Here is a 57,671-nt window from a genome sequence, read left to right as displayed (position 1 = left end):
TGATGGATTTGCTGACATTTGAAAAGAAAGCGCTGATTATCATCAATGCCGATGTTACGGTAGCCTATGATTTACGGCAGATAAAATATGATATAGACGAAAAAAATAAAACAATTACCATTCTGAATATTCCGAAAGAAGAAATAAAAATCAGTCCCGATATTCAGTTTTATGATGTAGATCAAAGCCGTATGAATCCGTTTACAGGCGATGATTATAACAAGATTAATAAAAAAGTAAAAGCCGATCTGGCTCAGAAAATTGAAAAATCAGCATTAAAAACGAATGCTAAAAACCGCCTGATCAGTGAGCTTTCGAAACTATTGATCCTGACCAATTCGATGGGTTGGAAACTGGAATATGAAAACCGGGTTCTGGATAACGAACAGGCGATAGGAGAGCAGCTTAAATTATAAAAACAAAACCCGCTTTATGCGGGTTTGTTTTTTATGATAAGCATACATTCGGACGGTCTAACGTAATGACTTCGTCAATGTTGTATTCGTCAAATAAATCCAGTAAGGCATCGGCACCTTCAGTCATTTTGTATTCCATTTCTTCTTTATACAAAGGTACCAGGGCATAAAAGTTAATCAGGTTGCCGTCTTCGGCCTTAAATTGTAAAAACTCCTCATTAAAGCTAACATAAGGCGGAAGTACCATCATGCATCCTAAACGAGTGTTTTCGGCAAAAGGATAGGCCTCTTCTCCGTTCGGAATTGTATGTCCGTAGCCAACCCAGGTGTTGTATTGATGCGGTAAGCGGGCAATCAGTTTTAAAAAATGAACCGGCCAGTAATTTTTGTCATCCTCAAAATCTTCATCACTGATTTTCCAGTCAGCCGGAAGAATAACCATTAATTCGCCATACTGCCAGTTTTCTTTTCCTTCAATTCCATCCGGAAGATGCATCGGTTTGTCGCTCATACCGGAAGTAACCAGTACATTGTAAGGATAATCCGCTGTAGGTTTGATCCAAAGAACATCTATATGAACAAATTCGGAAATTATTTCGTGAAAAACCAGGTGAACATCCCCGATATGGTTTTCTAAATGTGCTGTGATTTCGTCTAAATAGCGACAGCTGCTGGCCACTCCGGAATCGTCACTTTCCTGGGTATGCCGGTAAATAGGATTGCCTTTTGCATCATAATCTTGTTCCTGGTTCATGAGTTGGTGTTTTAAAAATTATAGCCAACAATATAAGAAAAGTAACAGGAAATGAAAAAAAGATTCGTGTTAAATTAAGGCTGTCCGGATGTTTTTATAACAGCAATGTTGTTACAGTTTGCTGTTCAGACTGCTCCAGCCGCCACCGTTCAGGGCTTCAATGCCGTGCTGTTTTAGGATAGTGGCAGCCTGTGCGCTCCGCATTCCGGAATGGCAGCAGGTAATGACCGGTTTGCCCAGCTTTTTGATATCCTGGATTTTGCCGGCAATAGCATTGAGCGGAATGTTTTTAGCGTTTGTAATATGTCCTTCGGCAAATTCACCGGGAGTTCTCACATCAATGATAATTGCTCCTTTGGCAATAAACGCTTTAATGTTTTCCGATTTGTTTCCAAAACCTAATATATCTAAAAGTCCCATAACTTTAATTTTTATCAAAGGTATGGGACTTGCTAAAATATGGTTGTAACAATTGTTACTGATTTGTATTATTTGTTTACGCTTTCGCTTTCGAAAATAAGTTCCAGTCCGCCGGATATTAAATGGGCAACTTCCGGACGTACCGTTTTTAGTTGTTCCAGATAGGAAACAACAGCCGTTTCCAAAGCGTGATTGTTGTTTTTATGAGCCAGTTCGGCAATTTCTACCGCTAACAGCCAGTCTTTTGGATGATCGGCTTTTAATGTTTCAAATACTGATTGTAAGGTATCCGGAGCATTGTTGTCGCGAATGGCTCTTACGCTATGGTACAACTCTTCCAGTTTAATTCTTTCCGGTGTTTTTTGTGCCTTAATGGTTTTTGAGGTCGGAACATGTGTGATCAGGTCAAAGCTGCGCACATCGGCTGGTCCTGAAAAAGCGGAAATCGCTTCTTTTCCGACAGCCATATCATAAATGCCCCATTCCGGCTGGAATAAAACAGTGTCTTTATGGGTTACGGTACAGTTTTTAAAGCTGATGGTGATGATTTTGCCCTGTAAATTACGGGAACCGGTAATGATTTCCCCGGAAACGGTAATGTCTCCTTCAAATTCCAGGGTAACGGTTTCTCCTTCAAAAATAGCATACGCTCTTAAGTCTCTCGGACTCATGTCCTCAATAGCAAGATTGATGCCTTTTAATTTTCCGATCGGGCTTCCGAAACCTTCGGCATGATAAGCGGTGCTGTGGCCTACTAATTCTTTTTCTCTATAGGAAAGTGCCGTTTGGCCGGTTGTCTGGATATAAACTGGTTTTCCTTCGTGTTCGATGACGTTGGTAAACACTCCTGAAATCTGAATACCGGTGCTTAGTTCTACCGTTCCCAATGCTTTGGAATGGATCAATTTCCGGATTCCGGATAATCCGCCGGTACGCAAGGCCATTTTGTTTGCAAACTCTTCCAGAACAAGGCTCAAAAGTGCAAAATCGGGTGTTACATACAGTTGCGGCTGCGGTTTTGTAATGTCGAAACTTTGGTTGGCTGCAGAGATATCATACGGGATTTTCTTTACATTATCGGTCATACACCAGGCGCTTTCCCCGATAGAGGATAAAAGTCCGGCGCCGTAAATTTTAGGGTTTTCAACAGTTCCGATCAAACCGTATTCCACTGTCCACCAGTGCAGGTTCCGGATCTGTGCCATTTCCGATAATTCGCCCATATCGTTTTGCAGTTCGTCAACACGTTTTTCGGCAGCTTCAATTTCATCCTGAGGAGTACCTTCGGCTTCTTTTAAAATGGAAAGCAAACGAATGGCTTCATACATTTCGTAATCTCTTGCAGACGAAATGGCTTTAGAGCCTATTTCTCCAAAACGGCGCAGGTATTCTGCATATTCCGGATTGGCGATAATGGGTGCATGTCCGGCTCCTTCATGGATGATATCCGGTGCCGGGGTATATTCTATATGTTCTAACTGACGGATGTCGGAGGCAATAACCAATACGTTATAAGCCTGAAATTCCATAAAGGCATTTGGCGGAATAAATCCATCAACAGCTACTGCTGCCCAGCCTATTTCTTTAAGGATACGGTTCATTCCGTACATGTTGGGGATGCTCTCGATGGAAATCCCTGTTTGGCGTAAGCCGTCCAGATAAGAACTGTGGGCTACTTTTCCTAAATAATCCACATTTTTACGCATCACATAGCGCCATACAGCCTGATTAATCGGAGTATATTCGTCATAATCCTGCGGTTTGATAAACTGCTGTAAGTGTTTCGGTAATCTTTCTAGTAACGGATTCGTTTCAAACGATGCATTCATGATTCTTTATTGTTGCTGTTTGCTGTAAAATTACGAAATCTTTAGGGAGTTAGCAATTGGAATTTCAAATCGGCGGTTATATTTGGTTATTTTTAATGTATTCTATTTTATGATGGAACATTTCTGCCATTTTAGCAGCTCTTTGCTTGGCTTCGTCTGCAACAGGCCCGGTAAATAAAGCATCGGTTGTTCCGGTAAAGAGTAGTATCCAGCGGTTAAAATGGTCGCTGCCTACCGGTAAAAAGGCATGCGGCGGAAAAGGCCTGCCGGAATAAGTGTGGTTGTCCAGCAGTACGGTTTCCCAGAACTGATACATTTTTGCCAGATGTTCCGGCCAGCGGTCCTGTATTTTTTCATTGAAAACAGGGCCGATCAAAGTATCCTGCTGTACTTTTTGGTAAAAGGTGTCCACCAGCTTTTTGATGTCTTCCAGTGTGCTAATGTCTTTCATGATGTTTGAATAAAAAAAGCCTACGCAAAGGTAGGCTTGTAGTGCTTATGATAAGCCGGTAATTTATTTTTTTTGTGGCGGAAACTGCATCAGGATTTTCGTAACGAATTCATTGATGCGTTCCTCTTTTTTTTCACGGTTCTGAGTCAGTACTCCGGTTCCGGTTCCCTGCCAGATCAATTCATTTTTACGGGCATCGATGATGTCGATATACAGCGTGCCTTCGGTGGTGGTACTCACGGAGCTGTAAGTAGGGCCCCAGCCGTATCCCCAGCCCCAGCCACCACCATAACCCCATCCGGCGTTAAATTGGTTTACGCTGACCTGTTCTCTGGATTTGGTAAAAATATTTACCAGAAGTTCCGGCTGGTCACTTTTGCTGAATCCTTTTGCCGTGAGCTGATTGTCTATGGCGCGAAGGATGCGTTTTTTATCTAAATCGGAAATTTCAACTTTGTCAATCCCGTCCTTATGAAAAGCGTATGTTTTGTATTGACTAAAGTCGGTTCGGTTATCAAAATCGGAAGCTACTCTTACGGAGCTGCAGGAGCTGATAACGAAGAGCAGTAGTATCGGAAGGATTTTTATAGCTTTCATAATTAATAGGTTTTATATTTAACTAAAGTAAGGTGTCATCTACGATATTCGGAATTGTCACTTTTAGTAAAGGCTGCGTTTCCATTGCTCTTTTAATTGCAAAAACGGCTCCTTCATTACGTGCCCAGCTTCTTCTGGCAATTCCATTGTTGACGTCCCAGAAAAGCATTGATTCCAAGCGTCTTGAAGCTTCTTTAGTACCATCAAGAACCATACCAAAACCGCCGTTTATCACTTCTCCCCAGCCAACGCCGCCACCGTTGTGAATGGAAACCCAGGTAGCGCCACGGAAGCTGTCTCCGATCACGTTATGGATAGCCATATCGGCAGTGAAACGGGAACCGTCATAGATGTTTGAGGTTTCACGATAAGGAGAATCGGTACCGGATACATCATGGTGGTCACGTCCTAAAACAACATAGCCTATTTCGCCTTTGGCAATTGCCTGATTGAAAGCTTCTGCTATTTTGGCTCTTCCTTCTGCATCGGCATACAGGATACGTGCCTGTGATCCTACGACCAGTTTGTTTTCCTGAGCACCTTTGATCCAGCGGATATTGTCGGCCATCTGCTGTTGTATTTCTGCCGGAGCAGTTTTCATGATTTCTTCTAAAACCTCGCAGGCAATCGCATCTGTATTGGCTAGATCTTCCGGTTTTCCGGAGGTACAAACCCAGCGGAAAGGTCCGAATCCATAATCGAAACACATTGGTCCCATAATGTCCTGAACATAGCTCGGGTATTTAAAGTCAATACCGTTTGGCGCCATAACATCGGCACCGGCTCTGGAGCTTTCCAGCAGGAAGGCGTTACCGTAGTCAAAGAAATAGGTTCCTTTTGCGGTGTGTTTGTTAATTGCTGCGGCATGTCTGCGTAATGTTTCCTGAACTTTTTCTTTGAATAATTCCGGATTGTTTGCCATCATGTCGTTTGCTTCTTCAAACGAAATTCCGGCCGGATAATAACCACCTGCCCAGGGGTTGTGCAGGGATGTCTGGTCGGATCCCAGGTCGATATACATGTTTTCGTCATGGAAACGTTCCCAAACGTCTACAACGTTGCCCAGATAGGCAATGGAAACCACTTCTTTATTTTCTTTTGCTATGCGAACGCGGGCTACCAAAGCATCAATGTCTTCGATAACTTCGTTAATCCAGCCCTGACTGAGGCGGATATGTGTTATTTTCGGGTTTACTTCGGCACAAACGGTAATGCATCCGGCGATATTACCGGCTTTTGGCTGCGCACCGCTCATTCCTCCCAATCCGGAGGTTACAAACAGTTTTCCTGCCAGATCTTCTCCGTTTCGGGCAATTTTTCTACCGGCATTCAATACGGTAATGGTGGTTCCGTGTACAATTCCCTGCGGACCGATATACATATAGCTGCCGGCTGTCATTTGCCCGTATTGGGTTACGCCTAAAGCGTTGAATTTTTCCCAGTCGTCCGGTTTGGAGTAATTAGGGATCATCATCCCGTTAGTGACAACCACCCGCGGTGCTTCTTTGTGGGAAGGGAATAATCCCATTGGGTGTCCGGAATACATCACCAGCGTTTGTTCTTCGGTCATTTCTGCCAGATATTTCATCGTCAGGCGGTATTGTGCCCAGTTGCTGAAAACGGCTCCGTTTCCGCCATAGGTTATTAATTCGTGCGGATGTTGTGCCACAGCATAATCCAGGTTGTTCTGGATCATCAGCATGATGGCTTTTGCCTGCTCCGATTTTCCCGGATATTCCGAAATAGGGCGGGCATACATCCGGTAATCAGGACGCAAACGGTACATGTAAATACGGCCGTATGTTTCTAATTCTTCCGAAAATTCTTTAATTAATTCTGCGTGATGTTTTGGTTCGAAGTAGCGCAGGGCATTTTTTAAAGCCAGCTTTTTTTCTTCGTCACTTAATATTTCTTTACGTTTGGGAGCGTGGTTAATAGTGCTCTCGTATGGTTTAGCCTGTGGTAAAACGGAAGGAATCCCTTCTAAAATTTGTTCTTGAAAAGTCATGATTGTTACTGCTTAGAATTGAAAAATAAATAAATTGAAGCGTTGCCTCGCTAAGGATAACGAATATCTGACCTGTGATAGGATTTATGGATTTTGATTCTGTATTTTAATAAAAGGACGTCCATTTCTATTTGCGTATCGTTCCGGTGTTTTTATTGTAGCCGTATGGACAGTGACGGCAGCCGTTTTTACAGCAATATCCTCTTTTTAAGTGGAATTGTTCGGTAAAAACCTTGTAACCTTCCGGGGTGAGATAATAGTCTTCTCCAGGGATTAATTTATTTTTAGTATTTTGGTTGTCCATACGGACAAATTTAGGAACTTTAAGGTTAATGATCGTACTTGTATTAAAATATTTAACGCCCAAAGGTTTTAGAGGAATCACTTTATTCCCTTTTGTGTTCCTGGCGGATGTAAAAGATAAAAAGGATCCGGTTTTTTTAAACCATGAAAAAATTCATATCAAACAGCAGTTAGAGCTGCTGATTGTGCCTTTTTTTATCTGGTACGGGCTGGAATATCTGGTTCGTTTGTGCCAGTATCCGGACAAGCATACCGCTTACCGGAATATCAGCTTTGAGCGGGAAGCTTACGGTAATGAAAAAGATCCGGAGTATTTGTCGGGAAGACCGTTTTATGGTTTTGTGCGTTACCTGCGAAAAAAATAAAAGCCCTTGTTTGAACAAGGGCTTTTTTAATAATAGCGTTTTTCAATTTTAGAAAATAGTCTTTCTGTCTACAACAGCACCGTTTTCTAAGGTTATTTTTAAAAGTACTACGCTGGTTGATTTTTTTACATTTTTAAGTGTAATTTCATTTTCATCAGCATTTTTGTACTCATCTATTTTTCTGCCTAATACGTCGAAGGCAACGATGCTTTTAATTCTTTCAGAAGAAGAATGAACTGCTAATTCATTTCCTCTAAGTATTTTAATTCCGTTTTCATTTGTGAAATCTACGTTTCCTAAATTTCCGTTTGAGAAACGCAATACAAAACGGTCGTTAAATGTTCCTGCAGCAGAAGTAAAGCTGTATGGCGCTGTTCTTAAGTCGTGGATCACATTTAGTGTTTTATCTTCTAGGAAAATCGCATGCGTATCGAATACTCCGTCCAGGTGGTCAATTCCGATCTGGTAAGTATCCTGAGCATTAGCGTTAAATCCTAAAGCTACTTTGTCGTCTTCATTGAATGGTAACGGACGTGCCTGAATGGTTAGGTTCATTTCCGGAATAGTAGAGTAGAATGTTACTCCGTTTCCTCCGAAAGCCTGACCATCTAATCCTCTGTCGAAGTCTAAACTTGCTCCTTCAGCATATCCTACCAGGATCTGACTGAACGCTCCGTTAGCATTCGCTAAGTTTAACCAGATGCGGTGTTTTTCAAGTTCACCTGAATTCACAGCCTGTGTTTCCGGGTTAATTTGTGCAGCTCCGCTTTTCAGGAATGTATTGTTAGATCCGCTAACTCTCATACTGTTGATGAATTTAGCATTTCCGTTTGCAATTCCTTTTACAAAGAAAGACTGACCGGAAGCGATATAACGGCTTGGTTGTGTACCTCCTGAAATTGCTGTTGCTGTAGCCCCGAATTTGTTTACAGTAGCATAATCGGAAGAGGTATAGTTATAAGAATAGTTTCCATAAAAAGGATTTGCTGTTCCGGTTTGTATCGGAGTATTGTGTGTCCATACATATACGGTTCCGTCCAATAATGTTTTATTCGTTGTTTCGTTTAAGAAAGATACCACGTCAATTGCTGAAGCGTATGGGTTTCCGATAAGGTTCCACTGGTCGTCATCAGCGGTTACTCCATTACCAACGTTTGCATCTGTACCGATAGCGATCGGAATAGTGATGTCGCCATTATTTGGTGTTCCAACAAAAGTTGCCGTATAGGTTGTTTTATTTGCCGGATTTAAATCAAATGATTGTGGTGCTCTCACGATATAGCCCATTCTCGGATCCATAGCTGTTGTGGTTGCATTTACACCAATCCAGTTTCCGTAACCTCCGTTGATTGTTGGCTGCCAACGATAGTATTTGTCAGACAAAGTGTTTGGAGATAAAGCGCTTAAAGTAAAATTAGAAGCTAAGGTTACCGGTGAATTCCAGTACGTAAAGTCATAACGATACATTGGTTGTGTCGTACGTTTGATGTTTACAATTCCGGAATTGGCAACATTATCTGTCTGGATAATACTGGCGCTGTTCGCTAAATTGAAAGTACCGTTGTTTTGTACTGTAATTTTGTTAACCACGTTTACACCGTTTCCTGTTGGAACTTCAAGACGGGCATTTGTTCTTACGGTTAATGTTTTTGCTAAACCTACATAGTTGGTTCCGTTTACATTAGCATAATTTGTAGCCGGTTTGATGATTACACAGTTGTCTGCTGCTGGTACTCCTACAGGAAGCCAGTTGTTAGGATCATTCCAGTTACCGTTGTTACCCTGCCAAACTTTAGATTTGTTTGTAACGTTAACTAATTTTGAAGCAGTACAGCCATTGGTTAATTGTACATTCGCAGTAAACGACCAGTTGTTTACTTCTAACTGAGCAGTAGAAGGTTTGATGTAAACGACGTTTACAGCCTGGTTGGTATATGGTACTGTTCCGGCAGCATCAGTATAGGCATCAATCGTAGCTCCTGTCCAGGTAAAGTTTGATGTTAACGGTCTTGTTCCGCTTAAAACAACATCATCAATAGCCCATCCGTCAGCATAAACTGCGGTATATAGGAATCTTAATTTCAGGTTTGCAACTCCTACATAGCTGTTTAACGGAATAGTTACAGTTGCGAATTTACCAGGTGATCCCTGACTTGAGGTGAATGTTTGTACCGGTGTCCAGGAAGTCCCGTTATCTGTTGAAACTTCAACGATAGCCTTGTCTCCGTTTCCATAACAAGAGAAATACTGTCTGTATGTCAATGATAAATCGATGAAATTTGTAGTGTTATAGCTGTTTGTTGTTTGTAATGCTAAATTTCTTGTGTTGGTAATACTATAGTCAGAAGTCGTAAAAGCAAATTTGTTGCCTATCGCTCCGGAGCTGATTGCCGGTTTCCAAACACCGGAAACAGTTTTGTAAACACTGGTTTTTTGCTGCCATTCTGTTGCGGCATCACCATTGGCGATATTTGCTTTTGTAAAAGCGCCAAGTCCTGATGTTTCAAAAGTCTCATTTAATAAATCGACTACTTCTGTACTTCCTGCTGCAGAGATCTGTACTAAATCTTCTTCACCGCATATTTGAGGAGAAGCAGGGGTAATGGTGATATTAGGAACCGGTTTTATTTTTGCGATAATCGGCGTACGAACCAGAGATTCGCATGATCCGTTTAAGGCTGTTACATAATACGTTGTTGTAGCCGATAGGGATGGCGTAGTGTATGATGCTGATGTAGCACCGGCTATAGCTGTTCCTCCGCTTTCGGTAGTGTACCATTTGTATGATGTTACTCCGGAAGTACCGGTTACTGTTAACGTTACTGCTCCTGTTCCGCACTGTTCAACTGTTGGAGCACTTGCTATTTTTGCAGAACAATCCTGAATTACACGGATGGTGTAATCTTCTGTCTCGCCATCAGCATTAGATCCGCAGGCAGCAGTAGATTTTGTACGGATACGCATTCTGTAATCGCCAGGAGCTGTTCCTGTTGGTACCACAAAACCAAAAGTATTGGAAATAAAGCTTGTATTGGTAGTAAAAACGATTTCTGAAGCATCTTCAAAAGTGTTGTTTTTGTTCCAGTCTACCCAAACTCTTGCGGTTTGTATTCCTCCGGACAAAACAAGGCTAACATTGATTCCGCCACCCGGAATTTGTTGTGCCGGTGTTAGAGCAGTATAATCGCCATATCCGGAAGTGCTGTATCCTGTTGTGTTTGTAGGAGCATCTACTACAGCTCCGGTTGTTTTATAGCTGGAGATATAAAAGGTATTTGATGAAGATGAAGGGATGCAAACTCCTGGAGGTGTTGAAGATGGTGTCCAGGTGTATAATAAGTTTGTATTTGGATATGAACCATTGGAATTTCCTGATCTTGTTCTGTTGGCATCGTTGTTATTTGTACCAGCATTAGTATTTCCCATCCATTTTCCGTTAGAAGGTTGTGATCTGTTGTTGAAGTCACTGTTTGAACTACCTCTAAGACCTACCTGAACATATACAACACTATTGTCTGATGGCTGACAGCTACCGTATGAAATGTTAACGGTATTGGAAGTTTCATTTAAACGAATCTGAAAGTTAAAATCTCCGTCTTCAGCATCTCTCTCGGCATTAGTCCATTGTACCACAAAAACACGGTTAGGAGCACTTCCTATTGTTTTATAGGTTATGGCAGAACCGTTACTTTTTAAATCTACTCCCAATGCACTGATCGCTCCGCTATAGGCAGTTGATGAAGAAATCGGATTGTATTCATTAGTGTTGGATAATGTGGTTCCGAAAGTTATAAACCCGTTACTATTTACCGAACAAGTAGTATAGTTTGTACCGTTATAGTTGAAAGTAAACCCAATCGCAATATTATTTGGTGTTGTGTTATTGTCCCAACCATTATTGAAAACAGTTGAAGCTCCGGTAATTGCGGTATAAGTTGAGGTTGATTCGGAAAAAGTATAATTGCTAACCTGTGCATAACCGGTATTGTAAATGAACAATGATAAAAAGGCTATCACATTTAAAAAGGAAAGGTTTTTAAGATTAAACTGATTAAAATTAAAAACGTTGATAACTTTAAAAAAGTCATCAGATTTTCTGTTGTTTTGGGGGCTGGTTAACATACTATAAAATCTTTAGGGGTTAATTTTACAGTACGAAAGTATGTACTAAGAATCACACGTGAGGTGCGTTTTGACTGAATTTCGATGAAGGATTCCCTTTAATCGATAAAGTGCATTTTTTGAAAACAATAATTAAAATTCCGGAACCAATTTTATGGTAAAACCGTAATTATGTGTTAAAAATGAATATATTTTTTTACGGAGTGTAAAATTTGACCCTGAAATTGATTTTTTTGTTAAAAAAAATGAGTAAATTTAACTGTGTAATTTGTTATGAATTACAAATGAATGAAACATATATGAAGTGCTAAAAGGGAATCGTCCCCCGGTTTTGTTGTCCCGTTTTAAAGGCTTTATATCCCTTGATGTTTTTTTAAAAATAAAATGTGTATTTTTGTAACTACTTAAAAAACAGAATTTAATGATGATGAAGAAAAGCCTTTTAGTAATTTTTTTATTTGGTGCCGCTTTTTTAAGCCAGGCCCAGATGTATGTGAGCCCAAACAGTTATGTTTTTGTCAATAATGAATTATTGTTTGTCAAACAGGATGTCGTTTTAGCCAGTTTAACCGGTAACGACGGATATGTATATCTTAGAAGAGGAGGCCAGCTTATGCAGGGTGTTGCAGGTAATACCCAGAATAGCGGTGGCGGTAAGATGACCGTTTACCAGGAAGGTACTTCGGATAATTATGATTATAACTACTGGTGTTCACCGGTGGGAACGGTAGCATCCGGTCAGGAAGGTGTTTTAGGAAATTTAAACGGCAATGTAAACAGTTTGTTTTACAGACCGGTAAGCATTACGAGTAGTACTGCTGCAACGATACTGCCATGGGGATCCTGGGACGGACAAGCCAGTCCGTTGTCGATTTCTTCCCGATGGTTATGGAAATTTATCAGTTCAACGGCTTATACCGGCTGGGCACATATCGGAAACGGTCAGCCTTTAGCTGCCGGCGAAGGATTTACGATGAAAGGAACAGCCGGTACCGATTCCAATAATGTGGATGGTACGGTTGCCAACAATCCGGGTGCCAAACAGCGTATCGACTTTAGAGGGCGTCCAAACGACGGTGATATTGTTATCCCGACACTTGCGGGACAGCAAACGTTAACCGGAAATCCGTATCCTTCAGCAATTGATTTGAGCTATTTTCTGCTGGATAATCCGGCTTGTGACGGAACAGCTCAGTTTTGGGAGCAGGATAAAACGGTAAATTCGCATTATCTGGCAAACTACCAGGGCGGATACGGTACGTTTACGCCGGCGGCAACTTTAGCACAGGTACTTGCCGGAACAGCAGGCCCCGGGGTTTATACACCGGCAATTTTTTACTCTTATGACGGTTCCGGTAATCAGGGACCGGTGGTTTCGATACCGGGTCAGCATTTTGAGCGACGTTTTTCTCCGGTTGGACAAGGATTTATGGTTATGGGCGTGGGTGCCGGTACCGTTACAATGAAAAATAAATACCGCGTATTTGTAAAAGAAGGAACGGTTACCAATTCTGATTTTGAAAAAAGCGCAAATTCAACAGCTTTTGTGAATAACAGCGACAGTACGGATGAGAATTTCCCACCGATACAAGCAGTATCCGGTATTGACTATACCAATGGTAGTAAATTGCCAATGCCGCAGATCCGTATCAATACTTTAATTGATAATCAGGGCGTTCGCCAGGGTGTGATTGTTTTTCATCCGGAAGCGACCGACAGTTATGACAGAGGTATGGACGCCTTGTCATCGGATGATGCCTTGCCTTCTGATTCCTTTTTTGTGATAGACAATAAAGAATGTATTATCAGCGCTATTGCCTTTGATGAAGACAAACGTATTCCGGTAGGTTTTAAAAATGATCAGCCTGCCAATTATAAAATCACCGTAAAGGAAATTATCAATTTTGAAGATGTTTCCAATGTTTACCTGCATGATAAAGTAAATAATGTATACCATGATATTAAAAATGGTGTTTACGAATTGAACCTGCCGGCAGGTACCAATAAAACGGATTATGAGATTACATTTAAAGATGATAATATATTGGGCGTTGGTGAAGATATCAAAAACAGCCTGGTAGTTTACCAGAATAATGCTTCGCATAACCTTACCATTAACAATCCGATGCTGTTGGATATCAACACACTGGTTTTGTATGATGTCGTTGGAAAAACCATCTTTACCAAATCAAAACTGGGAAGCAGTGCCTCTTATGAATTTCCGACCTCTAATTTGAGTGATGGTATCTATATTGTAAAAATGGCTACCGCTGACAATCTGGAAATAAGTAAGAAAATCATAATTAAAAATTAAAATTTATTTAAAATATTTAAAAACAGCTTCCATTTGGGAGCTGTTTTTGTTTAAAATGATACTTTTGTAAAGTATGAAAAGCAGTAGTCAGCAATTGCCGTTAATCCTCCCTGATGGAATCTCCGTAACGGTTAAAAGAGAAGATTTAATTCATCCTTTTCTTTCCGGTAATAAATATCGTAAACTGTATTACAATCTTGAAAAAGCCAAAAAAGAAGGATTTACAAGGCTGTTGACTTTTGGCGGTGCTTTTTCAAACCATATAGCTGCGGCTGCGGCTGCGGGATTTCATTTCGGATTTGAAACGATCGGGATTATCAGGGGAGAAGAACTGAGCGACAAGATTCGGGAAAATCCGACTTTGCGGTTTGCCGAACAGCAAGGCATGAAATTTGATTTTATATCCCGTGAGGCTTACCGGTTAAAAGCGGAAGCAGCATTTGTGGAAGCATTACAGGCAAAATACGGCGCTTTTTACCTGCTGCCGGAAGGCGGAACCAACGAGCTGGCCGTTAAAGGATGTGAAGAGATTTTAGAGGAAGACGATAAAATAAAATATACCCATATTTGTTGCGCTGTCGGAACGGGAGGAACCATATCCGGATTGATCAATACCAGTGGCAGTACCCAAAAAGTTCTCGGATTTCCGGCGTTAAAAGGTTCGTTTTTATCTGAGGATATTTGTAAGTTTGTGAATAATAGCCGTTGGGAGCTTATTAATGACTATCATTTTGGAGGATATGCGAAAATAAATGAAGCACTGATCCGTTTTATTAATGCGTTCTATGCCGAAACGGGCGTACCTCTGGATCCGGTTTATACCGGTAAAATGATGTTTGGTGTCATGGACATGATAGCGAAGGGCTATTTTCCTGAAAAGGCACAGATTTTGGTGATCCATACCGGAGGATTACAGGGAATCGAAGGAATGAATAAAATACTGGCACAGAAAAAAATGCCACTGATAATAAACGAATAGCAATTGAATTCTTTTAAAAATAAAAATAATGATTAAGAAGTTTTGTATTCTGCTGACTGTCATTTTTGTTTACAGCTGCGGGTCTTCTTCGAAGGTCCGGACGGCATCGTCAAAAAATAGCACTACTAAAAAACACACGACCGTAAAAACACATACGGGAGGAACAAAATCAGGAAATGCGGGTGAAAATGCAAAACCTACAGAAGTTTTAGAAGCTACTTCAAAATTGAAAGTAACGACTGAAATAGTTAATGAATATATTTCCAAATTTAAAGAAACCGCTAAGGATAACATGCGAAATCATGGTATTCCGGCGAGTATCACGCTGGCGCAGGGAATCCTGGAATCCGGTGCGGGTGTAGGAACGCTGTGTATCAAAGCAAATAACCATTTCGGGATCAAGTGTCATGCCGGATGGACGGGAGAAAGTGTTCGTCATGATGATGATGCCGAACAGGAATGTTTCCGGAAATACAGTGATCCGGCGGAGTCTTTTCGCGATCACTCCCTGTTCCTGACAACCAGAAGCCGCTATGCCGCTTTGTTCAAATTGCCTAAAGGAGATTATACTGCCTGGGCAAAAGGACTTAAAAATGCCGGCTATGCTACCGATCCGAAATATCCGGATAAATTAATCGGACTTATCGAACGTTATGAATTGTACAAATACGATTCGGAAGTTATCGGAGCTGGTTACAACAAACCGGTAATCAAAAAAGAAACACCGATAGTAACAAATAAAGTTGCTGAAGATGGCACTACTTACCGGGTGTCGCAGGGAGATACCTTATACTCCATTTCTAAGAAATTTAATGTAACGGTTGATGAATTGATCAAAATAAACAACCTTACCTCAAATGCAATATCAATTGGCCAAATACTAAAAGTAAAATCATAATGTTATATAAAAGAAGCAGCGAACTGTTTGCTGCAGCATCAGCAGTTTTGCCGGGTGGTGTGAACTCACCGGTTCGTGCATTTAAATCAGTTGGCGGAACGCCAATTTTTGTTAAAGAAGCTAAAGGGGCCTATCTTTATGATGAAGACGGAAACCGTCTGTTAGATTATATAAACTCATGGGGACCTATGCTGCTGGGACATGCACACGCTCCTGTTGTGGAAGCGGTAATTGAAAAAGCCAGGCTGGGAACCTCATTCGGAATGCCGACAGCTTTGGAAACAGAAATAGCGGCATTGGCCATTTCGATGGTGCCCGGAATAGAAAAAATACGCTTTGTAAACTCCGGCACGGAAGCCTGTATGAGTGCTATCCGTCTGGCAAGAGGTTTTACAAACAGGGATAAGATCATAAAATTTTCAGGTTGTTACCACGGTCATTCCGATTCTTTCCTGATCCAGGCAGGAAGCGGAGCGATAACCTTTGGTTCGCCAAATAGCCCTGGAGTAACACAGGGAACAGCAAAGGATACCTTGTTAGCCCGTTATAACGATCTGGATAACGTGCGTTCATTGTTTGAAGCGAACAAAAATGAAATTGCAGCCATCATTGTGGAGCCGGTAGCCGGAAACATGGGGTGTGTGCCGCCGCAACACGGCTTTTTAGAAGGATTACGGGCACTTTGTACAGCAAACGGCGCCTTGCTTATTTTTGATGAAGTAATGACCGGATTTCGTCTGGCAAAAGGTGGTGCGCAGGAATTGTTCAACATTACAGCCGATATCGTAACGTTCGGTAAAGTAATCGGAGGCGGATTGCCTGTTGGTGCTTTTGCTGCCAGAAATGAGATTATGAACTATTTGGCACCGTTAGGGCCGGTATATCAGGCAGGAACACTGTCCGGAAATCCACTGGCAATGGCGGCCGGATTAGCCATGCTGAAAGAAATCAATACCAATGCAGGTCTTTTTGAGCGTTTGGAGCAAAAAACGGCTTATCTGGAAGCGGGAATCCGTAAAGAACTGGATGCTGCCGGTATTGTCTACACAATTAACAGAGTGGGTTCGATGATTTCCGTTCATTTTGACGGAAGTCCGGTTGTGGATTTCGATACGGCGAAAAACGGCGATAACGATTCGTTTAAAAAATTCTTCCACGGCTTGTTAAGAGAAGGGGTTTATATCGCACCTTCGGCTTATGAAACCTGGTTTATAACGGATGCACTGACGTATGAAGATCTGGATTTTACAATTGCTGCCGTCGGGAAAGTGGCTCAGGAATTATAACAGAAAAGTATAAAAAGAAAAAAGCGCACTATATAGTGCGCTTTTTTTATTAATGTGTAAGACGGTTAACTAAGTCCGGCTGAGCATTTAACTGCTCTAATTGCGAAGGCGTTAACGGCGCTTTTAAATAATGTTCAACTACTCTGGCCAATTCTTTTTTACGACCATCTGATAAATCTTTAACTGCTAAATTCTGATGTTTCATCACAAAAGCTTTTGTTACTTCCGTCTTCTGAGCTTCCGTAAGCTTGATCTGTGCTGTTAAAACAGTCATGTCATTCTGAACCTTACTGGCTAATTCCTTGCTTAGCTCCTGTGCAGAAGCGCTGACAGAAAAAGCAATAATCATAAAAAATAGAGCCGCTAATTTTTTCATTTGGTAATAAATTATCAGTGTTTGGAAGCCAAAACTAACTTATTTTATGATATTTTACTAAAAAAACTGCCGAAAAATTATTGACGTTCTTTATTTTTAAAGTTTTGCACTCTTTTTTCCATTCTTTCCTGGCGCATATTGTCGCGTTTTTCCCATTTTTCCATCTGGCCGGCATTCAGGATTTTTTTCATTTCGCCTTTAAAGGCAATTTTCTCATCCATACGTTTGTTTTGCATGGCAAAACGCTCGTCGCTGGTCATTTCTTTGTAGTTTTTCTTTACATCACCCTGAGCCGCTTTGACTGCCTCGCGTTTCTGGCTTTGTTCTGTTAAAAGCTTTTCTACATCTTTTTGCTGTTTTGCAGTTAAATCAAGATCAAGGGTCATTCTTTTAACCTGTAATTGTACCTGTTGCTCCGGAGTCATGCGTTCGCGTTCTCCTCTTGTTGCTTTTTCCTGTGCAAATCCAAACATTGTTGCTGTTAGGCAGATTGCTAAAATTAGTTTTTTCATAATACTTTCTTTTGTAAGTTGTTATGTTCCTTTGACAGCCGTTGGAATAAAAGGTTTAAAATCGGGTGTAATAAAAAAAAGTTAAAAAAATATAACATTTATATTGTTTCCGTAAAAAGATACAACCATATTTTTTGGAGTTACCGCTTTTGAAGGCTACCTTTGCCGCGTGAAATCAGGAATAGTCATAATCATTTTCTTTGTACTCTTCAAACCGATACTTCCGGTTTTTGAGTATGTTATTAATTATGACTACATCACTACCGTACTTTGTGAAAACAAGGCAAAACCCGAAATGGCCTGTAACGGAAAGTGTCATTTAATGAAAGAATTGGCAAAATCTTCCGAAACAGAAAAGCCGTTATCGACCGATAAGAAAAATGTAAGAGCAGAAGTAGAAGTGTTGTTTCTGGAAATTCAGAAAAACTTCGAATTAGCAGTACTGCCATCTGTCGGAAAAACACAAAAAAACTTCAGTTATTCTAATTTGTATACCCATTTGGGTACCAATGCCGTTTTTCATCCGCCGGCTTTTATTTCTTAAAATTTAATGGGCGCTCCATCGGAGCAAAACAACACTCTTTTGATGGTATTTTCCATCAGGGGAATGACATGTCGTATATTTTAAAAAATAAAAAATGAAATTTCAATTCTATAAAAAAGTATTGGCAATTGCATGTGCTATTGCTTTAGGGTCATGTAGTAATGATGACGTAATAAATTCAACAGAAGGTAACGGAAGTTTAAAATTAAAATTCGATCACCGTTACGGGGAAACCGATTTTATTATGGGGGCGACCTATACCACATCGCAGGGTGAAGCCATTAAGGTGGATAATATTAAATATATTGTCAGCAATATTGTATTGACAAAAGATGACGGATCTACCTATACCTATCCGAAAAGTAAAAGCTATTTCATTATAAAAGAGCAAAGTCCGGTTTTGTTTACCGTTGAGCTTGCCGATATTCCGGCCGGAAATTACAAATCGGTTAAATTCGGAATAGGAGTAGACCAGGAGCAGTTTAATTTAGGAGCTGCCGGACAGGGTGACTTCCTGGCTCAGGCTCAGGCAGAAGGGATGATGTGGTCCTGGAGTGCCGGGTATAAGTTTTTAGCTTTCGAAGGAAACTTTACTTCTGCAACGGTTGCGCAGTCAACATTATTTAAGGTACATACAGGACAAACCGGAACGAATTATAACTATACGGAAGTATCACTTAACTTCCCGGATAAAGCTTTGGTGCGGCCAACAATCACGCCACAGGTGCACATCATGGCGGATTTGTCTAAGATCCTTGACGGAGCAAATAAAATAGGGCTTTCACAACAACCCAATATTATGGGTGGAGCGATTTTGGCTTCTATTACGGCTAATGTACAGTCCATGTTTGCTGTAGATCACGTTCATAACGATTAAGCAATTTAAAAAGCTGCCGGTTTTTTTGGATTGGCAGCTTTTTGAAATATGAAAATTATGAAAGTGAAAATCTTAGTATTGCTCATGCTTCCTTTGTTGTGGAGCTGTTCGAACGATGGTGATTCCGACGAATATCAAAATATTCCGATTGCCTTTAAAGTGCCTTCCAATTTTCCGCCTTTGGCTTATAATCTGCAAAACAATCCCCTTACGGAAAAAGGATTTGAGCTTGGTAAAAAACTGTTTTATGACGGCCGCTTATCCTCAGACGGATTGGTTTCCTGCGGATTCTGCCATATACAGGAGGATGCTTTTACACATCATGGGCACACCTTTAGCCATGGTGTTGGCGATAATATTGGAACCCGGAATACACCACCTATTCAGAACCTTGCCTTTCAGACGGCTTATATGTGGGATGGCGCTACAACGCACCTGGATTTACAGCCTTTGATCCCGCTGACCAGTGAGATTGAAATGAATGGTAACCTTGCAGAAATTGTGAGTATGATGAAAAGCGATAAGACCTATCAGAAACTGTTTAAACAGGCATTTTCCGATGGGGCGATCAATTCTGAAAACATGCTGAAAGCCTTGGGACAGTTTATGGTTATGGTAACCTCTTCCAATTCGCGATTTGATAAGTTCAGGCGAAATGAACCGGGTGGTAATTTAACCCAGGAAGAACTTGACGGTTATACGATTTTTAATCAAAAATGTGCTTCCTGCCATGCGACAGATTTGTTTACAGACAATTCGTACCGTAACAATGGTTTGGCCGTGAATCCGCTTATCAACGATATCGGGCGTTACCGTGTTACCGAATTGCCGGAAGATTACTATAAGTTTAAAGTGCCTAGCCTTCGGAATATTGAAAAAACAGCACCATATATGCATGATGGCCGGTTTTTTACACTGGAAGCGGTCTTGAATCACTATGCGCAGGGTGTGGTGGATTCGCCAACGCTGGATCCGGCTTTAAAGAGTAGTGGTTCTTTAGGGATTCCACTGAGCGGAAATGAAAAAACAAAATTAGTAGCGTTTTTGAAAACGTTAACCGATATGCAATATTTAACCGATAAACGGTTTTCGGAATATTAATGGAAAACAGCGCCTGTTTGAGGTGTGTTTTTGGTTAGAAAGTATTCTAATTTTAAAATGTTTTTATAGCGGTATGGTATTGTGATAAAAGCATTTTTTTAGTAAAAAAGTGGACTGTTGCAGGTCCGTAAAAAAGAAATAAAAATGAAAAAATATAGTATAGTACTATTGCTTTTTTGGGCAGCTTTAACACAGGCGGCAGAAAAAGACAGTCTCAATTGGGCGAACCCTTTTAAACGATATTTTCAGCCTCTGGAATATTATGATGACTGCGATGCCTGCGGGTGTTCGGCGAGCGGCGGAAGTCTGGGATTTTCGTCGATGCTGAACAGTAATTTTGTTGGAGTCCGTTATTTTAACCAGCATTATAAAAGTAATGATGGTTTGTTTTCGGATTCTCCCTGGTATGAAGAAAATTTCAATACCATTCAGGTCTGGGCGCGTATTCCGATAGTGAAAAAAGTACAGCTTTCGGTGCTGGCACCCTATCATTTTCACAATAGGGAAACGGTTACGGGAAACCAGCAGATATCCGGATTGGGTGATATTACGGTTTTGGGAATGTACACGGTTTATGAAACCACAAAGGACAGTACGCTGTTCCGGCACACGCTGCAATTGGGTGGTGGTGTTAAGGCGCCAACGGGAAAATATAAGGAGTTTAACAGCGGTAGTGTGAATCCGAGTTTCCAGGTAGGAACCGGAAGCTGGGATTATATTTTTGCTTCTGAATATGTTTTAAAGCAGGGCGATTTTGGTTTGAATACTATGGCGAGTTATACGCTGAAAACGGAAAATCAGAAAAATTACCGTTTTGGAAATCAATTTAATTATGCTTCAACATTGTTCTATATGATGACGGTTAAAACGTTTGCCCTGGTACCGCAAATCGGAATAGCCGGTGAGGTGTATGGCAATAATTATCAGTACAAGCAGCAACTTCGCAATACGGCCGGTGATATCCTTTTTGGAAAATTCGGTATTGAAGTGGGTAAAGATAAATTTTCGTTAGGGTTGAATACCATGCTGCCGATCAATCAGAATTTAACCGGAGGAAGGGTAGAAGCCCAATACCGGTGGAGTGTTAATTTGAATTATACGCTGTAAAAAAAAGAAAAGGACTCCGTTGAGTCCTTTTTTTATGGTGCTTTTTGTGCACTGGCCGGATTTTGTGGCTGATGCTGTCCCTGGAAGCGTTTTTTGTAAATAGCATCCCATTTGTCCTGTTGTTCGGCTGTTAAGACGGCTTTCAGGTTTGCTTTTAGTGTTTTCAGGCTTTCGATATATTCTTCTTTTAACGTCTGGTTTTCTTCCGGTTTGGCAGATTGAAGACGCTGCTTGATGTCGCCGGTTTTCCGATTGTTTTCAAGTAAGATCTTTTCCAGCTGTTGCTGCTGGACTGTTGTTAAATCCAGATCGGTTGCCATTCTTTTTACTTCCATTTTGGCTTTTTGCTCGGCGGTCAAAACGGGTTGCTGCTGTGCGTTGCAGGTTAAGGATACAATACCTAAGATTAAAATAAAGAGCTTTTTCATAATCTTATTGGTTTTAAGTTGTTGATTCCGTGAAGTTTTGCTTAAAATTAGCGATTAAAGCGGGGAGCGGATGTTATTTTCTTTTAAGTGTATTTTTTGTCGATTAAATACGGAAAATGCTGGTTGTTAGCGGTTAAAAAAAAGGAGCTCCGTGAAGAACTCCTTTTTTGTAAATATGATTGAGGGTAATTACGATTGTAATTCCACTACTTTACTTTCGCCGTTAACAACAACTTTGGTCAGTCCGTGCTGTGATAAGGCCTTCATGGCTTTATCCCATTTTTTACCGCTTAGTCCTGCCTGATTTTTCAATTCGGCTAATTCTAAAGCGTTGTTGCTTTTTTCAAGAATAGCAATGATGGCTTTTTCTTCTGCTTCCAATTCAATCTGGATGGCTTTTTTCTCCGGACGCATCTGAGGGAAGAATAAAACTTCCTGGATGGATGGATTGTTGGTCAGGAACATGATTAAACGGTCCATTCCGATTCCCAAACCGGATGTAGGCGGCATACCGTATTCCAAAGCGCGTAAAAAGTCATTGTCAATAAACATGGCTTCGTCGTCACCTCTTTCGGATAAGGCTAACTGTGCTTCAAAACGCTCTCGCTGATCGATCGGGTCGTTTAGCTCAGAATATGCGTTAGCGATCTCTTTACCGCAAACCATTAGTTCGAAACGCTCCGTCAGATCCGGATTGTCACGGTGTACTTTAGTAAGCGGGCTCATTTCTTTCGGATAATCCGTGATGAAAGTAGGCTGGATGAAGTTTCCTTCGCATTTCTCTCCGAAAATTTCGTCGATCAGTTTTCCTTTCCCCATTGTTTCGTCTACGGCAATTCCCATTGATTTGGCTGCCTCTCTTAATTCTTCTTCCGTTTTTCCGGAGATATCAAATCCGGTGAACTGTTTGATGGCATCCGTCATGGTCACGCGGGCATAAGGTGCTTTGAAGTCAACAGTATGTTCGCCAAAAGTTGCGCTTGTTGTACCGTTTACCTGAAGGGCGCAATATTCCAGAAGATTTTCGGTGAATTCCATCATCCAGTTGTAGTCTTTGTAAGCTACGTAAATTTCCATTGCGGTAAATTCCGGATTGTGGGTTCTGTCCATACCTTCGTTACGGAAGTTTTTGGAGAACTCATAGACACCGTCAAAACCACCTACGATCAGTCTTTTCAGGTACAATTCGTTAGCAATACGCATGTATAGCGGAATGTCTAAAGAGTTGTGGTGTGTGATGAACGGTCTTGCTGCTGCGCCACCGGGAATGGATTGTAATATTGGTGTTTCTACTTCAAAATAGCCTTTTTCGTTAAAGAACGTACGCATTGCGTTGAAAAGTTTGGTTCTTTTAATGAAAACGTCTTTTACCTGCGGATTTACTACTAAATCCACATAACGCATACGGTAGCGTAATTCCGGATCGGTAAAAGCATCAAAAATATTACCGTCGGCATCTACTTTTGGAAGCGGAAGCGGACGTAATGTTTTGCTTAGTAATGAGATTTTTTTAGCACGCAGGGTTTTTTCGCCAACCTGTGTGGTGAAAAGTTCTCCTTCAATACCGATAAAGTCACCTAAGTCGATTAGTTTTTTGAAAACTTCGTTGTATAATGTTTTGTCGTCGTCCGGGCAAATTTCATCACGGTTAATATAAACCTGAATACGTCCTTCGCTGTCCTGAATTTCGGCAAAGGAAGCTTTTCCCTGTATACGGGACGACATTAAACGTCCGGCCACAATTACCTTCTTTCCTTCTTCAAAAGTTTCCTTGACCTGCTTCGACGTATGATCTACGGGAAACAAATTTGCGGGATATGGGTTTATTCCAAGTTCTTTCAACCTGCCCAATTTTTCTCTTCTGATGATTTCTTGTTCTGAAAGTTGCATAATTGTGATTTATTTTAAGCGTGCAAAGATAGGTATAATTTGAGAATGAGTCAATTTCAAATTTTGAAAATGATTATGATGGTTATAAATGCGGAAAGCAGTATCTTTGAATCACATTTTTAATTGATACTATTATGATTGAAAAGGTTCGGATGTTTTTGGTTTTATGCGTTTCGGTAATCGCAACCAGTTGTAATTTTACAGAGAATATTAATTTGAACAGCGACGGAAGCGGAAAGATTTCTTTTGATGTTGATGCTTCGGCAATAATGGAAATGGGCGGTGAAGAGATGATCGGGAAAGGAAAGTCGGAAGTGATCGATTCTACTTTTACATTTAAGGAATTGCTGGCGCAGAAAAAGGACAGTATTGCAAAATTGCCTGCGGCAGAACAGGCAAAACTGAAGAAGATGGAAAATTTTGCCGTGAACATGAAAATCAATGAAAGTGAAAAGACTTTCTTTTTCTCACTTTTCAGTGATTTTAAAAGTACCATGGATCTGGTGGATATGATGACGGTGATGAAATCGATTGATGAATTGAAATCGAAAGGGAAGGGAAGTCAGAGTCCGATTTCAAAAATGGAAGATGGCAACACGGAACTGAAGTTTTCGTTTAACGGAAAAAAATTCTCCAGAACGGTAAAAGTAAAAGATGCCGTGTTGCAAAAACAAATAGTGGACAGTCTGGGTTCGATCCGGCCGATGCTGGCGGCATTTAATTATACTGTGAAATACCATTTCCCGAAAAAAATAAAATCGGTTAGTGTAAAAAATGCGCTTTTTAGTGAAGACAGAAAAACAGTTACGATACAATTCCCGTTTTTGGATTATGTGGAAAAACCGGAATCGATGAGTTTTGATGTTTTTCTGGAAAATAAATAATTACAACAGATGAATAAAAAAGTAGCGCTAAGGGACCTTGGCCTTAAAGATTATAAAGACACCTGGGATTATCAGGAATCATTATTTCAGGGAATATTAGATATTAAAATAAGCAATCGAAGAGAAGATAAGGAAGAGGCAACTCCGAATTATTTTTTATTTGTAGAACATCCGCATGTGTACACTTTGGGTAAAAGCGGTGATTTTTCGAATCTGCTGCTCAATGAAAAGCAGCTGGAGGAAAAAGGAGCGACGTTTTATAAAATTAACAGAGGCGGAGATATTACGTATCACGGTCCCGGTCAGATTGTAGGGTATCCTATCCTGGATCTGGAAAATTTCTTTTCGGATATTCATAAATATTTGCGTCTGCTGGAAGAGGCAATTATTCTGACTTTGGCAGAATACGGATTGTCCTGTGAAAGAAGCGAAGGGGAAACAGGAGTGTGGCTAGGTGTGGGAACACCTTTTGCAAGAAAAATCTGTGCGATGGGAGTTCGGGCTTCCCGCTGGGTTACGATGCATGGATTTGCATTGAATGTAAATTCGAACCTGGGTTACTTTGATAATATTATTCCGTGCGGGATAAAAGATAAGGCAGTTACTTCTTTAAATGTTGAATTGGGAGTGGATCATGTGGATGAGGCAGAAGTGAAAGCAAAAATCACCAAACATTTTGCGGCTCTTTTTGAGGCGGAAATGGTTTGAGAATTTTAAGACAATTTAGAAAGAAAAATCCTGACAAAATTTTGTCAGGATTTTTTTGTGTTTATAGATCCAGTTTTAACTGTTCCGGAAGCAGCCGGAATGATTTTCTGTGGTATTTGGTGATGCCGTATTTCTGAATTGCTTCCCGGTGTTCCACTGTTGGATATCCTTTGTTTTGTTTCCAGTTGTACATGGGGAATTCTTCGTGTATTTGGTTCATGTATTCATCGCGGTATGTTTTGGCTAAAACGGAAGCGGCGGCGATACTCAGGTATTTGCTGTCGCCTTTAACGATACAGCTGTAGGGAATGTCGTTAACCGGTTTGAAGCGGTTTCCGTCTACGATAATGTATTCGGGAACAGGGCTGAGCCCGGTAATGCAGTGCTGCATGGCTTTTATGGATGCGTTCAGGATATTGATCTCGTCGATTATTTCCGGTTCAAGATGGATGACTTTGTAGGATAATGCCAGTTCTTCTATTATCGGTTTGAGGCGATCGCGGGTTAATTCGGATAATTTTTTGGAATCGTTGAGTTTTTCTATCAGGCAGTTTTCCGGTAAAATAACGGCTGCGGCGGTAACGGGACCGGCAAGACAGCCTCTTCCGGCTTCATCGGTTCCGGCTTCTAATGTTAACTTTGAGTAATTCGATAAAAGCATTTTTGTTTTTGGTAAAAATATAAAAAAACAACAAATTTTCTGAGTAATCTGCTGTGGATATTAGGACTTTTTTTTGCATACTGTATTTCTTAGGGTGTTTTTTTAACACAAATAAAATGCTACAATTCCTATATTATATTTGTTTATTTAAGAAATTATTAAGAAGTTTGCGGAATAACTAACTCAAATAAATTTAATATGAGATCGAAGTTTAAATGGATTTTTACGCTTTTACTAGCGTTTTCAATGCAGTTTTCGTTCGCACAGGAGAAAACTGTTACAGGTACTGTGACCGAGGGAGGTTTACCATTACCTGGTGTTAGTGTTGTGATCAAAGGAACAACACAAGGCACACAAACTGATATGGATGGTAATTATTCCATCAAAGCATCACAAGGACAAGTGTTGGTTTTTACATTTGTTGGAATGCAATCATCATCAGTTACTGTTGGTGCTAGTAACAAAGTAAATGTTGCACTGCAAGCCGAAGCAAGACAATTAAATGAAGTTGTTGTTGGTGCTTTAGGTATTAAAAAGAGAGTGGATGCGATAACTTCCGCTAACCAGGTTGTTAAAGCGAAAGAATTGAACCAGGCTTCCAGCCCAAGTGTTGTTCAGGCTTTAACAGGTAAAGTTTCAGGTTTACAAATCAACCAGACAAACAGTGCTGTTGATGCTACAACCAGAATCGTTATCCGTGCTGCAAAATCACTTACTCAAAATAACCAAGCTTTGGTTGTAATTGATGGTGTTATTTCATCAGCTGCTGTTTTACAACAGTTGCCACCTGAAACAATTGAGTCAGTAAATACTATTAAAGGTTCTCAAGGTGCTGCTTTGTACGGATCTGATGGTGTTAACGGTGCTTTAATTGTTACAACTAAAAAAGGTTCTGCTCAAGGTCAAAAAATGACAGTTAGTATTAACTCTTCAATTGACTTTTCTAATGTGGCTTACCTTCCAGAAAGACAAACAAGATATGGTCAAGGATGGGATGGGCAACATTATTCTTATGAGAATGGTGCTTGGGGTCCTGAGTTTGACGGATCTATCCAGCCTACAGGTTTACCTCAAGCTGATGGTAACTATTATATGTTGCCTTATGAGTCTCAAGGAAGTGATAATATCAAAAAATTCTTTAAAACAGGAATTTTAACTCAAAACGGAGTTACTTTATCTTCTGGTAATGAAGATGGTTACCTTTTCTTCTCAGCTAACAAATTCAGAAATGAGTTCATTGTAAACAGAGACGTTTTAGATAGAACAAACTTCCAATTCAGAGCTGGTAAAAAAGTTGGTAAATTCAATGTAGAAGGTAACGTTGCTTACACTACACAAGTTTCGAATACTACAAGTTCAAGTTTATACTACAACTTACTACAGACACCTACTAACATTCCAATCAAAATGTTTGATAATGCTAGTAACGAGCACGGATATTCTTACTATGGAAGAAATCCTTACTGGGTTGTTGATAACGTAAGAAACCAGGCTTTAGCTGATGTTTTCAACGGTATTGGTAAAATATCTTATGAAATTAACAAAAACATCAATGTAGTATATACAGCGAATGTTAGTTTCCAACAAAACAGAGCTTTAGGTTATACTAATGACTATAAAGATCCTTACCAGATTTCTGACGGATCAATTATCTCTAGCTTCAGTACTTCTAACTTGGCAAGAAGAAATATCTATGGTGATTTATTAGTTAACTTTGATTATGATTTAACTAAAGATATCAACTTCAAAGCGAATATTGGTAACAATATCCAAGATAGATTTGCTACTCAAACTTCAGTTTCTGGAACACAGTTAGCGCTTCCTGGATTATACAATATTGGTAACGTTTCAAGTGTACCGAATGCTTCTAATGCAGAAAGCAGAGTTAGAAAATATGCTTATTTCGCAAACGTTGATTTAGCGTATAAAGATTATTTATTCTTGAACTTAACAGGAAGAAACGAGTGGGTATCTTTCTTAGATAAAGATAACAACAGTTATTTCTACCCAAGTGCTGGTATCTCTTTCGTGCCTACTAAAGCTTTCGAAAGTTTAAAAGATAACAAAGTATTATCGTATGCTAAAGTAATGTTCAGTGTTGTAAAAGTTGGTAATGCTGATGTTGCCGCTTATGAAATCAATAACTTATACAGACAATCTACAGGTTATCCGTTCAACGGAATTAACTCTTACGTTCCAAACGTTCAACCTACAATTGCATACAATTCAAGAACAAACCCTTATATCAAACCAGAGTTCTACGTGTCTAAAGAGGCTACAATTAACTTAGGTTTCTTAAATGACAGAATTACTTTAGAAGCTTCTGGTTATATCAGTGATAACACTGACTTGATCACTAGTGTGAGTTCTTCTTATGCTTCTGGTAACCCTAACTATGTTACTAACATTGGTGCTACTAAAGCAAAAGGTATCGAGATTGACTTAGGTATTACACCTATCAAAACTAAAGATTTTACATGGGAAGCAAAATTCAGTTTCTCTAAAACTAAAACTACTGTTGAAAAAGTTTCTGATAACACTAACTCTGTTGCAATTTACTCTCCTTACGGAACTTACGGTATTTTTGCTGAAGAAGGTGAAGAATATCCTATCATCAAAGGTTTTGGATACCAAAGAGATGGTGAAGGACGTATCATTGTTGATGCTAACACAGGAAACCCATTAAAATCTACTGAATTAATGAAGTTAGGTAAAACTACTCCAGATTATATCTTAGGATTAAATACTTCAATTGATTTCAAAGGATTACGTTTAGCTGCAGTAATGGATTACAGAACTGGTCACCAGTATTATTCAGGTACTAAAAATACATTAAGTTCTTTTGGATATTTAGTGGATTCAGCTGAAAACGGAAGAAACGGATTTATTATGCCAAACTCTTCTTATTTAGATACAGCTACTGGTACTTACGTTGCTAATAATTCAGTTGTAACTGGAGGAGGATCTTCAACAGGAATTCAACAATATTATGCTAATACTTACTCTAACATTGATGAGAACTACATTTTAGATGCTACAGCATTCAAAGTTCGTGAGTTAGCTTTAAGTTATGCAATCCCTTCTAAAATGTTAGAAAGAACAGGATTGACTAGTTTAAGAGTAGGTGTAAATGCTAGAAATCCATTTACAGTTCTTGCAAGAGAAAACAGAGGATATGATGATCCAGAAGGATCAATAAATAATGGTAATGCGGTTGGATTGGCTTCAGGTACAAGTAATAGTGGTGCTAATGGTACTAACCAGTATCCAAACACTAGAACTATCGGTTTCAGTCTTAACTTAACATTTTAATTTTAAAGAAGTATGAAAAAGTATAAAGTACATATATTCTCATTAGTTGCGGCACTTGGTTTGTCGTCATGTGATGATTATTTGGATATTAATAACTCACCGACTAACCCAATTTATGAGAGTGTAACTCCAAACTTGGCATTAGGTGGGGCTATTACACAGCCATATAGAACATTTGCAGTTGATCAAAACAGGTTAGGTAACTTGTTTATGAACAGCTGGGGTGGTAACGTAAATTCTTACACAGGTATTTACACTGTTGAGTTCGATTTGAATATTGATAACTCATTCTATTCAAGAACCTGGGAGAATTTATTCCTAACAACCTTAGGTTTAACAAACATTCAAAATTATCCTGCTGATAATTATGATAACCATAAAGCTATTGCTAAGATTGTAAAAGCATTTTACTTTCAGTATTTAGTAGATTTATATGGAAATATGCCATATTCTCAGGCACATAATCCATTGAACACTACTCCTGCTTATGATAATGCTAAGGATATTTACAGATCTTTAGTTGTTGAGTTGGAAACAGCTGTTGCTATGATTCATAATGCTCCTGCTAACACTACAGCTGTTGGTAATGAGGATGCTATTTTCAAAGGAAACATGGTTAACTGGGAGAAATTTGCTAACACACTTAAATTAAGATTGTTAATAAGAGAATCCGGTGTTGCTTCCAGTCAGGCTTACATTACAGCTGAAATGAATGAATTAACGGCTTCTGGTGCTCAGTTCTTAACAGCTGATGCTAAAGTTAATCCAGGTTATTCTAATGCTAATAATGATAAACAAAATCCATTCTACAATACTTATGGATTTAACATTAATGAAACAACGGCTAGAGCTGGTTACCTTTCAACTGTAGCTACTAAAAATGCTATTGAATCTTTAAATGGTGTTAAATACAGTCCTAGTAATCCTTCTCTTGCATTTGATAATCGTTTACCTAGATTATGGAAACAAAATGGTAGTGCTTATGAAGGAGTTATTCAAGGACAAACAGGTATCGAGGCTACTGATAACTTAGCAAACTTCGGACCTGGTATTGTTAAGAATTCTGCTCAGGACGGTTATATATTTACAGCTGCTGAAAGTTATTTCTTACAGTCAGAAGCTGTGCATAAAGGGTATTTAACTGGTGATGCTAAAGCTTTATTCCAAACGGGTATCCAAAAATCTTTTGATTTATTAGGAGCTGCAGGAGGACCAACTTATATTGCTAATACTAACGGCATTGATAAATTAGGTTGGGATGCTACTGCTGATAAAGTTGAGGCTATCATGACTCAAAAATGGATTGCTTTAATGAGCATCAATGGTCTTGAGTCTTGGATTGAATATACAAGAACTAGTTACCCTCAGACAGACCTAGCACTTACTGCTACCAGACCAGCTAAACCGGTAAGATTGATGTATCCTGGATCTGAGTATACTGCTAATGGTAACAACGTTCCAAGTCAATCTCAAAATGATGCATTTACTAACAAGATTTTCTGGAATCTTCCATAAAAAAAATTAAGTTTATGAAAAAAATTAAATTATTATTTTTATTAATCACGGCTACTGCAGCGACAGTATCGTGTGATTTAGGTGATGAAGCACCTTCTTATGGTGATTCTAGAGCTATTGTAGGTTTTCCTAGAACTACTCAAAGTGCTTCAATCGTAACCGATGGTACTGATAAAACGATTAACGCTGCGATTGAATTAATCGGTGGTAATAATGGTTTACCAGTAGATCAGGATGTTGCTGTTACTTATGAAGTAGATGCAGCTAGTACTGCAACTGAAGGGGTACAATTTAATTTCCCTACAGCTAACCGTACTGTTATTATTCCAGCGGGAAGTAAAACGGTTTTAGTTCCAATTACTGTTCACAGTGGAGCTATCGTTGTTGGTAGTAATAAAAACATCGTTTTGAAAATTACAGGAGCTTCTTCTGCTAGCGCAACTGTTGTTGGATCAAACTTTAGTAAAGTAAGAATTACTTTAGTAGGACAATGTTTCTCTAACTTAGCAGGTAACTATGTTCTTAATTATACATCTGGTCCTCAACCTGTTTTAATTACAGCTGTAGGTATCGGTGAGTACAAGTCAAATATTACACCAGGATTCACTCAGTATGATATGTACTTTAGTGATGTGTGTGGTACATTGAGAATTACAGATTGGACTCACAACGCTACAAATGCAATTTCTGGAGTTGGTCAGGTTCAGTCTAATGGTGATTTAAGATTTACTAATGTTACTATTGTTGGTGTAGCTGGTTATACTAATCTAAGCTGGCTTGTTAAAAAAGTAATCTAACACGATAATAAAATTTCAATATGAAAAAAAATAATAAAAGATATTTAAATTCAGCTTTTGCATTATTGTTGTCGGGATTCGCTTTAGTATCTTGTAATGATAATGAGGTTGATTTTGTTTACAACCAAAAGCCTACTGTATCAGTAGCACAGACTTCTTATACTGTTAATGAAGGTGAATTTGTGTCAATCGTACTAACACCAAGCAGAACTATCAACGCTCCGATTCAGGTGAAACTTGAATTGTTGCCAGGTGGTACAGCTACTATCGATGACGATTTCTCATTACCTGGAACACCAATCGGAATTGATGAAGGTTTAGGTGCTGACGGATTTATGGTTACTATCCCTGCAAATGCATCAAGCTACACTGTTAAAATTCCTACAGTTATTGATGATGCAGTTGATGATAACGAAACTTTTGCAATAAGATTAAGCGGAACATTTAATTTAAATGCTGTTATTGATCAGGTTGTAAATGTAACAATCAAAAACGTTGTTAAAGACGAATTAGATTTAACTTTATCTTGGGATAAAACTTTCTCATTCGGAGGTCAGACATATTCTCTTTGTGAAGAAGAGTATGATATTGATATCTTAGTTTTCGATGCTGCTACACTTAATCCTTTTGGAAACGGTGCTCAAACAGGAGATTGCCCTGAGCATTTAAACATGCCATTAAGCGAGTATCCTGATGGTGAGTATATCATTGCTGGTTACCTTTATAACGATATCGGTCTTCCTTCTTTAGGATTACCTGAGTTCAATATTCCAATCACAGTTGATTATCTTAGAGGTGGTTCTAGCACATTGTCTGGATCATTTACACAATCAACAGGAATGTTAACATCTAACTCTCAAGGTGATTCCGGAGCTCCTAATGGAGGTAACGGAGATGGTGACTTAACAGTTATCGTTAGAGTTAAAGTTCAAAATGGTGTATTCACTATTTTAAATGGTAGCACTGTTCTTGCTCAAGGTAAGAGTGCTGCTAAAATGATCGATGCTTTCAAAGTAAGAAAAGCATTAAAACATAAAAAATAATATTTAACGATATATTTTTAAAGCGCCCCAATCGGGGCGCTTTTTTATTTGTAAGAATACCGGGTTAAAAAAATAAAAGGATAGTATAAAAATTACGCTCATTTTTTAGAATGACCTTATTATTTATAAAATTCTAATACCTTTGCCTTTCTAATATAGAATTATGAAGCATCTTTTTTTGACGGTATTTTTTTTCTGCTCTTTGTCAATGTTAGGCCAGGAACAATTGGATACGATTAAGCCAAGAAAATCATTGAGAGTATCAGATGAGAAAAAACATGTTGCCCCGATTAACCAATATAAAATTATCTCTCTGGAAAAAGATACTACCTATGTAGACACTTCACTAACCATAAAAAAAGAATACGCACTTAATTATCTGCGAAAAGATATTTTTGGATTAATGCCTTTTGCTAATGAAGGACAAACGTATAACACGCTGGATTACGGGTTGACTTCCTATAATGCCTATCCGGAATTTGGTTTCAAAGCAAAGCATTTTGCCTATATGAGAGCTGAGGATATTAAGTATTATTCGATGCCGACGCCAATGACCGAACTGTATTATAAATCGGTGATGGAGCAAGGACAAAATCTGGATGCCTTTCTTTCCTTGAATACGTCTAAAAATTTCAATATGTCGGTTGGTTATAAAGGACTTCGTTCTTTAGGTAAATATGTTAACCAGCTTTCCAGTACCGGGAATTTCAGATTTATTACCAGCTATCATACCACTGATAACCGTTATAACCTAAAAATGCACTTCGCCGTACAGGATATCTTAAATCATGAAAATGGCGGTGTTAAGAACCTATCGGATTTTGAGAACAGCATCCCGCCTTATGACGACAGGGCACGTTTGGATGTCTATTTTTCGGATGACACAAAATCCTCTCTGGAAGGAAAAAGAATTTTTATTGACCACAGTTTCCGGTTAAATAAGGACAATCCGAATAGTCTTGTTTTCCTGCATCAGCTAAATTATGAGTATAAGTTTTTTAATTATGCCCAGCCAACGGCAAATGAACGATTCGGTTCTGCCTATTCCAGCAGTGTCAACAATAAAACAAGATTCAACAGTATTTATAATAAAATAGGAGTAGCCTATTCGAACCAGTTATTCGGTGATTTTCAATTTTACTTAGAAGAGTATAAGTATAATTATTTCTATAATAATACTGTACTGAACAGTGATGGAACAATTGCTGTTCCGAATGCCCAGAATGATAAGATAGATTCATACGGGGCACAATACTCATACTACAAAGGGAAATGGAAAGGAACCTTATTGCTGTCTAACTCGATAACCGATCAGTCACTGGCAAAAGTTGACGGAACGGTTCGTTATACGCTGGATGAAAAGAATATTTTCTCATTCCGTTTCCAGACCATGAATAAATTACCGGACCTGAATTATAATTTATATCAGAGCGGTTATATTGCCTATAACTGGAAAAACAATTTTAAAAACGAAAAAATTAAAAATTTCGAGTTTGAAGCTAAAACCAAATGGTTTGATGCTGCTGCGAAATACACAATTTTAGATGATCATCTGTATTTTGTAAATAACAGTCAGAATGAAACCCAGATCCTGGTTACCCCAACGCAGTATAACAACACGATCAATTATTTTTCAGCCAGAATCGGAAGAGAATTTAAGGTTGGTAAATTCGGATTGGACAATACCTTTTTATACCAAAAGGTGGAACAATCGGATCGGATATTAAACGTTCCGGAACTGGTAGCAAGAAATACGCTGTATTTTAACGACTATTACTTTTCAAAAGCATTATACCTGCAAATGGGCGTTACCCTGAACTATTTCTCAAAATACTATGCGAATGATTACCATCCGCTATTGGGCGAATTTTATATTCAGGAGAAAAAACAAATCGGGAACTTTCCGCTATTGGACTTCTTTATCAATGCCAAAATCAGACAAACCAGAATTTACCTGAAAGCAGAACATTTCAATTCCAGCTTTACCGGTTATAACTTCTATTCGGACACGAATAATCCGTATCATGATTTTATGATTCGTTTCGGTCTGGTTTGGAATTTCTTCAGTTAAGACAAGACACTCTTAATTATCAATATCTTTGTAATAATTTAGTTTATAGTATATAAACGACTTTTTTAGAAACAATAAAATAATGAAATACGCAAAAAACATATTGGAAACTATTGGAAATACTCCTTTAGTGCAATTAAATAAAGTTACCCAGGAAGTAAATGCCTTAGTGCTGGCTAAAGTGGAAACATTCAATCCCGGAAACTCGGTTAAAGACCGTATGGCGGTAAAAATGATTGAAGATGCAGAAGCAGATGGGCGATTAAAACCGGGCGGAACTATTATTGAAGGGACATCCGGAAATACCGGTATGGGCTTAGCCTTAGCAGCTATTGTGAAAGGTTACAAACTAATCTGTGTGATCTCGGATAAACAATCCAAAGAAAAAATGGATATCCTGCGTGCTGTAGGGGCGAAAGTTGTGGTTTGTCCGACAGATGTTGAACCTACCGATCCACGTTCCTATTATTCCGTTTCCAAATGTCTGGCAGAGGAAACACCGAATGCCTGGTATGTAAACCAATATGATAATCCTTCCAATGCGATTGCACATTATGAGCAGACCGGACCGGAAATCTGGGAACAGACAGATGGTAAAATTACACACTTTGTTGTTGGAGTGGGAACAGGAGGAACGATTTCGGGTGTGGCAAAATACCTGAAAGAGAAAAACCCGAATATCAAAATCTGGGGAATCGATACGTATGGTTCGGTATTTAAAAAATACCACGAAACCGGTATTTTCGATGAGAATGAAATTTACTCCTATATTACAGAGGGAATCGGAGAGGACATCTTACCTAAAAATGTGGACTTTTCATTAATTGACGGTTTTACAAAAGTTACCGATAAGGATGCGGCAGTTTACACGCGAAGAATTGCTTTGGAAGAAGGGATCTTTGTAGGGAATTCAGCCGGAGCAGCTGTAAAAGGACTGATTCAGTTAAAAGAACATTTCAAACCGGAAGACGTAGTGGTGGTTTTATTCCATGACAGTGGTAGCCGTTATGTGGGTAAAATGTTTAATGACGACTGGATGCGTGAAAGAGGATTCCTGGAAGAAGAAATAACCAAAGCAGAAGATCTGATCAAAGAACATATCGACAAACCGTTGGTGGTAGTAAGAACAGAAGAATTGGTTTCCCATGCTATTGAGCGTATGCGAAAACACAAAATATCACAAATCCCGGTAATTGATGTAACCGGATTTGTAGGTTCTGTTGATGAAACCGATTTATTCCAGAGTTACGTTGCCGATAAAAATGTTGCCGACAAACCTATCCGCGAAGTAATGGGAGCGGCTTTCCCGGTTGTAAAATTGGGAACACCAATTGATGAAGTTTCCAAATTGATCAATAAAGACAATCAGGCAGTTTTGGTTGACTTAGGAAATGGGAAACACCATATTATCACGAAACACGATATTATCAACTCGATTAAATAGTTTTAGAATACATAAAAAAGCCCCTTTCGCACGAAAGGGGCTTTTTTTATTCACCAATTAAAATTCCGGAAACATTCCAGGAACTAAAACTTCCTCCTTCGGGAGCACCCTGCGGAATACGGATGCGGATAGTATGATTTCCGGCTTTTAGATTACCAAGATCAATCAGGATAGGATTGGTAACCGTTCCCGGACACCAGTTGGAACGACTGTAGTCAGATGAAGACAGGCCGTTATTAAAATTTCCGGAGGCAGGATTAAACAACCGGTAGGAACCACAATCCTGTCGCCACGGAGTAAAAGCAAAAATTTCATTTTGATCCAAAAAGACGCTGTTCTTTTTAGGGACAAATTCATCACCGTTTTCCCAGCCGCCATGACCGGTTGTGATATAACGCAGTTTGGCATTGTGAACGTCTTTTGACAGGGTAAAGGAAACTTCCAGCCCTTTTTCGGAATTGAACATCGTAGCATATTCCTGTTCCGCCATTTCCATTACATTGGTCGTATTGAACAGCGGTAAAACAAACGTATTTTTTGGAGATTGCTTTTCCTCGTTATGAATGGTAATATTCAGGCTTATCTGATGGCCGCCTTTATCATAATTTCCGATAAACGTACCAACCCAGATTTCCTGATCGCTCAATGCCGTTTGTAATTCTGAAATATCCTGACGATACGGAACGGCATCATGCCATTTTTTATCCTTTAACTCAATATGATTGTATTGCTTGATCCCAAAAGGAGTGAAGAAACGCATCAATTCCAATAACGGTGCATAATCATTGGTGCGGACAACCCCCTGATACTGTTTTCCGTTTCCGTTGTCATAAAGCGGAAGTGTTTTGGCGCCGTTTTTTAAACCGTCAAGAAAAGACGTTTTCTGATCCGTCGGAATAACAAAAACCGATCCCGTCCGGTCGTAGGCATCACCATTGGATTGTTCCAGTAAATCAACAAAAACCTGGCTGCCCGGTACAATTTTCGGGAAACGTACTTTCTTTAGAACGATGGTGCCGTTTGCAAACCGGATAATGCTGTCATTGGACTTCGATTCGCCGGAGAAATTAATCAGCTCGTTTTCAAAAACTTTTATAGTTGTAAAACGGCTTTTCCAGAGTAGGTCGCGATAGCTGAGCAAATCAACATTTTTGCCTTTAAACGAATTAAAAGCCATCCCTCTTGGGGCTATTTTTTGCAGCTTTTCAACCTTAGTAGCCGTGATTACAAAATTATTATTGCGGTTCATTTCCAAAACCAGTCCGAGATTCTGCCCCAAAACAGTGGGAGCGCCCTTTTCCTGGACAGCATTGGTAAACCAAAGTTCAATAGTGTTTGAATTAATGATCGTTTTTGCTTTTTTACAGGGATAGCCTAAAATGGTTTTGGTATCGCCTGTAATCTCAAACTGCTGTTTTGCTAAAGCCACACTGTCTTTTGTACTGATCCAATCGTTGGTGCTTAGCCTGGAAAATTGCGTGTAGCTGTTTGCCGGATGATCAATAAAAGTCTGCTCGTAAGGAAGCGGAGCTTTGTGAGTCAGAATGTTTTCGGTGGTGAGTAGTGTTTCTTTACCGGTTGCAAAAACCAGTATCGGATCCTGATTTTCGATGCGTTTTCCGTTGGAGCTTTTCAGGTAGGTTATTTTTAATCCCTTTGAAGAGTTTACGGCAACCTGGCCGAAAGTAAGACTAAAGAAAAAAAGGAGTAGTGCTGTGTAACGTTTTCTCATTGTTAGTGTATAGAATAACAAAGATAAATTTTTCTTATATTAGTGTTATATTTTATACGCCATGCAGGAAATTTTTTTACACCATATCTGGCAATACAAGAAATTTGCCATATCCGAACTGAAAACGGAAGAAGGAACGGCACTTCAAATACTTCATTCCGGCCAGTATCTGCAACATGAAGGTCCGGATTTTTTCAACGCCCAGATTATTATCGACAATCAGAAATGGGTCGGGAATGTTGAAATACACATCCGCTCGTCAGACTGGTATTTACACCGCCATGAAACAAATGAGCAATACGATAACGTCATACTGCACGTGGTCTGGGAACACGATATGGAAGTGTTCCGGAAAGACAATACGGAAATTCCGGTATTGGTTCTGAAGAAATATGTTCCTGAAACGCTGCTTTCCGGTTATTATGACCTGATAGCCGATAAAAGCTGGATATATTGTGAGAAACAATTAAAAGAAGTCAATCAGATTGTACTGCTCAAATGGAAAGAGCGTCTTTTTTTTGAAAGACTCGAAAAGAAGATTTTACCAATTGTACAATTGCTGAAAGAAAATAAAAATGACTGGGAAACCACATTGTTTTGTGCCATTGCCAGAAATTTTGGATTGAATGTAAACGGAGAGGCTTTTTTTCAGATTGCAAAATCAATTCCTTTCACGGTAATCCGGAAAGAACAGTATGAATATGAAAATCTTGAAGCATTATTTCTGGGAAGAGGCGGATTATTAACGGTACCCAAAGAGGATTCCTATTATAAACAGCTGAAAAAAAGATGGTTTTATTTACAGGATAAATACCCGTTACCCAGACGGTTTGTTCAGCCATTACAGTTTTACAAGTTAAGACCCGGTAATTTTCCGACCATCAGGTTGGTGCAATTAGCACAGCTATACCATGAACAGGCTAATTTGTTTGATGTTGTAATAAAAGGAGATACGATAAAAACCTTTTACAAAATGTTTAACCTGAAAGTTTCCGGATATTGGCAGACACACTATCTTTTTGATAAAGAAAGTGCGATGAAACCAAAAAGGATAAGCAAATCTTTTATTGATTTGGTATTTATCAATACCATTTTGCCGTTACAATTTTTATATGCACAGCATTCGGGGCAGGATATTGTAGAAAAACTGATGGATGTATTGCGGGAAATACCGCCTGAAAAAAATACTGTAATTGAAAAATTCAGACATTTCGGAATAATGGCGGAAAATGCTTTTGATAGTCAGGCCCTGTTGCATCTCAAAAAAGAATATTGTGATGCTAAAAGATGCCTTAATTGTGAAATAGGGCAGCAGTTATTATTGTAATGAATATTTATGGATTATTTTTGGAACGAAATTAAAACTACGTATTATGGGATTAATAACGAACATTCGTCATTTTTTCGAGAAACATGGATTTGAAGTGTCTTCACGGCTGGCAGACAGGCTGGGAATGAGAGCGACCAGCGTCCGGCTTTTTTTTATCTACCTTTCTTTTTTTACAGTGGGTTTGTGGTTCGGAGTTTATCTTACGCTGGCTTTCTGGCTGAAATTGAAAGACATGGTATATACGAAACGAAGTTCTGTATTTGACCTATAAAAGATATAGCCATGAACAACAATAAATTCTACTTAAAGTTTACCCGGGAACAGCGTAGTGGAATTTTTGTGTTGTTGTTCCTGATTGTATTGATTCAGATACTGTATTATGTTGTGTTGTCAAAGGATTATGCTTCGGATCCTTCAGATCCGGAAGAAGAAAAATGGCTGGCATTGCAGTCCAGGATAGACAGTCTGAAAGTCATAAAGGATAACGAAACACTAAAGATCTATCCTTTTAACCCCAATTTTATTTCCGATTATAAAGGATATACCCTGGGGATGACAACGGAAGAAATTGACCGGTTGCACGCCTTCCGGAAGCAGCATAAATTTATAAACTCTCCAAAAGAATTCCAGGACATCACAAAAGTTTCGGATGAAAAGTTAGCCGAAATCGCACCCTATTTTAAGTTCCCGGAATGGGTAAACAGCCCGGGACCAGCCCGGAATTATGGGAGTACTTTTAAAGAACATGCCCGGTCAAAAGAAAAAGACTTCATTATAGACATTAATAAAGCAACAAAAGAAGACCTGATGAAGGTTTACGGTATCGGCCCTGCCTTATCGGAACGCATACTGGCTGAAAAAGAAAAACTGGGTGCTTTTGTCAGCACACAACAATTTCAATACATCTGGGGATTGTCTCCGGAAGTTGTACAACAGCTCATCGTGCATTTTCCGGTGTTGCAGCAACCACCGCTTCAAAAAATTGACATCAACAATAGTTCTTTAAAAGATCTGGCACAATTTCCCTACTTCCGGTTTGCGCTGGCCAAAGAGATTGTTACTTACCGGAGTATGAATGGCGGGATTAAATCAAAAGAAGACTTAACAAAAATTAAAGATTTTCCAGTAGAAAAAGTTGATATAATTGCCTTATATTTGGATTTTTAAACAAACAAACAACAAAATGAATTTTGATTATAATGAAACGCAGGCGATGATTGCCCAATCAATCAGAGACTTTGCAGAACAACACATTCGTCCTAATATTATGGAATGGGATGAAGCACAAACATTTCCTGTTGATTTATTTAAGAAATTAGGTGAAATGGGATTCATGGGAGTTTTAGTTCCTGAAGAATTAGGAGGTTCAGGTCTTGGATATCATGAATATATTACGATTGTTGAAGAAATTTCAAAAGTAGACCCTTCTATCGGGCTTTCGGTAGCGGCTCATAATTCTCTTTGTACAAATCATATCCTGACATTCGGAAATGAGGAACAAAAAAAGAGATGGATTCCAAAATTAGCTACTGCAGAGTGGATTGGAGCATGGGGACTAACGGAGCACAATACCGGTTCTGATGCCGGAGGAATGAACACCACAGCGGTTAAAGATGGTGAGGAATGGGTACTGAATGGTGCTAAAAACTTTATCACACATGCTAAATCGGGGAACGTTGCAGTAGTAATTGTTCGTACCGGAGAAAAAGGAGATTCCAGAGGAATGACAGCTTTTGTTGTAGAACACGGAACACCTGGTTTTACAAGCGGAAGAAAAGAAAATAAATTAGGAATGCGTGCTAGTGAAACAGCAGAATTAATTTTCGACAATTGCCGTATTTCCGATGCAAACCGTTTGGGTGAAGTAGGAGAAGGATTTATCCAGGCCATGAAAATTCTGGACGGAGGACGTATTTCCATTGGTGCTTTATCATTAGGAATTGCAAAAGGAGCTTATGAAGCTGCTTTAAAATATTCAAAAGAACGTCACCAGTTTGGAAAACCAATCAGTGATTTCCAGGGAATTTCTTTCAAATTAGCAGATATGGCTACAGAGATTGAAGCTTCAGAATTGTTATTACACAAAGCAGCGTTCTTAAAGAACAATCACAGACCGGTAACAACACTTGGTGCTATGGCAAAAATGTATAGTTCGGAAGTTTGTGTGAAAGTTGCCAATGAAGCGGTACAAATTCACGGAGGTTATGGATATACGAAAGATTTCCCTGTTGAGAAATTCTACAGAGATTCTAAATTGTGTACAATTGGTGAAGGAACTACTGAAATTCAGAAATTAGTAATTTCAAGAAATATACTAAAAGGATAAAAAGTAATTACTTTTAAATATCAAAAACCTGTTCAGCTTGCTGAACAGGTTTTTTTATTTACCGCAAATCCAATAATGGGCAGCCGGTTTTAATTTTTAATGATTTTTGTTGTAAGGGTTTGTTCTCCGGAAACGATCCGGACAATATAGATCCCGTCAGCTTTATCCTGAATGTCTATTTTCAGGTCTTCGGACTCTTTCTTAAAGCGGTTGCTGTATACCGTTGCCCCGATCAGATTGGTGATTTGGATAGTGCCTTCCGCCATATCTTTAATGTTGATATAGAAAATACCGTTGTTCGGATTGGGAACAATCTGGATTTTGTCGTCAGATAGAACGGCCTTCTTTTCAGGAAGATTATGAATAGTCTCGTAGCTGATTACGGGTTCATCTCCTTGTTTGGCTACATAATTGCCGGAGCATCCCTCAATATAGGATCGGAAAACAGCACCGTTAACAGCGGTAAAACCATTAGTAAGTATTACGGTTTCTCCTGCATGGTATATTCCGGTAGCCCCACTGCCAATCGTATTGCTTGCAGAAATGGACGAAGAAGCTTGTCTGGTGTCTGTTGCAGGAGCAGTTACATTGGTCGTTAGTGTTAGATTCGTAACACATGGACTTGGCGTTATCAATAAAGCCTGATAGGCATTTACAAGTCCATATCCCATTTCACTATGCCAGGTTCCATTAGGTCTTCCTCCAATAGTGGAATAGCTGTACAGGTCTGGTCTTACTTTCTGAGCAGATTGTTCGATAATATTATTTACCTGTACGGCAGTTAAGTTCGGGTTTTTGGATAAAATCAGAGCGGCTACACCGGCAACAACCGGACATGCGGAAGAAGTTCCGTTAAAAGCCTGCATGTAATTTGAAACATCATACCCGGCAGATCCCTGGCGATCGGTAGTCGGCATTTTCACACCGGGAGCCATAATGTCCAACTGGGAACCATAACAACTGCCCCAGGTGGTTTCCCCGTCACAGGATGAAAGGCTTTTTCGTTGCCCGCATGGACTCATGGCACCAACAACAAGAATGTTGGGGAAATAATTGCCGGGATAACGAATATTGGTATTGTTTTCATTACCCGCTGCAAAAACAACAACACATCCTTTTCCGCCACGTCCCAATGTCAGGGCATTATTGATCGCATCTGTTATAATGTTTGACGGAGCATAACCTCCCCATGAATTACTGATTACATCAATACCATTGGTTCTTGCCCAGTTAAAACCACGTGCTAACTCTATAGGAGTGTCGGAAGATAGTAAGTTGATACTGATAGAGACCAGTTGGGTGTTCGGCGCAACGCCGCTGATGCCTAAATTATTATTTTGCACGGCTCCGGTTATACCGGCACACGGCGTTCCATGAGGACCTCTTACCTGTGCAGGTGATGTTCCGGTTTTTGCATCATAACCGGTACCGAAAACATTGGCTGCTAAATCCGGATGATTCATTTCAAAACCATGATCATAGATGGCTGTTTTTATGCCTGTTCCGGTTGCAATTCCCCAGGCCTGCTCTGCTTTAATGTCTATTCCGGCATAAGCAGCGCCGTATTGACCGGTGTTTTTTAGTCCCCATTGATTGTTGAAATAGGGATCTGCCGAAGCTTCTAAATTATGATAGATAAAGGCAGGTTCCGTACTTTCAAACAAACCGGATTCCTGGAAAATGTTAGCAAATTCCAAAGCATTTTTGTCGTTTGTTCTGGCACAGCTTACAACAAACCAAAGCGGCATATATTGATCATAACCTAAAATTTCCAGATTGTAATTTTTTGCAGTATCATATAATAAATTGACGTCTGCCTCACTTCTTAGTTTGACATAGAAGTTATTGGAAAGGCCAATTTTTTTACCATCGCTGGTTTTGAAACTTGGCGAGGCTTTTACGATTGCATTGATCGTGTTAAAGTTGTTGAGTAAGGCAAAATAATTGCTGGTTTCAAGACCTTGAGGGTATTGTATCTCAAAATAATAGGTCTTGATGTTTTGGTTCATTTTTGCCAATTCATCAACAGTAATAACGCTCCCTCTGGTATAGTCTTCGGTAAGTGTGCCTAAGGAAGCATTGTCGCTTAAATAAGGTTCTATAAACGCGGTAGTGTTTTCTTTTGTGTTGATTGCCATATTTTGCGTATCTAATTCCAAAAAAAACTTTTCACCGTTATAATAGTAGAAATAGTTTGACTGCCCATAACTTCCACCGGAAATAAGGAGTGTCAGGATACCGAGTATTAATTTTATATTTTTCATAATTTAATATTTTTAAAGATTAAACTATGACAATTACTTCTGGTTGATTTTAGCTTCTAAAGCCTCAATTCGTTTTTCCTGATTAATCAGATACAATACTAGCTCTTCAATTTTTTCCTGTTGTATTTTTGAGATTTCACCAAGACTAAGTCCTTCTTCGGCTACTTGTTTTTCGGATGGAACATTCGGAAGGTGTTTGTTTTTAGCAATAAAGGCAGCTACTTCGGCCAATGGTTTTAGAGTATAATCATCGGCAAATACATAATCGGCCCAGCCGGTTCTTACTCTTACTTCATCCGTAAGAATACCGCCTTTTACAAATAAATTATAGCTGCTTATGTTTGCGCCGCCTATGGTTGTCGGGAAATTTTTGGTTCCTATTCCTGTTTTATTACTGAAATACCCTTTGCCTTCAAAATACCCGCCATAGGTTGAGGAACCGTTGATTTCATCGATACCGATGACAGCACCGGCATAACCATTGCTTAAATTACCGTTCCAGGCACCTTTTAAGTTTCCGAAAACACCGCCGATATTAAAAGGATTACTTCCGGAGATCCCATCTATTTTTGTAGTGAATTTTCCACCAAGTGTTTGTGAGGTGCCAAATGGCGATCTTGCCTGGGTTACATCAACGTTGCAGCTTATTCCCAGAGTTGTACTTTGAGCCGACCAGTTGGAGTTGTAACCGATGATTCCGGTAGTCAGTGAATTTGTAGTGCTGTAAATGGAACCGGAACTGAATCGCTGTGCAATGATATCGCCTTTATTCCCGTTTCGGACTCCACCGTCAATATCTAATTTTATATTGGTATCCGTTCCAAAGGCAACCGGAGGGGCGGCAATACCGATACCAACGTTTGTACCATTGTCATTTACCTGTGCATAAACACCGGATGTAATACCTAAACTAAATACTACGGCTAAAAAAGTAATGTTTTTTTTCATGATTAATTGTAATTTAATGTTCCCTACTCTGTAAGCTTTTCGGGTTCCGCTTATTTTTTAATAAATTGAACAGATACTGGTTTTTCATACTCCATTTCCAGAATTAAAAGGTAATGGCCGGGAAGTAAATTCGTTAAATCCATATTGATTTCATGTGCTGATTTTGTTATCTTAGAGGTATGGAGAATGCTGCTGGTATCATAGATGCTGTAACCGCTTATGGGAAAAGCAGGGGATTTTACCGTTAAAAAATCACTGGCAGGGTTGGGATACAGAATGATTTCAGGATAATATGTTTTTCCCGGACCGCCGGTACTGGTACGTATCACTGTAGTACCGCCGTTATGCTGGTTTTTTGGAGCTGATGCCGTGACAGGGCAAATGTGAATGGTGGTGTCTGGGATAGGGGTAATGTTGACGCTTGTTTCGGAAACGTATTCCCCGCTCATTTTAATGTTTTGGGTATTGGAAATTATTAATGCCGAAATTTCATAGACATTCGCATTTTCATAATCGGAAGAAATAGTTAAGTATATATTGTTTTTTTTTCCGGCTGCTATCTGTCCGTTCACAATCGTAAAATGTAGAAGTGCTGAGAGTAAAAACAAGAGGCTTTTTTTCATGATTGCTAAAGTTTATACTTCAAATCTATTTGGTATTTAGGATACAAAAAATACCATAAAAAGGGTATTTTTTGTATATTTCAAACAGTTTGAATTTTCTTATATGCTATACAAAAAAATATATGAAGAGCAGAATATTTTTGTTAACCATCTCATTTCTGGCAGTATTTAATTCTGGTGTTTTGTGTGGTCAGCATAATGATAGATTGGTGATAAAGCATATTGATAATTATGCAAGAACACTCTCGTCCCAGCCGGATTCCGCCTTTTATTATATAAGAATGGCTACTGCTGAAAGTGAGAAAAACAACGATCCGTTTTTACTGTCCAGGTGTTATTATAATCTGGGATACTACTATTACCTTCAAAAACAACTGGAAAAATCAAAAGCATATACCTATAAATCTTTTCCGTATGCAGGGAAAGCCCGGAACTATACCATTGCCGCTCTTGGGTATAATCAATTGGGATTAATAGACAGGGATCAGGGCAATTATAGCAGCGCATTGCAAAATTTCCTGATATCATTAGATATCGCCGAAAAGCACGGGTTGATGCGAAACCAGAGTGTGGCACTAAATAATTTAGGGTACCTGTACGATTTGCAAAATGATACTGTTAAGGCATTAAAAGCCTATACGGAAAGTCAGCAAGTTGCCTACGGAAATAACTTAAAGTTTGAGCTGTTGGCAACATATAATAACATCGCGATTCTTGAAAAAAAGAGGAATGCTAAAAAAGCAATCGATAATTATAAAAAAGCTTATGTGATAGCGGTTGCATTAAATGATAAATACGAACAGTTTAATATACTGATCAATTTAAGTGACAGTTATGCCGCTACTGTTGCCGGAAGGCAAGCCGGTTTCCGGTATCTGATGCAGGCGAAAAAAATCGCGGAAGAATTAAAAGATCAGAACTTGCTTTTCTATTTGTATTTTAATTTAGGGGGATATTACCGGACATTAAAAACGTATGATGAGGCAATTAAAAATTACCATACAGCACTGCAATTTTCCGAAAGAGGAATTTCCCAGGACCAAAAATGGAGTTTGTTACAGGCCATCGAACAGGTTTATAGCGAATCGGGAAATTTCAAACAGGCCTATTTTTATAAGGAGGCATGTAATAGGTTGAAGGATAGTGTTTTTACGATTGAAAAAAATAAAGCATTTCACGAGATACAAACAAAATATGAAGTTGATAAAAAGAATTTAAGGATACAGCTGCTGACAAAAGAGAAGATCATTCAGCAAAACCGGAAGGAGCTGATATTAATCGTTGGGCTTATACTGGTGGTTGCATTACTGATCGCATTGTGGGTTTATAAAAATCGGATCAGGATACAAAAAATCATCAATGAAAAAGAAAATGAAATCCATAAAAAGGAAATTGTGAGGCTGGAACAGGAAAAAGAGTTAAAAAGAATTACCGGTGTTGTACAGGGGCAGGATCAGGAAAGAAACAGGATTGCCAAAGAAATCCATGACGGAATAGGCGGAACGCTGACAGGGGTAAAGCTACAGCTGTCTCAGGCGAATACTATAATGAAGAATAAAGGAATTGATATTATCATTGAGCAGATGACACTTGTTTGCAGGAACCTGAGAAGCATTTCTCATAATTTAAGCCTGAATTATTTAAAAGATAAGGATCTTGAAGTATTGTTAAACGAGCTTAAAGAAGAGTATCAATACCGGGAGGAATTTCAGATAGAAGCAGTTGTTTATCCGGAGGGAGCTTTAAATTCTTTTTCTGAATCGGTCAAACATCAGGCCTATCGGATTGTACAGGAGCTGGTTGCTAATATTTCGAAACATGCCGCAGCTACCGATGTTCTGTTGAATGTTACAAGGCATAATGACCTGTTGAATATAATTGTGGAGGATAATGGTAGGGGATTTGATAATACAATATCAAAAGGAATCGGTTTAAAGAATGTTGAAGAAAGACTTTCGGCTATAAATGGCAGTATGATTATTGAAAGTCAGTTGGGAAGAGGTACAACGGTAATTATTGATATTCCAATTTAGCACATACAATATAATATGATAACTATTGCAGTTGTAGATGATCATCAAATGTTTCTGGACGGTATGATAGCTGTTTTGTCCGGCCAGAGTAACTTCGAAATTTTGTTTGTCGAAAATAGAGCGCAGGCGGCATTGATAAAAATGAGAGAAATACAGCCGGATATTCTCATATCGGATATTTCGATGCCGGAGATGAACGGTGTTGAATTTATAAAAATCATAAAGGCAACCTATCCCAATGTGAAAATATTGGTTTTGAGTATGTTTGAAAGTATGGAAACAATAGCGGATATTGACGGATATTTGTTGAAGGAAACCAGTAAGGAAGAGCTGGTCAAAGCAATTCATGCTATTGTTTTAAAAAATGAAAAATACCTGACAGTACCGGGAAACACTCTGGATGCCTTTGCGTTCAAAAGAACCATATTATCCCACCGGGAAAAAGAAATTATCCGGTTGATTGCGCAAGAATACACTTCTGAAGAAATAGCAGACAAGCTCTTTCTGAGCAGGGGAACCATTGAGACCCATCGCAAAAATATCTTTTTTAAGTTACAGGTAAAAAACATAGCAGGACTCATTAAAAAAGCCATCTATTTGGGTATTGTAAAATAGAAAGAAGATTTATTTCTTGTTTTTTATTTTGGAATTCCAAATAATAGTCTAATTTTGCACCCATTAACGAGAGGAGGTGTTATATTATGTTGATTATACCAATTAAAGACGGAGAAAATATTGATAGAGCGTTAAAACGTTACAAAAGAAAGTTTGACAAAACTGGAGTTGTAAGACAGCTAAGAAGTCGTCAGGCATTCACGAAACCGTCAGTAACAAGAAGAGCTCAAGTTCAAAAAGCAGCTTATATTCAGACATTGAGAGATTCTTTAGAGAATTAATCGGTTTTGGATTTTATTATAGCCGTTAGTAATAAAAGTTTTTATAACTTTGTTACTAACGGTTTTTTTTATGCATACTTCTTTGCAAGCCTACCAGGATTATCTGCAAAAAGAGAAAAATTATTCTCGCCACACCCAAACTGCTTATCTGAATGATGTTCTTTCTTTTGAGGCTTTTCTTGAAGAAGGCAAGTTCGACGTGGCGCTCGAAAAGATCAATTACGGTCATGTCAGAGCCTGGCTGGTCTCGTTAGTTGAATCCGGAATTTCAAATACTTCTGTTAACCGGAAAATATCATCTTTAAAATCATTTTATAAATTCCTGCTAAAAGCGAAGCAGATAGCGGTAAATCCGCTTCTGAAGCATAAATCGTTAAAAGTGGCCCGGAAAGTGCAGATTCCTTTTTCGGAAAAGGAATTGCAGGCGGTTGCCGAAGCGGTGGATTATGCGGAAGACTTTGAAGGAATCCGGAACAGGTTAATCGTGGAGTTGTTTTATACTTCGGGAATACGCCGCTCGGAATTGATAGGTTTGAAAGTCCGGGATTATAATCCGCATGCCAAAACGTTAAAGGTTTTAGGGAAACGCAATAAGGAACGTTTACTGCCCGTTTTAGATTGTACGGATCGGTTACTGAAAGATTATCTTAAGGAAAGGGGAATGTTAAATGAGGGGCTTCCTAATGATTTGTTAATATTGAGTAAAAAGGGTAATAAAGTCAGTGAATCGTTTGTTTATAGATTAATAAATGATTACTTTAGTACTGTCTCTGAGAAGGTAAAAAAGAGTCCACACGTTCTTAGGCATACCTTTGCGACGCATCTGCTGAACAATGGTGCCGATATAAATTCAGTTAAGGAATTGTTAGGTCACGCTAGTTTGTCTTCTACCCAGATTTACACACATAGTAGTCTTTCTGAGCTTAAAAAAGTTTATCAGGAAGCACATCCTAGAAACCGAAACGATTCTGAAAGTTAAACCCAATAAATGTTTTAATTATGAAAGTAAATGTTCAGGCTGTCAATTTTAATATTGACAAGAAATTAGTTGGTTTTGTTCAAGAGAGATTAGAAAAACTGGAAAAATACTACGACAGGGTAGTTTCTTCCAATGTATTTTTGAAAGTAGAAAATACGAGTGATAAAGAAAATAAGATAGTGGAGGTGAAGATCAGTGTTCCTGGGGATGAGTTCGTGGTTAAAAAGCAAAGTAAAACATTTGAAGAGGCGTTAGACTTGTCTGTTGACTCTTTGGAGCGCTTGTTGCTAAAAAGAAAGGGTAGAATCAGAACGCATATTTAATATTTTTGGAAAACAGTTGTCTTTATGATGCTCTTTTTAGGGTAGATTTGGTATAAATGATGATTGCTATAAAAAAAATATGAAAAATGTTTTGATTAAAAAATAAATTCTCTACATTTGCAGTCCGTTAGAAATAGCGGACTTTTTTATTGCAGTTGCCGGTGTAGCTCAGCTGGCTAGAGCAGCTGATTTGTAATCAGCAGGTCGTGGGTTCGAGTCCCTCCATCGGCTCTAAGTTGTAAGTAACTGATAATAAAATAGTAGGGGAGATACTCAAGCGGCCAACGAGGGCAGACTGTAAATCTGCTGACTAAGTCTTCGCAGGTTCGAATCCTGCTCTCCCCACAAAAGAAGAATTTGGAAAGAAGAATTCGGTTTTCCGGATTTTAATTTCGGATTCCGCAAAAGCCGGTGTAGCTCAGGGGTAGAGTGCTTCCTTGGTAAGGAAGAGGTCACGGGTTCAAATCCCGTCATTGGCTCATTGTTTTGAAAAATTTGAACACTAATTATATAACTAAGATTAAATTATTAAATCATGGCAAAGGAAACTTTTGATCGTTCCAAACCCCACTTGAATATTGGTACTATTGGACACGTAGATCACGGAAAAACAACATTGACAGCAGCTATTACTAAAGTATTGTCTGATGCAGGTTATTCTGAAGCAAAATCATTTGATCAAATTGATAACGCTCCTGAAGAAAAAGAAAGAGGTATTACTATTAATACTTCACACGTAGAGTATGCTACAGCTAACCGTCACTATGCTCACGTTGACTGTCCAGGTCACGCGGATTACGTGAAAAACATGGTTACTGGTGCTGCTCAGATGGATGGTGCTATCTTGGTGGTTGCTGCTACTGATGGTCCAATGCCACAAACTCGTGAGCACATCCTTTTAGGTCGTCAGGTTGGTGTGCCTAGAATGGTTGTTTTCATGAACAAAGTGGATATGGTTGATGATGCTGAATTATTAGAGCTTGTTGAAATGGAAATCAGAGATTTATTATCTTTCTATCAGTATGATGGTGATAATGGTCCTGTTGTTAAAGGATCTGCTCTTGGTGCATTAAACGGTGAGCCACAATGGGTTGCTACAGTTTTAGAATTAATGGAAGCTGTTGATAACTGGATTGAATTACCAGTACGTGACGTTGAGAAACCATTCTTGATGCCAGTTGAGGATGTATTTACAATTACAGGACGTGGAACTGTTGCTACAGGTCGTATCGAAACTGGAGTTGCTAATACTGGAGATGCTGTTGAAATCATCGGTATGGGTGCTGATAAATTAACTTCTACTATTACAGGAGTTGAGATGTTCCGTAAAATCCTTGACAGAGGTGAAGCTGGAGATAACGTAGGTTTATTATTGAGAGGTATTGATAAAGCTGATATCCGTAGAGGTATGGTTATTGTTAAGCCAGGATCTGTTAAGCCACACGCTAAATTCAAAGCTGAGGTTTATATCTTGAAAAAAGAAGAAGGTGGACGTCACACTCCATTCCATAATAACTACCGTCCACAGTTCTACGTACGTACAACTGACGTAACAGGTACTATCTCTTTACCAGCTGGTGTAGAAATGGTTATGCCTGGGGATAACTTGACTATTGAAGTACAATTATTAAGCCCAATCGCATTAAGCGTAGGTTTACGTTTCGCTATCCGTGAAGGTGGTAGAACAGTAGGTGCTGGTCAGGTAACTGAAATTTTAGATTAATTTCTATAAAACTATATAAAAACCAGCAGTTCTGCTGCTGGTTTTTTAAACAAACGGGCGTAGTTCAAGGGTAGAATAGCGGTCTCCAAAACCGTTGATGGGGGTTCGAATCCCTCCGCCCGTGCAAAAACAGAATATGATGACAAAAGTTGTTAATTACATATCAGAAGCATTTGAAGAACTAAAATCAAATGTGACTTGGCCACAATGGTCTGAGGTACAACGTTTAACTATTGTTGTTGCTATTTTTTCGATTTTATTCGCATTGGCAACATGGGGAGTTGATGTAGTCTTCGCTAAGATTCTTGGTGGATTCTTTAATTTATTAAAAAAGGCTTAATTTTTTTGATATGACTGATAATAGTGTCAAAAAGTGGTATGTAGTTAGAGCGGTTAGCGGTCAGGAAAATAAAGTTAAAAACTATATTGAGACTGAGATCAATCGTCTCGGTATGGGTGATTATATCTCGCAGGTACTTGTTCCAACTGAAAAGGTGGTACAGGTTCGTGACGGGAAAAAAATCAGTAAAGATCGTGTGTACTTTCCTGGATATGTAATGGTTGAAGCAAACCTTACAGGGGAGATTCCTCATATCATTAAATCAATAACCGGTGTTATTGGTTTCTTAGGGGAAACTAAAGGAGGTGACGCAGTTCCGTTAAGACAATCGGAAGTAAACCGAATGTTAGGTAAAGTAGATGAATTGTCTGTTAAAACAGATAATGCAGCTATTCCGTATGCAGTTGGTGAAACGGTTAAAGTTATTGACGGACCTTTCAATGGTTTCAATGGAACCGTTGAGAAGGTAAATGAAGAAAAGCGTAAACTTGAAGTAATGGTGAAAATTTTCGGAAGAAAAACACCTTTGGAATTGAGTTTTATGCAAGTTGAAAAAGTATAATTTTTGTTACATACATAAACCACATCATTCGCTTCCAATGAAGATGTGCTAAATTTTTTAAAAATGGCAAAAGAAATTAGTAAAGTAGTTAAACTACAAGTTAAGGGAGGTGCTGCGAATCCGTCGCCACCGGTTGGACCTGCTTTGGGGGCTGCTGGGGTTAACATCATGGAGTTCTGTAAGCAGTTCAATGCTAGAACACAAGATAAACCTGGCAAAGTTTTACCAGTACAAATTACTGTGTATAAAGACAAGTCTTTTGACTTTGTTGTTAAAACGCCACCTGCTGCAATTCAATTATTAGAGGCAGCAAAATTAAAGTCTGGTTCAGGTGAACCTAACCGTAAGAAAGTAGCAAACGTTACTTGGGATCAAATTAGAACTATTGCTGAAGACAAAATGCCGGATCTTAATGCTTTTACAATTGAAAAAGCAATGAGTATGGTAGCTGGAACAGCTAGATCTATGGGTATAACTGTAACTGGGAATGCTCCTTTTTAATCGTAAAAAGAAAAAGACATGGCAAAATTAACAAAAAAGCAAAAAGAGGCTGCTTCAAAAATTGAGAAGAACAAATTGTACAGCTTGAAAGAAGCATCTGCTTTAATCAAAACTGTATCTTCTGCAAAATTTGATGAGTCTGTTGATATCGCAGTTCGTTTGGGTGTAGATCCAAGAAAAGCGAATCAAATGGTAAGAGGTGTTGTTACTTTACCACACGGTACAGGTAAGGATGTTCGAGTTTTAGCATTAGTTACTCCGGATAAAGAAGCAGAAGCGAAAGCTGCTGGTGCTGATCACGTAGGATTAGATGACTATTTACAAAAAATAAAAGACGGTTGGACAGATGTTGATGTAATCATCACGATGCCTGCTGTTATGGGTAAATTAGGTCCGTTAGGTCGTATTTTAGGACCTAGAGGTTTAATGCCAAACCCTAAAACAGGAACTGTAACTATGGATGTTGCTAAAGCTGTTCAAGAAGTGAAAGCTGGTAAAATTGACTTTAAAGTTGACAAAACTGGTATCGTTCACGCTGGAATTGGAAAAGTTTCTTTCGAAGCTGAGAAAATTACGGAGAATGCTCACGAAATTATTCAAACGTTAATCAAATTAAAACCAACTGCAGCGAAAGGTACTTATATTAAGAGTATCCACATCTCATCTACAATGAGTCCTGCTATTGCTTTAGATCCTAAAGCAGTATAATTGGTAGTTAAAAATTTTTAGTATGACTAGAGAAGAAAAATCAATCGCGATTGAAGATTTAACTGCACAGTTAGCTGGTACTAATATTGTTTATGTAGCAGATATTTCTGGATTAAATGCAGAAACTACTTCAAACTTAAGAAGAGCTTGTTTTAAAGCTGGTATTAAATTAGAAGTTGTTAAGAACACCTTGCTTGAAAAAGCTATGGAAGCTTCTGATAACAACTATGGTGAATTACCAACAGTTTTAAAAGGAAACACTTCTATTTTAATTGCAGACATCGCTAACGCACCTGCAAAAATTATCAAAGAATTCCGTAAAAAATCTGATAAGCCTTTATTAAAAGGTGCTTACATCAACGAAGAAATCTACATTGGAGATAACTTACTTGATTCATTAGCATCTCTTAAATCTAAAGAAGAAGTTATCGGAGAAATCATCGGATTACTTCAGTCTCCGGCACAGAGAGTTATCTCTGCTCTTCAAAACCAATTTAAGGACGAAGAAGGAGCGGAGTAGTATTTCAATACGAACGCACATAATAAATTATAATTTTACAAATCATTTTAAAAGATAGAAAAAATGGCAGATTTGAAACAATTCGCAGAACAATTAGTTAACTTAACAGTTAAAGAAGTTAACGAATTAGCAACTATATTAAAAGACGATTACGGAATTGAGCCTGCAGCTGCTGCTGTAGTTATATCAGGTGGTGGAGAAGCTGCTGCTGTTGAAGAGCAAACTGAATTCACAGTAGTATTGAAAGATGCTGGTGCTTCTAAATTAGCTGTAGTTAAAGCTGTTAAAGAATTAACTGGTTTAGGTCTTAAAGAAGCTAAAGACTTAGTAGACGGTGCTCCTTCTAACGTTAAAGAAGGTGTTTCTAAAGATGAGGCTGAAGGTCTTAAAAAATCTTTAGAAGAAGCTGGAGCTGTAGTTGAGCTTAAATAAGCTAAGCTTTAGTATAAAAAGCTAGGTTTAGGCCTTGAGAAGATCTCTCAAAGGCCTAAACCATTTTGCGTATAATGAATTTATTGTATGTTCAAACCTGCAATAGTTCGAAATACGACCCTTTTTAATCGCTACGAAGAAAGAAAATGAAATATAACTTTCTGTTCATTTTCAGAGATGTATCGCTTATAAAAAGAAAGTACAATTCGACTGTGTATTTACACAAAATTACTTTTTTTTAATCAAAATTTTGTCCATTGATGTTAACAAATCAGACTGAAAGATTAAATTTCGCCTCGACGAAAAACATCCCTGATTACCCGGATTTTTTAGATATTCAGGTAAAATCTTTTAAAGATTTCTTCCAATTGGAAACTAAATCTGACGAAAGAGGCAACGAAGGTCTTTATAATACCTTCATGGAAAACTTCCCAATTACAGATACAAGAAATCAGTTTGTATTGGAATTCCTTGATTACTTTGTTGATCCACCACGTTATACAATTGAAGAATGTATTGACAGAGGGTTGACGTACAGTGTGCCTTTAAAAGCACGTTTAAAACTGTATTGTACAGACCCGGAACATGAAGATTTTGAAACAATTGTTCAGGATGTATATTTAGGTACAATACCATACATGACACCAAGCGGTACTTTCGTTATCAACGGTGCCGAGCGTGTTGTAGTATCTCAGTTACACCGTTCACCGGGTGTATTCTTCGGACAATCTTTCCATGCGAATGGTACAAAATTATACTCTGCCAGAGTAATTCCTTTTAAAGGATCTTGGATTGAATTTGCTACCGATATCAATAGCGTTATGTATGCTTATATCGATAGAAAGAAAAAATTACCGGTAACAACTCTTTTCCGTGCTATCGGATTTGAAAGAGATAAAGATATTCTAGAGATTTTTGACCTTGCAGAAGAAATCAAAGTTTCTAAAACAGGTCTTAAAAAGTACATCGGAAGAAGACTTGCTGCGCGTGTTCTGAACACCTGGCATGAAGATTTCGTTGATGAGGATACTGGAGAAGTAGTATCAATTGAACGTAATGAAATTATCTTGGATCGTGATACGATTTTAGATAAAGACAATGTAGAGGAAATTATTGATGCGAACGTTAAAGCTATTTTGTTACACAAAGAAGATAACAATCAGGCTGATTACGCTATTATCCACAATACATTACAAAAAGACCCTACAAACTCAGAAAAAGAAGCTGTAGAGCACATTTACCGTCAGTTGCGTAACGCAGAACCGCCTGATGAGGAAACGGCTCGTGGTATTATCGATAAATTATTCTTCTCCGATCAACGTTACAACTTAGGTGAAGTTGGTCGTTACAGAATGAATAAAAAATTAGGTTTGGATATCCCAATGGAAAAACAGGTTTTGACCAAAGAGGATATCATTACAATCGTAAAATATTTAATCGAATTGATCAACTCTAAAGCAGAGATTGATGATATCGATCACTTATCAAACCGTCGTGTTAGAACAGTTGGAGAACAATTGTCGGCACAATTTGGTGTAGGACTTGCCCGTATGGCAAGAACAATCAGAGAAAGAATGAACGTTAGAGATAACGAGGTGTTTACACCAATTGATTTGATCAATGCCAAAACATTGTCATCAGTAATCAACTCTTTCTTTGGAACCAACCAGTTATCTCAGTTCATGGACCAAACGAATCCACTGGCCGAGATTACACACAAAAGAAGATTGTCTGCCCTTGGACCAGGAGGTCTTTCCAGAGAAAGAGCCGGATTCGAGGTACGTGACGTTCACTATACACACTACGGACGTTTATGTCCTATTGAAACACCGGAGGGACCAAACATTGGTTTGATTTCATCTCTTGGAGTATATGCAAAAGTGAATGGAATGGGATTCATTGAAACTCCTTACCGTAAAGTAACGGAAGGTAAAGTGGATTTGGTTTCTACTCCGATCTATTTAAGTGCAGAAGAAGAAGAAGGAAAAATGATTGCTCAGGCAAACATTGATATGGATGAAAACGGAACCATCACCGCTGACAGAGTTATTGCTCGTGAAGAAGGAGATTTCCCTGTGGTTGAGCCGGGAGTTGTAGATTATACAGACGTTGCGCCAAACCAGATTGCATCCATTTCGGCTTCATTAATTCCGTTCTTGGAGCACGATGATGCGAACCGTGCATTGATGGGATCAAACATGATGCGTCAGGCAGTTCCATTATTGCGTCCGGAAGCACCAATTGTTGGTACAGGATTAGAGCGTCAGGTGGCGTCTGATTCCAGAGTACTGATCAATGCTGAAGGTAGCGGAACTGTTGAATATGTTGATGCGAACATGATTACCATCAAATACGACAGAACCGATGCGGAAAGAGCAGTTAGTTTCGATCCGGATGAAAAAACATACCAGTTAATCAAATTCAGAAAAACCAACCAGAGTACTTCTATCAACCTGAAACCAATCGTAAGAAGAGGAGACAGAGTTGCAAAAGGACAGGTACTTTGTGAAGGTTATGCAACGCAAAACGGAGAATTGGCTTTAGGTAGAAACCTTAAAGTTGCCTTCATGCCTTGGAAAGGGTATAACTTCGAGGATGCGATTGTAATTTCTGAAAAAGTTGTTCGTGATGACATCTTTACATCCATTCACGTGGATGACTATTCACTGGAAGTAAGAGATACAAAATTAGGTAACGAAGAGTTAACGAATGATATCCCTAACGTAAGTGAAGAGGCAACTAAAGATTTAGATGAAAACGGTATGATTAGAATTGGTGCAGAGGTAAAACCTGGCGACATTCTAATCGGAAAAATTACACCAAAAGGAGAATCAGATCCTACTCCGGAAGAGAAATTATTAAGAGCGATCTTCGGGGATAAAGCAGGTGATGTTAAAGATGCTTCATTAAAAGCGTCTCCTTCATTACACGGTGTGGTTTTAGATAAAAAATTATTCGCAAGAGCGGTTAAAGATAAACGTAAACGTTCTAAAGATAAAGATGATTTAGCAGTTTTAGAAACACAATTTGAAGTGAAATTCAATGAATTGAAAGACAGATTGGTGGAGAAATTGTTTGACATCGTGAATGGAAAAACATCTCAGGGTGTTATGAATGATTTGGGAGAAGAAGTATTGCCAAAAGGTAAAAAATACTCTCAAAAAATGTTGTATGCTGTTGAAGATTTCGCACACTTAACAAAAGGACAGTGGACTACAGACGATGAAACCAATGCAATGGTGAACGACCTGATCCACAACTATAAAATTAAGTTGAATGACCTTCAGGGAGCATTGAGAAGAGAGAAATTTACAATCACTGTTGGAGATGAATTACCATCAGGAATTTTAAAACTGGCTAAAGTTTATATCGCTAAGAAACGTAAACTGAAAGTTGGGGATAAAATGGCGGGACGTCAC

52 protein-coding genes and 4 tRNA genes (2 of these 56 cut by a window edge) are annotated in these 57,671 nt (G+C 38.9%); 39 read left to right on the top strand and 17 right to left on the bottom strand.

The window, feature by feature from the left end; genetic code table 11:
• Positions 1–416: the 3' portion of a DUF4230 domain-containing protein gene (locus HW120_RS00450; RefSeq protein ID WP_177736093.1), read on the top strand. 232 nt of this gene lie to the left of the window's left edge; only the last 416 of its 648 coding nucleotides appear in the window; its start codon lies off the left edge, out of view; it ends in the stop codon at positions 414–416.
• A gap of 31 nt (positions 417–447) precedes the next feature.
• Here HW120_RS00450 and HW120_RS00445 read toward each other — a convergent pair whose 3' ends face one another.
• From HW120_RS00445 to HW120_RS00415, 7 genes are all read right to left on the bottom strand, one after another.
• Positions 448–1,170: a suppressor of fused domain protein gene (locus tag HW120_RS00445; RefSeq protein WP_177729931.1), complete on the bottom strand. Its 723-nt coding sequence runs from the start codon at positions 1,168–1,170 to the stop codon at positions 448–450.
• Between the two features lie 111 nt (positions 1,171–1,281).
• Positions 1,282–1,590, bottom strand: coding sequence for a rhodanese-like domain-containing protein (locus HW120_RS00440; RefSeq protein WP_177729930.1), 309 nt, complete (start codon positions 1,588–1,590; stop codon positions 1,282–1,284).
• A gap of 68 nt (positions 1,591–1,658) precedes the next feature.
• Positions 1,659–3,419, bottom strand: coding sequence for an aromatic amino acid hydroxylase (locus HW120_RS00435; protein ID WP_177729929.1), 1,761 nt, complete (start codon positions 3,417–3,419; stop codon positions 1,659–1,661).
• A 76-nt stretch (positions 3,420–3,495) separates the two neighbouring features.
• On the bottom strand, positions 3,496–3,873 hold the full coding sequence (locus tag HW120_RS00430) for a group III truncated hemoglobin (RefSeq protein ID WP_218618743.1): 378 nt from the start codon (positions 3,871–3,873) through the stop codon (positions 3,496–3,498).
• Between the two features lie 60 nt (positions 3,874–3,933).
• A complete protein-coding gene (locus tag HW120_RS00425) occupies positions 3,934–4,467 on the bottom strand; it encodes a DUF4136 domain-containing protein (RefSeq protein WP_177729927.1) in 534 nt (177 codons plus the stop codon).
• Positions 4,468–4,489: 22 nt separating this feature from the next.
• Positions 4,490–6,475: a urocanate hydratase gene (locus HW120_RS00420; RefSeq protein ID WP_177729926.1), complete on the bottom strand. Its 1,986-nt coding sequence runs from the start codon at positions 6,473–6,475 to the stop codon at positions 4,490–4,492.
• Positions 6,476–6,602: 127 nt separating this feature from the next.
• The gene (locus HW120_RS00415) at positions 6,603–6,779 is read right to left on the bottom strand and encodes a DUF5522 domain-containing protein (protein ID WP_177729925.1); all 177 of its coding nucleotides are present in this window, start codon (positions 6,777–6,779) and stop codon (positions 6,603–6,605) included.
• A gap of 28 nt (positions 6,780–6,807) precedes the next feature.
• Between HW120_RS00415 and HW120_RS00410 the strand changes: the two genes are divergently transcribed.
• Positions 6,808–7,143, top strand: coding sequence for a hypothetical protein (locus HW120_RS00410; protein WP_177729924.1), 336 nt, complete (start codon positions 6,808–6,810; stop codon positions 7,141–7,143).
• A gap of 48 nt (positions 7,144–7,191) precedes the next feature.
• Here the strand turns inward: HW120_RS00410 and HW120_RS00405 are convergent, their stop codons facing one another.
• Entirely contained in the window at positions 7,192–11,265 is a 4,074-nt protein-coding gene (locus HW120_RS00405) for a GEVED domain-containing protein (RefSeq protein WP_177729923.1), read from the bottom strand.
• 421 nt (positions 11,266–11,686) lie between these two features.
• Here HW120_RS00405 and HW120_RS00400 point away from each other — a divergent pair, with 421 nt between their 5' ends.
• The 4 genes from HW120_RS00400 to hemL all read left to right on the top strand — a co-directional run bounded on the left by HW120_RS00400 (position 11,687) and on the right by hemL (position 16,742).
• Positions 11,687–13,579: a T9SS type A sorting domain-containing protein gene (locus HW120_RS00400; protein WP_177729922.1), complete on the top strand. Its 1,893-nt coding sequence runs from the start codon at positions 11,687–11,689 to the stop codon at positions 13,577–13,579.
• 73 nt (positions 13,580–13,652) lie between these two features.
• Positions 13,653–14,558, top strand: coding sequence for a 1-aminocyclopropane-1-carboxylate deaminase/D-cysteine desulfhydrase (locus tag HW120_RS00395; protein ID WP_177729921.1), 906 nt, complete (start codon positions 13,653–13,655; stop codon positions 14,556–14,558).
• Positions 14,559–14,586: 28 nt separating this feature from the next.
• Entirely contained in the window at positions 14,587–15,456 is an 870-nt protein-coding gene (locus tag HW120_RS00390; RefSeq protein WP_177729920.1) for a glucosaminidase domain-containing protein, read from the top strand.
• The gene (gene hemL / locus HW120_RS00385) at positions 15,456–16,742 is read left to right on the top strand and encodes a glutamate-1-semialdehyde 2,1-aminomutase (RefSeq protein ID WP_177729919.1); all 1,287 of its coding nucleotides are present in this window, start codon (positions 15,456–15,458) and stop codon (positions 16,740–16,742) included. The genes HW120_RS00390 and hemL overlap by 1 nt, the downstream gene beginning before the upstream one ends.
• Positions 16,743–16,791: 49 nt before the next feature.
• On the opposite strand, the gene HW120_RS00380 is transcribed toward hemL, so the two are convergent.
• On the bottom strand, positions 16,792–17,118 hold the full coding sequence (locus tag HW120_RS00380) for a hypothetical protein (protein ID WP_177729918.1): 327 nt from the start codon (positions 17,116–17,118) through the stop codon (positions 16,792–16,794).
• A 77-nt stretch (positions 17,119–17,195) separates the two neighbouring features.
• A complete protein-coding gene (locus HW120_RS00375) occupies positions 17,196–17,630 on the bottom strand; it encodes a hypothetical protein (protein WP_177729917.1) in 435 nt (144 codons plus the stop codon).
• 169 nt (positions 17,631–17,799) lie between these two features.
• On the opposite strand from HW120_RS00375, the gene HW120_RS00370 reads away from it, so the two are divergent.
• The 4 genes from HW120_RS00370 to HW120_RS00355 all read left to right on the top strand — a co-directional run bounded on the left by HW120_RS00370 (position 17,800) and on the right by HW120_RS00355 (position 21,259).
• Positions 17,800–18,174: a hypothetical protein gene (locus tag HW120_RS00370; protein WP_246297015.1), complete on the top strand. Its 375-nt coding sequence runs from the start codon at positions 17,800–17,802 to the stop codon at positions 18,172–18,174.
• Positions 18,175–18,268: 94 nt separating this feature from the next.
• The gene (locus tag HW120_RS00365) at positions 18,269–19,051 is read left to right on the top strand and encodes an MbnP family protein (protein WP_177729916.1); all 783 of its coding nucleotides are present in this window, start codon (positions 18,269–18,271) and stop codon (positions 19,049–19,051) included.
• Positions 19,052–19,108: 57 nt separating this feature from the next.
• Positions 19,109–20,152, top strand: coding sequence for a cytochrome-c peroxidase (locus tag HW120_RS00360; protein ID WP_177729915.1), 1,044 nt, complete (start codon positions 19,109–19,111; stop codon positions 20,150–20,152).
• Positions 20,153–20,296: 144 nt separating this feature from the next.
• Positions 20,297–21,259, top strand: coding sequence for a transporter family protein (locus HW120_RS00355; RefSeq protein WP_177729914.1), 963 nt, complete (start codon positions 20,297–20,299; stop codon positions 21,257–21,259).
• A 32-nt stretch (positions 21,260–21,291) separates the two neighbouring features.
• On the opposite strand, the gene HW120_RS00350 is transcribed toward HW120_RS00355, so the two are convergent.
• Together HW120_RS00350 and lysS are read right to left on the bottom strand one after the other, a co-directional pair.
• Positions 21,292–21,687 carry a hypothetical protein gene (locus tag HW120_RS00350; RefSeq protein WP_177729913.1) on the bottom strand — a complete coding sequence of 132 codons (396 nt, stop codon included), beginning with the start codon at positions 21,685–21,687 and terminating at the stop codon, positions 21,292–21,294.
• A gap of 189 nt (positions 21,688–21,876) precedes the next feature.
• Positions 21,877–23,577, bottom strand: a complete 1,701-nt coding sequence (gene lysS / locus HW120_RS00345) for a lysine--tRNA ligase (protein WP_177729912.1) — start codon at positions 23,575–23,577, stop codon at positions 21,877–21,879.
• A 134-nt stretch (positions 23,578–23,711) separates the two neighbouring features.
• Here lysS and HW120_RS00340 point away from each other — a divergent pair, with 134 nt between their 5' ends.
• Positions 23,712–24,461: a hypothetical protein gene (locus HW120_RS00340; RefSeq protein ID WP_177729911.1), complete on the top strand. Its 750-nt coding sequence runs from the start codon at positions 23,712–23,714 to the stop codon at positions 24,459–24,461.
• A 9-nt stretch (positions 24,462–24,470) separates the two neighbouring features.
• Complete coding sequence (gene lipB, locus HW120_RS00335; protein ID WP_177729910.1) at positions 24,471–25,169, top strand: lipoyl(octanoyl) transferase LipB; 699 nt, start codon at positions 24,471–24,473, stop codon at positions 25,167–25,169.
• A gap of 61 nt (positions 25,170–25,230) precedes the next feature.
• Here lipB and HW120_RS00330 read toward each other — a convergent pair whose 3' ends face one another.
• A complete protein-coding gene (locus HW120_RS00330; protein WP_177729909.1) occupies positions 25,231–25,830 on the bottom strand; it encodes a ribonuclease HII in 600 nt (199 codons plus the stop codon).
• Between the two features lie 198 nt (positions 25,831–26,028).
• Between HW120_RS00330 and HW120_RS00325 the strand changes: the two genes are divergently transcribed.
• From HW120_RS00325 to HW120_RS00300, 6 genes are all read left to right on the top strand, one after another.
• Entirely contained in the window at positions 26,029–29,142 is a 3,114-nt protein-coding gene (locus HW120_RS00325; protein ID WP_177729907.1) for a SusC/RagA family TonB-linked outer membrane protein, read from the top strand.
• A 12-nt stretch (positions 29,143–29,154) separates the two neighbouring features.
• The gene (locus HW120_RS00320; protein ID WP_177729905.1) at positions 29,155–30,657 is read left to right on the top strand and encodes a SusD/RagB family nutrient-binding outer membrane lipoprotein; all 1,503 of its coding nucleotides are present in this window, start codon (positions 29,155–29,157) and stop codon (positions 30,655–30,657) included.
• Between the two features lie 14 nt (positions 30,658–30,671).
• Positions 30,672–31,454 (top strand): hypothetical protein, encoded by a 783-nt coding sequence (locus HW120_RS00315; protein ID WP_177729903.1) that lies wholly within the window; start codon positions 30,672–30,674, stop codon positions 31,452–31,454.
• Positions 31,455–31,474: 20 nt separating this feature from the next.
• The gene (locus tag HW120_RS00310) at positions 31,475–32,497 is read left to right on the top strand and encodes a hypothetical protein (RefSeq protein ID WP_177729901.1); all 1,023 of its coding nucleotides are present in this window, start codon (positions 31,475–31,477) and stop codon (positions 32,495–32,497) included.
• Between the two features lie 163 nt (positions 32,498–32,660).
• Positions 32,661–34,568: a putative porin gene (locus HW120_RS00305; RefSeq protein WP_177729899.1), complete on the top strand. Its 1,908-nt coding sequence runs from the start codon at positions 32,661–32,663 to the stop codon at positions 34,566–34,568.
• An 82-nt stretch (positions 34,569–34,650) separates the two neighbouring features.
• Positions 34,651–36,012: a pyridoxal-phosphate dependent enzyme gene (locus HW120_RS00300; protein ID WP_177729897.1), complete on the top strand. Its 1,362-nt coding sequence runs from the start codon at positions 34,651–34,653 to the stop codon at positions 36,010–36,012.
• A 46-nt stretch (positions 36,013–36,058) separates the two neighbouring features.
• On the opposite strand, the gene HW120_RS00295 is transcribed toward HW120_RS00300, so the two are convergent.
• Positions 36,059–37,744 (bottom strand): GLPGLI family protein, encoded by a 1,686-nt coding sequence (locus HW120_RS00295; protein WP_177729895.1) that lies wholly within the window; start codon positions 37,742–37,744, stop codon positions 36,059–36,061.
• Positions 37,745–37,805: 61 nt separating this feature from the next.
• On the opposite strand from HW120_RS00295, the gene HW120_RS00290 reads away from it, so the two are divergent.
• Genes HW120_RS00290 through HW120_RS00275 form a run of 4 tightly spaced genes read left to right on the top strand, consistent with a single transcriptional unit; the run spans position 37,806 to position 41,400 of the window.
• On the top strand, positions 37,806–39,071 hold the full coding sequence (locus HW120_RS00290) for a DUF2851 family protein (RefSeq protein WP_177729893.1): 1,266 nt from the start codon (positions 37,806–37,808) through the stop codon (positions 39,069–39,071).
• A gap of 46 nt (positions 39,072–39,117) precedes the next feature.
• Complete coding sequence (locus HW120_RS00285; protein WP_177729891.1) at positions 39,118–39,345, top strand: PspC domain-containing protein; 228 nt, start codon at positions 39,118–39,120, stop codon at positions 39,343–39,345.
• Between the two features lie 11 nt (positions 39,346–39,356).
• Positions 39,357–40,241: a ComEA family DNA-binding protein gene (locus HW120_RS00280; RefSeq protein ID WP_177729889.1), complete on the top strand. Its 885-nt coding sequence runs from the start codon at positions 39,357–39,359 to the stop codon at positions 40,239–40,241.
• 16 nt (positions 40,242–40,257) lie between these two features.
• Positions 40,258–41,400 carry an acyl-CoA dehydrogenase family protein gene (locus tag HW120_RS00275; protein WP_177729887.1) on the top strand — a complete coding sequence of 381 codons (1,143 nt, stop codon included), beginning with the start codon at positions 40,258–40,260 and terminating at the stop codon, positions 41,398–41,400.
• Positions 41,401–41,489: 89 nt separating this feature from the next.
• Here the strand turns inward: HW120_RS00275 and HW120_RS17710 are convergent, their stop codons facing one another.
• From HW120_RS17710 to HW120_RS00260, 3 genes are read right to left on the bottom strand one after another with little or no spacing between them, the layout of a single operon-like run.
• A complete protein-coding gene (locus HW120_RS17710) occupies positions 41,490–43,664 on the bottom strand; it encodes a S8 family serine peptidase (protein ID WP_177729885.1) in 2,175 nt (724 codons plus the stop codon).
• Positions 43,665–43,697: 33 nt separating this feature from the next.
• Complete coding sequence (locus HW120_RS00265; protein ID WP_177729883.1) at positions 43,698–44,612, bottom strand: hypothetical protein; 915 nt, start codon at positions 44,610–44,612, stop codon at positions 43,698–43,700.
• 50 nt (positions 44,613–44,662) lie between these two features.
• Positions 44,663–45,235: a T9SS type A sorting domain-containing protein gene (locus HW120_RS00260; RefSeq protein WP_177729881.1), complete on the bottom strand. Its 573-nt coding sequence runs from the start codon at positions 45,233–45,235 to the stop codon at positions 44,663–44,665.
• A 122-nt stretch (positions 45,236–45,357) separates the two neighbouring features.
• Between HW120_RS00260 and HW120_RS00255 the strand changes: the two genes are divergently transcribed.
• The 17 genes from HW120_RS00255 to rpoB form a co-directional block, all read left to right on the top strand.
• Positions 45,358–47,268, top strand: coding sequence for an ATP-binding protein (locus tag HW120_RS00255; protein WP_177729879.1), 1,911 nt, complete (start codon positions 45,358–45,360; stop codon positions 47,266–47,268).
• Between the two features lie 15 nt (positions 47,269–47,283).
• A complete protein-coding gene (locus tag HW120_RS00250) occupies positions 47,284–47,883 on the top strand; it encodes a response regulator transcription factor (RefSeq protein WP_177729877.1) in 600 nt (199 codons plus the stop codon).
• An 86-nt stretch (positions 47,884–47,969) separates the two neighbouring features.
• Positions 47,970–48,164 carry a 30S ribosomal protein S21 gene (gene rpsU / locus HW120_RS00245; RefSeq protein ID WP_177729875.1) on the top strand — a complete coding sequence of 65 codons (195 nt, stop codon included), beginning with the start codon at positions 47,970–47,972 and terminating at the stop codon, positions 48,162–48,164.
• A 70-nt stretch (positions 48,165–48,234) separates the two neighbouring features.
• Positions 48,235–49,143 (top strand): tyrosine-type recombinase/integrase, encoded by a 909-nt coding sequence (locus HW120_RS00240; RefSeq protein ID WP_177729873.1) that lies wholly within the window; start codon positions 48,235–48,237, stop codon positions 49,141–49,143.
• Positions 49,144–49,163: 20 nt separating this feature from the next.
• Positions 49,164–49,466, top strand: a complete 303-nt coding sequence (gene hpf, locus HW120_RS00235) for a ribosome hibernation-promoting factor, HPF/YfiA family (protein ID WP_177729871.1) — start codon at positions 49,164–49,166, stop codon at positions 49,464–49,466.
• Between the two features lie 157 nt (positions 49,467–49,623).
• Positions 49,624–49,697: transfer RNA gene (locus tag HW120_RS00230), tRNA-Thr, on the top strand.
• A 32-nt stretch (positions 49,698–49,729) separates the two neighbouring features.
• Positions 49,730–49,811, top strand: a tRNA-Tyr gene (locus tag HW120_RS00225).
• Positions 49,812–49,873: 62 nt separating this feature from the next.
• Positions 49,874–49,945: transfer RNA gene (locus tag HW120_RS00220), tRNA-Thr, on the top strand.
• 56 nt (positions 49,946–50,001) lie between these two features.
• Entirely contained in the window at positions 50,002–51,189 is a 1,188-nt protein-coding gene (gene tuf, locus HW120_RS00215) for an elongation factor Tu (protein WP_177729869.1), read from the top strand.
• A 53-nt stretch (positions 51,190–51,242) separates the two neighbouring features.
• A tRNA-Trp gene (locus HW120_RS00210) sits at positions 51,243–51,313 on the top strand.
• Positions 51,314–51,328: 15 nt separating this feature from the next.
• Positions 51,329–51,529: a preprotein translocase subunit SecE gene (secE, locus tag HW120_RS00205; protein ID WP_177736087.1), complete on the top strand. Its 201-nt coding sequence runs from the start codon at positions 51,329–51,331 to the stop codon at positions 51,527–51,529.
• Between the two features lie 10 nt (positions 51,530–51,539).
• Complete coding sequence (gene nusG / locus HW120_RS00200) at positions 51,540–52,091, top strand: transcription termination/antitermination protein NusG (RefSeq protein ID WP_177729867.1); 552 nt, start codon at positions 51,540–51,542, stop codon at positions 52,089–52,091.
• Between the two features lie 63 nt (positions 52,092–52,154).
• Entirely contained in the window at positions 52,155–52,592 is a 438-nt protein-coding gene (gene rplK / locus HW120_RS00195) for a 50S ribosomal protein L11 (protein WP_177729865.1), read from the top strand.
• A gap of 18 nt (positions 52,593–52,610) precedes the next feature.
• The gene (gene rplA / locus HW120_RS00190; RefSeq protein ID WP_177729863.1) at positions 52,611–53,300 is read left to right on the top strand and encodes a 50S ribosomal protein L1; all 690 of its coding nucleotides are present in this window, start codon (positions 52,611–52,613) and stop codon (positions 53,298–53,300) included.
• 22 nt (positions 53,301–53,322) lie between these two features.
• Positions 53,323–53,820 (top strand): 50S ribosomal protein L10, encoded by a 498-nt coding sequence (gene rplJ, locus HW120_RS00185; protein WP_177729860.1) that lies wholly within the window; start codon positions 53,323–53,325, stop codon positions 53,818–53,820.
• A 63-nt stretch (positions 53,821–53,883) separates the two neighbouring features.
• Complete coding sequence (rplL, locus tag HW120_RS00180; protein ID WP_177729858.1) at positions 53,884–54,252, top strand: 50S ribosomal protein L7/L12; 369 nt, start codon at positions 53,884–53,886, stop codon at positions 54,250–54,252.
• A gap of 260 nt (positions 54,253–54,512) precedes the next feature.
• Positions 54,513–57,671, top strand: the 5' portion of a protein-coding gene (gene rpoB / locus HW120_RS00175; RefSeq protein WP_177729856.1) for a DNA-directed RNA polymerase subunit beta. It continues 654 nt past the right edge of the window; 3,159 of the gene's 3,813 nt are visible here — the first part of the coding sequence; its start codon is at positions 54,513–54,515; the stop codon falls past the right edge of the window.

This window comes from Flavobacterium inviolabile (assembly GCF_013389455.1).
Lineage (GTDB): Bacteria > Bacteroidota > Bacteroidia > Flavobacteriales > Flavobacteriaceae > Flavobacterium > Flavobacterium inviolabile.
The sequence above is the reverse complement of the archived record's forward strand: the minus strand, read 5'-3'. Positions and strand labels throughout refer to the sequence as shown.

Coding starts and splice junctions, on each gene's coding strand:
- HW120_RS00445 (WP_177729931.1), bottom strand. CDS start 1,170: ATGAACCAGGAACAAGATTATGATGCAAAAGGCAATCCTATTTACCGG.
- HW120_RS00440 (WP_177729930.1), bottom strand. CDS start 1,590: ATGGGACTTTTAGATATATTAGGTTTTGGAAACAAATCGGAAAACATT.
- HW120_RS00435 (WP_177729929.1), bottom strand. CDS start 3,419: ATGAATGCATCGTTTGAAACGAATCCGTTACTAGAAAGATTACCGAAA.
- HW120_RS00425 (WP_177729927.1), bottom strand. CDS start 4,467: ATGAAAGCTATAAAAATCCTTCCGATACTACTGCTCTTCGTTATCAGC.
- HW120_RS00420 (WP_177729926.1), bottom strand. CDS start 6,475: ATGACTTTTCAAGAACAAATTTTAGAAGGGATTCCTTCCGTTTTACCA.
- HW120_RS00415 (WP_177729925.1), bottom strand. CDS start 6,779: ATGGACAACCAAAATACTAAAAATAAATTAATCCCTGGAGAAGACTAT.
- HW120_RS00410 (WP_177729924.1), top strand. CDS start 6,808: ATGATCGTACTTGTATTAAAATATTTAACGCCCAAAGGTTTTAGAGGA.
- HW120_RS00405 (WP_177729923.1), bottom strand. CDS start 11,265: ATGTTAACCAGCCCCCAAAACAACAGAAAATCTGATGACTTTTTTAAA.
- HW120_RS00400 (WP_177729922.1), top strand. CDS start 11,687: ATGATGATGAAGAAAAGCCTTTTAGTAATTTTTTTATTTGGTGCCGCT.
- HW120_RS00395 (WP_177729921.1), top strand. CDS start 13,653: ATGAAAAGCAGTAGTCAGCAATTGCCGTTAATCCTCCCTGATGGAATC.
- HW120_RS00390 (WP_177729920.1), top strand. CDS start 14,587: ATGATTAAGAAGTTTTGTATTCTGCTGACTGTCATTTTTGTTTACAGC.
- hemL (WP_177729919.1), top strand. CDS start 15,456: ATGTTATATAAAAGAAGCAGCGAACTGTTTGCTGCAGCATCAGCAGTT.
- HW120_RS00380 (WP_177729918.1), bottom strand. CDS start 17,118: ATGAAAAAATTAGCGGCTCTATTTTTTATGATTATTGCTTTTTCTGTC.
- HW120_RS00375 (WP_177729917.1), bottom strand. CDS start 17,630: ATGAAAAAACTAATTTTAGCAATCTGCCTAACAGCAACAATGTTTGGA.
- HW120_RS00365 (WP_177729916.1), top strand. CDS start 18,269: ATGAAATTTCAATTCTATAAAAAAGTATTGGCAATTGCATGTGCTATT.
- HW120_RS00360 (WP_177729915.1), top strand. CDS start 19,109: ATGAAAGTGAAAATCTTAGTATTGCTCATGCTTCCTTTGTTGTGGAGC.
- HW120_RS00355 (WP_177729914.1), top strand. CDS start 20,297: ATGAAAAAATATAGTATAGTACTATTGCTTTTTTGGGCAGCTTTAACA.
- HW120_RS00350 (WP_177729913.1), bottom strand. CDS start 21,687: ATGAAAAAGCTCTTTATTTTAATCTTAGGTATTGTATCCTTAACCTGC.
- lysS (WP_177729912.1), bottom strand. CDS start 23,577: ATGCAACTTTCAGAACAAGAAATCATCAGAAGAGAAAAATTGGGCAGG.
- HW120_RS00340 (WP_177729911.1), top strand. CDS start 23,712: ATGATTGAAAAGGTTCGGATGTTTTTGGTTTTATGCGTTTCGGTAATC.
- lipB (WP_177729910.1), top strand. CDS start 24,471: ATGAATAAAAAAGTAGCGCTAAGGGACCTTGGCCTTAAAGATTATAAA.
- HW120_RS00330 (WP_177729909.1), bottom strand. CDS start 25,830: ATGCTTTTATCGAATTACTCAAAGTTAACATTAGAAGCCGGAACCGAT.
- HW120_RS00325 (WP_177729907.1), top strand. CDS start 26,029: ATGAGATCGAAGTTTAAATGGATTTTTACGCTTTTACTAGCGTTTTCA.
- HW120_RS00320 (WP_177729905.1), top strand. CDS start 29,155: ATGAAAAAGTATAAAGTACATATATTCTCATTAGTTGCGGCACTTGGT.
- HW120_RS00315 (WP_177729903.1), top strand. CDS start 30,672: ATGAAAAAAATTAAATTATTATTTTTATTAATCACGGCTACTGCAGCG.
- HW120_RS00310 (WP_177729901.1), top strand. CDS start 31,475: ATGAAAAAAAATAATAAAAGATATTTAAATTCAGCTTTTGCATTATTG.
- HW120_RS00305 (WP_177729899.1), top strand. CDS start 32,661: ATGAAGCATCTTTTTTTGACGGTATTTTTTTTCTGCTCTTTGTCAATG.
- HW120_RS00300 (WP_177729897.1), top strand. CDS start 34,651: ATGAAATACGCAAAAAACATATTGGAAACTATTGGAAATACTCCTTTA.
- HW120_RS00295 (WP_177729895.1), bottom strand. CDS start 37,744: ATGAGAAAACGTTACACAGCACTACTCCTTTTTTTCTTTAGTCTTACT.
- HW120_RS00290 (WP_177729893.1), top strand. CDS start 37,806: ATGCAGGAAATTTTTTTACACCATATCTGGCAATACAAGAAATTTGCC.
- HW120_RS00285 (WP_177729891.1), top strand. CDS start 39,118: ATGGGATTAATAACGAACATTCGTCATTTTTTCGAGAAACATGGATTT.
- HW120_RS00280 (WP_177729889.1), top strand. CDS start 39,357: ATGAACAACAATAAATTCTACTTAAAGTTTACCCGGGAACAGCGTAGT.
- HW120_RS00275 (WP_177729887.1), top strand. CDS start 40,258: ATGAATTTTGATTATAATGAAACGCAGGCGATGATTGCCCAATCAATC.
- HW120_RS17710 (WP_177729885.1), bottom strand. CDS start 43,664: ATGAAAAATATAAAATTAATACTCGGTATCCTGACACTCCTTATTTCC.
- HW120_RS00265 (WP_177729883.1), bottom strand. CDS start 44,612: ATGAAAAAAAACATTACTTTTTTAGCCGTAGTATTTAGTTTAGGTATT.
- HW120_RS00260 (WP_177729881.1), bottom strand. CDS start 45,235: ATGAAAAAAAGCCTCTTGTTTTTACTCTCAGCACTTCTACATTTTACG.
- HW120_RS00255 (WP_177729879.1), top strand. CDS start 45,358: ATGAAGAGCAGAATATTTTTGTTAACCATCTCATTTCTGGCAGTATTT.
- HW120_RS00250 (WP_177729877.1), top strand. CDS start 47,284: ATGATAACTATTGCAGTTGTAGATGATCATCAAATGTTTCTGGACGGT.
- rpsU (WP_177729875.1), top strand. CDS start 47,970: ATGTTGATTATACCAATTAAAGACGGAGAAAATATTGATAGAGCGTTA.
- HW120_RS00240 (WP_177729873.1), top strand. CDS start 48,235: ATGCATACTTCTTTGCAAGCCTACCAGGATTATCTGCAAAAAGAGAAA.
- hpf (WP_177729871.1), top strand. CDS start 49,164: ATGAAAGTAAATGTTCAGGCTGTCAATTTTAATATTGACAAGAAATTA.
- tuf (WP_177729869.1), top strand. CDS start 50,002: ATGGCAAAGGAAACTTTTGATCGTTCCAAACCCCACTTGAATATTGGT.
- secE (WP_177736087.1), top strand. CDS start 51,329: ATGACAAAAGTTGTTAATTACATATCAGAAGCATTTGAAGAACTAAAA.
- nusG (WP_177729867.1), top strand. CDS start 51,540: ATGACTGATAATAGTGTCAAAAAGTGGTATGTAGTTAGAGCGGTTAGC.
- rplK (WP_177729865.1), top strand. CDS start 52,155: ATGGCAAAAGAAATTAGTAAAGTAGTTAAACTACAAGTTAAGGGAGGT.
- rplA (WP_177729863.1), top strand. CDS start 52,611: ATGGCAAAATTAACAAAAAAGCAAAAAGAGGCTGCTTCAAAAATTGAG.
- rplJ (WP_177729860.1), top strand. CDS start 53,323: ATGACTAGAGAAGAAAAATCAATCGCGATTGAAGATTTAACTGCACAG.
- rplL (WP_177729858.1), top strand. CDS start 53,884: ATGGCAGATTTGAAACAATTCGCAGAACAATTAGTTAACTTAACAGTT.